This is a genomic window from uncultured Roseobacter sp., assembly GCF_947493125.1.
Classification (GTDB): domain Bacteria; phylum Pseudomonadota; class Alphaproteobacteria; order Rhodobacterales; family Rhodobacteraceae; genus Roseobacter.
Map to the genome: position 1 here is coordinate 1 of NZ_CANLQB010000015.1, position 55624 is coordinate 55624.

The window sequence follows — 55624 nt, forward strand, 5'->3', positions numbered from 1 at the left end:
GCCGTTCCAGCATCTGCCTCTGCGCTGGCGGGCGTTGACCCTGATCATTCTGGGAGACCTCTTCGGCGCGGCGCTCGATTTTGACGCTGGGATGCCTGAGGGAGCGCGATGGCTTTTCAACCGAGCCATGCCGATGCTGCATCGCCGTCAGCGAAGGCGGTCGCGATCAGACCAAGAAAAGAGGTCCGTTGACCGTGCCACAGGAAGAGTCCAGAGATTGAGCAAGAGCCCGGTCCACCGGTTGAGTGAGAACTTCCTCGACGAGAGAGGCGATTTCGGCTGAATCCACCCATGAAACTAAAACGACACGTGCATGTTTCGGAGCATACTCTTTTCACGTCCGATAAGGCAAACTTATTGGACATAGCGGAGAGCCGCAGAGTGGGGCGGTTTATACAGTATATGGTAGCAGAAAGCGCCGCCAGGAGATAGTCTTGTGGCATGACCTACCACCCCACAGCTATCTCCGACGATCTTAACAACCTACCGAAGCTACCGGCGTGGGTCACCACCGGGCGTGTCGAAACCCCTGAAGCTGTGGCTTTTCGGTCTGGCGCAGTCCTCACGGTGCTTGATCAACTGGTCAGCGATCAACGTCATGGTGTGCCGGTCAAACTGCTGGCCAACCGGTTGGCGCTGACAGCCGCGACGGCCACCTCAAAACTCGAGGGGCGCTTGGCCAAAGAGGAGAATATCCGCGACGCATATCACCTGACGCCCCCGGGCGAGGCGCGGGGTCCCGATGGCGATCTTCTGGCCTTCTGGCGCGAGGCGGTGCGCTTACGTGTAATCGGGATCGGCGAGATTGCGGACCTCTTCGGTGCTGACTTGGCGGGCGAGGTGGGCGAATGGATTGATGCCGGATTAGCGCGCGCCCGGAGCCATGGGCCGGTGGCGGGCTGCGTGGCCGTCCTGCGTGCCGTTTTGGAAACGAACGACCGGGAGGAACGGGTCGCCTGCCTGCTCTCGGACATCGTTCTGGCGCGGGCTCTGAACTGGAAGACCGTGCTGCCGGTCACGGCGCGGCGGTTGATAAAGGCGGCGCTGCGGGACCTGGTCGCGGACGGGCAGGGGGGTGAGCTGGCGGTCCAGGTGCGGATCCTCGGGTCCATCGAAGAGACGAACCGATTGGCACGGGATCTGGCTCGCCGCGCTGAAGCGCTTCGCACCGTGGCGCCAAAGCTGCGGGCGAAAGGCTCAGAGGCCGCGGTCGACCTGTTCCTGGCCGAGGATACTGTGGCACCGGCCTCAATGTTGTCGCCGCTTATCAGGGGCACGCCGATCCCAATGACCGACCGTGCCGCGCGGCGGTTCTGCGACCGGCTGGTCGAGCTGGGCGTGGCGCGAGAATTGACCGGACGGCCGACATTTAGGCTTTACGGGATCGCGCCATGAGTGTTGCGACCAAACGAAAGCCCGCGAAAGGGCAGGGGGGATCGGCACGTGATGATGTGTTCGACCGCGAGCTCGACGACCTGCCACAGGAGCTGCGCTGGCGGGAGTGGATGGGTCGGATCGAGGCGGTGCTGTTCGCCAGTGCGACGCCAGTTGGTCGCGACGACCTGGCCCGCGTCGTGGGGCAGGGGGTCTCGGTCGAGATGCTGATCGACGACGTCCAGGCCGAGCTGACCAGTCGGCCCTACGAATTGGCCCAAGCGTCGGACGGCTGGATGTTCCGGACGAAATCCCAATTCGCGGAGGCGATCAAAGCCGCTGCCGATCTTGGAGAGCAGTCGCTCGCCTTCACTGAGATGGAGATGGGGGTGCTCTGCGCGATCGCCTATCACCAGCCGATCGACCGGGCAGGGCTGAAGGACATCTTCGGCAAGGAGGTCAGCCGCGATCTGCTGGCCCGGTTGCGCTACAAAGATTTGATTGCCAGCGGCCCGCGGTCGCCTCGGCTCGGGGCGCCGCATACCTTCGTAACGACGGAGACGTTTCTGGTGACCTTTGATCTACAAAGCTTGCGGGATTTACCGGACATCGAGGTCACGTCTGACTTACAACACGGAGGCGGTTCACCTTCGCAAACTCAGGACAAGACCAGGTGAGTGATACAGTTTTTTGGTCATGGCAGAACGACCTGCCCGCAAGCATCAATCGGCAGTTTCTCCGCAATGCGCTCGAGGTCGCGGTCGATAGAGTGAGCGATGTGCTCGATGTCGAGGATGCGCCACGGATCAATTTGGATCATGACACCAGGTCGACTCCGTGTATGGCAGACATAAGTCAGACAATCTTCGAAAAGATCACCGACTGCACTGTCATGGTTGCAGATGTCACACCGATCGCTATGGCCGAGAGCGGCAAGGCCCTACCCAATCCGAACGTGATGGTAGAGCTCGGCTTCGCCCTCAAAGCTTTGGGTTTTGGCAGAATAATTGCCGTTTTGAATACTGCGGGCGGGATTTCCGTCGAAGATCTGCCATTCGATATACGACATCGACGCATTCTGACATACGAACTGGAAGAGGGTGCAAGCAAGTCAACCCGCCGCGACGTCAGGAGGGCGCTTACTGACGAACTGACTGCCGCCATCCGGACGAATGTGGAAGGTGCTCGCGGTGAACGCCGCGCCGCTGTTCCGATCAAGGGAGTCACTAGCGACCCGCAATCGCCAGGGCTTTGGCAGGCAAAATGGCCTGTAACGCATGAGGACACTTTTGATGAGGAACTCAGCGTGCGTCCTCGACAGCTGTCGCGCGCATGGCTTCGTATCATTCCCGAAGGATATCCAGACGGTTTTCCGTCAATCGCGTCGGTTGAGCATTTGTCCGACGGCGTGAGGTTGAGAGCTCCCTCGGCCGGAGCGGGTGGCGGGAATTTTGGCGTCTGTGAGCAGGGGTTTATTACCTACTGGCTTGCTGGTCGCGATGAGGACGGGACATGTAAGGCGCGAAACCTTGCGGCCTATCTGGAGGAAACCGGTGAGGTCTGGATGTCTGATGGAACGGCGTTCGAGCAGGATCAGGGCAAGACTTACATCTCGTATGCGCGTTTGCTTTCGAACTGGGCAAAAGGTTTTGAGAGTGGCTCAGCCTGTCTTGATGCGCTCGGAGCCTCAGGCCGCCGACGCGTGATCTTGGGAATCGAAGGTATGAAGGGCGCGCTCTGGAGGGTTCAACAGGGATATAGGCCCACGAGGTCTCGTAAGGCGGGGATTCTATGTGATGAGACGCGTACCGATTGGACTCCAGATGATCGTTTCGAATTCTTGCATGGTGCCTGGAATGAGCTTCTGGACGCATTCGGCCATCAGCTCATGGATGCCGAAGAATTCAGGCGCTACCGCGAGGTCCGGCTGCGCAACTGAGAGTACATAACTCGCTCCCTGTCTCTCTGTGAGAATGTTTACGGGTAGGGACTTAGCCGAGGAGGATCGCTCCAGTGAGCTAGAGGATGGTGCCTTTCAATCGGTCGGGGCTCCTCTTTCAGATGGTCGGCGTTGAAGTCTTCAACCGGTCGCCACCAGACTTTCAATTGGTCGAGACTTGACTTTCAATTGGTCGGATGCGTACTTTCAATCGGTCGAAGGGAGCCGCACGCCAATGTATCCAAGATTTGCCAAGGCCAGGGTGGAAGAGGCACTGTCAGACACCCGTGTGGTTCTCATATCGGGGCCGCGTCAGTCCGGCAAAACAACGCTTGCGACCGAAATAGCGTCGGACAAGATCCCGTTTCTGACACTGGACGATGCCAACGTTTTGCGGTCGGCGATCGACGATCCGGTCGGGTTCGTCCGCGGATTGGACCGCGCCGTCATTGATGAGGTCCAACGCGCGCCCGACCTTCTGCTAGCCATCAAAAATCTGGTCGATGACGACAAGACACCGGGCAGATTCCTCCTCACGGGCTCGGCCAACCTGATGACCATACCAAAAGTAGCGGACTCTCTCGCGGGTCGCATGGAGGTCGTTCGGCTATTCCCTCTATCGCAGGCGGAGATCTTTGGGACAAAAACGAGATTTATTGATCAGGCCTTTGCGGGACAAACGCCGAACGCCGGTAAAATGATTGTCGGGGACGACCTTATAGAAAACGTCCTTTCGGGCGGTTATCCCGAAGCACTCGGTCGCGCTCGATGGTCGCGAAAGCAGGATTGGTATCACGGCTATCTCGATGCGATCGTCCAGCGAGATGTCCGAGACGTCGCACAGATTGAACAACTTGCCATCATGCCAAAGCTGATGTCAGCGCTCGCCGAGCACGCGGGGCAGTTGGTCAACTACACCGGGATCGGGGCGGGCCTCGACCTCAACCACGTCACCACGCAGAAATATGTGAGCGTCTTCGAGAGCCTCTATCTCGTTCATACGCTCCAGCCCTGGTTCACAAATCGCCTGAAACGTCTCACGAAGTCGCCGAAACTACACTTTCTCGATGCGGGACTCCTCGCCGCGATGCGGGATATCTCGCCGGACGTAGTCCGTAAGGACAAAACGAGTTTTGGCGCGATTCTGGAGACCTTCGTGTTCAGCGAACTGCGAAAGATCGCCAGTTGGAGCGAACAGAGATGCACGTTCTCTCATTTCCGGGACAAGGACAAAAACGAGGTCGACATCGTGTTGGAGAACCGTCGTGGCGAAGTGGTCGGGATCGAAGTGAAGTCATCCGCAACCGTTTCGGCGGCGGATTTTTCGGGAATGCGCAAACTGGCGGACGCTTGCGGCGAGAAGTTCGTCCAAGGCATGGTGCTCTATGATCACGATAAGGTAGTCCCATTCGGCGAAAACATGTTCGCGGCCCCGCTGTCATGCCTGTGGGGTAGCCAATGAACCTTGCAGAGGAACAATGCGTCGAAGATCTCGCGGATCTGCTCTACAACTTCTTACCGGGGAGCGGAAACTCCCGGACCGCATTCCCTTTGGCGGCGGCGAAGGTCCAATGCGAGGACTTTTGGGTCGGCGGTAGCAAGCGACCGGCGATCGTCCAGCTGTTGTCGTCAACACTCGATCAGAGGAGGCACAAATTCAGCCCGCTGGTACTGTCGATCGTAAGGCAATCGATGACTTGGCGGAGAGGTAAGGGAGAGCCGCTCACCCGTGCAGAGGTGAGCGAGTTGAATGTGCTCCTCCTCCGTTTGTCACTCAAGGTTCCCGAGCTTAACGACCCCGCGTTCCTTGAATCCTTGCCGGGAGACTTGCCCGAGTCGGATGAGAGCCCGAAGACGGCAACGGTGTCGGACGAACAGGCCAAGATGTTATCGGACCGTCTGATCGGCCTCTTTGAACACGCTCCACAGCGTCGTGGGTATGAGTATGAACGATTTCTCACAGAACTTTTTGCCGCATATGGGCTTACGCCGCGATCACCTTTCAAGCTCACGGGCGAACAGATTGACGGAAGCTTCAAGCTGCACGGCGAGACGTATCTCATCGAAGCCAAATGGCAAGCCGGTCTCACGGGGCAAGCCGAACTGTTGACATTTTCCGGCAAAGTCTCGGGCAAGGCGACGTGGACGCGCGGCCTCTTCATCAGTAATTCGGGGTTTTCAGAAGATGGTCTCAAGGCTTTCAAGACAGGTAGGCGAACGAACATAATCTGTGCCGATGGTTTAGACCTACACCAGATTGTTCATAACCGTCTCTCATTGATCGATGTTCTTGACGAAAAGCTGCGCCGGGCGGCCGAGACCAACCAGGCATTCGTCCCCGTTCGGGATTTGCTGCCATGAGATATAGTAAAAAAATGTTTGGCCAAGGGGTCGCGAACAGATGCCGAGATTTAACGAGCCGCGCAAAGCGATAGCATTGAAAATACGACATTCTACGGAAAAGAACTTCCATGATCATACCTGACAATGAGACCGCCGTTGACATGATCTACTCCGAGGCCGTTTCGGCCACGGTCGCGAAAGTGATCAGAGACTCGGGGACCGAACCTCTCACGGTGGGCGTCCACGGGGATTGGGGCGCGGGAAAGTCGAGCGTGTTGCTCATGCTGGAGGAAGCGTTTTCGGAGGATGATCGGACATCAGTCGTTCGGTTTAACGGTTGGCTCTTCCAGGGCCTCGAAGACGCAAAGACCGTCATCATCGAAACGATCGTAGAACAATTGCTGCGGGATCGGGCGCTCACAACAAAGCTGAAGGACGCATCAAAGAAGCTCTTGAAGCGCGTCGACCTTATGAAGGTCGCATCCAAGGCCGGCGGCCTCGCCCTTACCGGTCTCACAGGTATCCCGTCGCCGGACATGCTCGGCGGACTTATGGAACAGGGCAAGAAACTCCTCGCCGACGGTTCCGAAATCACTGTCGGCGACATGACAGGGTTCGTCAAAAACGTCACGGATTGCCTCAACGACCCTGATGCCGAAACCCTACCGGCCCACATTCATGCGTTCAGGTCAGAATTCGAGGAGCTTCTCACGGCGGCCGACATTGATCGTCTCGTCGTTGTCGTGGACGATCTGGACAGATGCCTTCCCGCGACCGCCATCGCGACGCTTGAGGCGATCCGGCTGTTTCTTTTTGTACCGGGCGCAGCCTTTGTCATCGCCGCCGACGAGGGGATGATCGAATACGCCGTCAGGTCCCATTTCCCTGATTTGCCGCTGTCGTCCGGGCCGTCGACCTACGCCCGGAACTACCTCGAAAAGCTCATCCAGGTCCCATTCCGCCTACCTCCTTTGGGATACGTCGAAACCAAGATCTATCTGACGTTGCTGGTGGCAGGCAGTTCGCTCGACACCGGTTCGCCATCATTCGAAGCGCTACTTGACCTCGGCCGCGAGGCGTTGAGACGGCCTTGGGATGGGAACGGGCTCAGCCGGGGCGCGATCGAGGAGCGTCTGGGGACAGTTTCACCGGAGCTGGAGAACGCGCTCATACTCGCCGATCAGCTCGCGCTGCCGCTGGCTGAAGGCGCTCAAGGCAATCCGCGACAAATCAAAAGGTTTTTGAACACACTCAACCTCCGCCTCGCGATAGCGGACGCGCGCCGCATCGGCGAGGATGTGAACCCCGCTGTCCTTGCCAAACTCATGCTCGCGGAGCGTTTCAAGGCTGACTTCTTCGAAAGGCTTGAGGCGGAGGCGGCCGTTAGCGGCGCTTCGAAGACGGTCGCCGCACTCGAAGCCGCGCTTCGGAAAGACGACGATGAGTCCGAAAAAGCCAAGAAGCCGGCAGCCTCGAAGGGTGGGGACAAAAAGGAGAAATCCCCAGACGATGATCTCCTGGATAGCGAGTGGATCAGGCGGTGGGTATTGGTGGCTCCGGCGCTCGCGGATGAGGATCTGCGACCGTATCTGTTCGTATCGAGGGACCGCAAAGCCTTGTTCACTGCCGGTTCCAATCTCGCGTTGAAAGAGGATTGGATCGAGAAACTTTGCGGAAGCACCTTGGGTGCACGCGCGGCGGCAGTGGAAATCGCGAAGCTCACACCCGGAGAGGTCGAGCAGATATTTGACGTCGTAGCCGCTAGGATCAGGACTTCTACAGATCTCAAGAAACGACCCGATGGGATCGAAGGCCTCGCGGAACTCTGCAAAATATCTCCCAATCTTCAAACGCCGACGGTTCGCCTCCTTGCTGACCTGCCAAGCGGCCAGTTGGGTCCGTGGGCTGCTACGGGTTGGGAAAAGATCTTTACCAGTACAGAGGCCAAGCGCGAGTTCGCTAAACTCAAAGAGGGCTGGGCCAAACTCGACGAGAACAAGCCGCTGCAACTCGCCGCAGGTGGTCGCAAGAGGAGGGACGGGTAGTGGGAACGTCGAGTTCATATGGTGGACCGTTATCGGGCCTTGTCCCGGACTGGGTGGACGGCGTCGACCCTGGCATGGGCGGTGACGACGGAAGCGACAAAGATGGAAGCGCCGACAGTTCTGAGACTGACAATCCGGCTCCGAACGATGATGGGAGCAAGCCCGAGGCTCCGCCCACCGTCGCACCACCTGGGGGCAAGTTCACTTATCCTCGAGGACAGTTCACCCGGTTTACGAACGGGGGTGGGAGCAAGTCGCTCGGGCGTGCGCTGAAGGGCTATGTCAGTGCCGCGGGCGGCGGCGCTGGTGCCACTCGGCGGATGCCGCACTCAACCCGGGTCGCATCCGGTGTCGCAGGGCTCGCGAGCGCGGTCGCGAATGACGGCGCCGAGGCGGCACTCGCCCGATTTGACCTTCAAGACCTCGCGGGCCGGCCCGCCGCAGAGGTCCTTGAAGCCGTAGCGGAGGTCATCTGCCCAGATGGAGGGACGATCGACGAGTCAATCGCTCGCGACGCGATGCTCGAAGCCATCGCAGAGGTTGCGGAAGATGATCCCGGCGCGTTCGATGAGCTTTCAATGGATCAACTGGACGCGTTTCTTTGTGACGTGATCACCCGAAGCGTCGTGACAAAGGTTCTCAACGAGATCGGGACGAACGCGTTACACGGATCGGCGTCGGACGCAGATTTCCGCGAGGCCGAACGGATTACCCGTGATTATACACAAGGGAGGGTGAGGGACGCGCTCGGTAACAGGTTCGATGCTGCATCACGTCCGACGCAGACCGAAATAGATAGAAGCATATCCGAGGTTTATGCCGACACCTTCGACATGCTCGGCGCAGTTCTGGAGACCATGCAATGAGACGGAGCATCTTTGTACGGTTGGGCGGCAAGGACGAAGAACCTGCTAAAGGTACCGCTGATATCACCATCGATATGATCGACAACTTTGGTGATCTCGACAGGGGATTAGGCCAGCTATTGGACCGACTGTTGAAGTTGGGAGCGAGGCCAAGCGAGGCCGCAGTCGATCTAATGATCTTGGCGACGGCGGTGTATGCGGCCGATACAGGTGTTTCGCGGCACAGATATGCCGATGATGGCTGGACGCGTATGATCGATCTGAGCGTTCCCGTGTCAGATCCGATGCTCTGGCGGAGCCGAGAAGACCACCTCTCAAGAATGCTTCAATTCCTGACCGGCGATCATTGGGGTTTCACGTTTCGCGATAGACCGGATCACTTCTCATCCTTCACGAAACAACCCGAACAAATGGATCTCACGGACTTCACACAAGTGAGCCTCTTCTCGGGCGGATTGGATAGCCTCATCGGTGCGATCGATCTAATCGCTTCTGGGCAGCGTCCCCTGTTGGTTAGTCATTATTGGGACGGTGAGGCATCCAGCGCTCAACGTCAGCTGCTCGAAGTATTGAAGGATCGTCACGAAGACGCCTTCGAGTCTGTTCGGGCCTATGTCGGCTTTCGAAAGAAGGATTTTCCGGAAGCTGGCAGCGACAATAACCAGCGGGCGCGCTCGTTCCTTTTTTACAGCCTCGCAGTGGTTGCGGCCGATGCGGTCGCCTCGACTAACACAGTGCTTATCCCCGAAAACGGTTTGATCGCTCTCAACGTGCCCATGGACGCTCATCGTCTCGGATCATTGAGTACGCGGACAGCTCATCCACACTTCATCCGGTCAATGTCCGAACTGGTAAACGGGTTGGGCGTCGATGTCATTTTTGAAAACCCTTATCGTTTCAAGACGAAAGGGGAGATGGCCAGAGAGTGTTTGGATCGCGACTTGCTCGCCGAGTTGGCCCCCGTCTCGATGTCGTGTTCCCATCCGGCGCAGGTCCGTTTCGAGAGGGCACCGCCGCAGCATTGTGGACGTTGTGTCCCGTGCCTGATCCGTCGCGCGTCGCTAGCCGCCGGCCTCGATGAGGCGGATAAAACGACCTATTTTCTCGATGATCTGAAGAAAGGTGTCCTGGACTCGAAGTCAGCGGACGGGAAGAATATTAGGTCCTTCATGTTCGCTGCCGAAAACCTGCGGAAGAACCCCAGCCGGGCGAGATTTCTGGTGCAAAAGCCGGGGCCGCTGAACCGAGATGATCTGGACGCTTATGTCGACGTGTATCGCCGCGGCATGGATGAAGTTTCGAAGATACTTCAGGGAGTTAGGGCAAAGCATGTCTAACATGGATGTGCAAGATGCCGTCGACTTCCATTGCCATCTTGATCTCTGTCAGGACATGCGAGCGGCTTATGCGCGTTGTGAGTCCGCTCGTTGCCTCACACTTGCGGTGACGACGACACCAAAGGCGTTTGCCCGGAATGAAAGTATGGCTCGGGATGGCCGGTTCGTGCGCGCCGCCCTCGGAATCCATCCGCAGCTGGTCGCTCAGAGAGCGTCGGAACTCTCCCTATTCGAAGAGCTCGCACCCTCGACGAGGTTTATCGGGGAGGTCGGCCTCGATGCTGGTCGTCGGTTTTATTCATCATTTGAGCGTCAGAAGCTCGTATTTGAACGCGTGATGGCGCTCTGCGCGAGGCTCGGAGACAAAGTCATAAGCATTCACAGCGTCCGAACCGCCAAACAGGTGCTCGACGTCGTCGAACAAGTCGGGATTCATCGATCGTGTGTTCCTGTACTGCACTGGTTCAGCGCATCGAGACCAGAGATCAGGAGGGCCCTCGATCTCGGCTGCTACTTCTCAGTCAACGAACAGATGATAACGGCTCCGACAGGACAGAAATTGCTCGAGACCGTTCCGTTGAGCCGTGTGCTTACTGAAACGGACGCACCGTTCCAATCTGGTGAGTTCGGCGGAAAGTTTCCAGGTGACGTTAGAGGTGCGATTCAGTTGATTGCGCGTGCATATGGTATGGATCAAGCGGCGACCGCAGCCCGGATAAGGCGAACGGCGATGGAGCTGTTAACTGTTTGATCGCTTACGGCACAGAACACCGGCCTTGCTTCGACGCGGTGCCAGCTGACCGAAGTCGACAAAATTAGTGCACCAACGGCGCGCGAAATGGGGGAGGCATTGTGTCTTCTGACAAAATCAAGAGGCTCTACGAGTTGAGAGAGAACGATCCACGAGAAGCGATCGAGCTCGCACGTGATCTGGGTCCAGACCTCCGCCCGGAAGAGAGAGAGGCCGCGGCGGTTGTTCTCGTTGATTGTGGCGACGCGGTCGGTGATTTTTCTTCGGTGAGCAAAGGCGTCGAGATCTTTGACGAGCTTTTGGCACCTGCCGGGTCCCATCCCGGTCTCTCATACAACCTCGCGAATTCCCTGCAAGTGCGTGCCCGTCTCGTACATGGGCCACTGTCCCCAATCTCTGGCAAAGCTTTCGAAGACCGTTTCCGGGCAAGAGTCCAGTTCGGGGCGGTGCTACGTGATGGCACGGCATCGTCCGAGCTGAAATCTCAGGCGCTGACAAATATTGGTATCCTCCTATTGGACACATCTCGTTGGGTCGAGGGCCTGGACTGCTTCCAGCGCGCGCTGAAGGTGCTGCCTCGGAACGGAGTCGCAGCCTATCAGGAGATGCGGCATTCAATGGGACTTGCTGGGTTGTTTCACCGAAAGCACGAGACCTATCAAACCTACTGCCACATCGATACGCTCCTCCAGCGCATACGTCAGCTTGCCGACGTCGTGATCTCGAACCAAGAGACCGTCATCGATTTTTCTGGGAGGGAGGCCTTGCGAACTGTGATCGAAGCCGCGAACGATGCGGCCAAGATCGAGCCAATCCCTCGAAAGCTGATCGAAAACCGCTATTTCGAGTTCATCAACGCGGAGGCTTTGGCGCTGTCGATCTGCTGCAGTGCCGAAGAGTACCAGGCCGGTCGCTTCGATTTGCTATCCGTTCCATCGATACGCGCCAAGAAGTCGGACGGGCACGGAGTGCCGGAAGTCTTTGCGATGATAAACGTGATGAAATCAGACTATGCGTTCGCCCGGCAGGTCTACTATGACGTTAGGGAGCATGGCATTGAAACGCCATACTTGGAGACAACCTCACACGCGGACACCCTGGACTACGCGGTGTACGGGGTCCGTTACTCGGCTCTGACGAGCGCGCAACGCATCGCGTTCGACGTCCTGGACAAGATCGCTGTCGCGCTGGCGTGCTATCTTGAAATGAAGAAAGCGCACAGGTCTAGCTTTGCTGACGTGTGGGGCAAGACAGGAAAAGAGGGAGCCCTCCAGCTCCACGATGAGATATTGGCCCACCTAAGAGCAGGAAACCCTGGGTTGATAGCGCTATACAACATCTACCATGACATCTCGAAGGACCGGAGCCGGGGCGACGGTTTCATGCAGGCTCACAAGAGCTACAGGAACAGCTCCACACACCGTTTCTCAGTCTTGCATGATGACATGTTTTCGGACGACAAGTCTTCCGTGTCGTTGGCGGTCGATCACACCCGTCTTGATCGGTTTGAGCGCCTGACGCTCGATTCTCTGAAACTTGCACGCGCGGCCTTATTCTACTTCGTAGACTTCATAAACTTTGCGGAGGATGCACGCCGGGACGAAAATGGCGTTATCGTTCTCTCTTCTAGGGTTCCAGATCATGATCACATTCGAGGTCGATAATGGGCCTTTGTTGATCGGCCTTCTACGCACTCCGACGGCATCTTCGCTGTCCGATCCTCCAGTCAGTTTTCGCAGCGTGCAAAACAAGTCATTGTCAAGGGTCGGTGCGGTCATACACCTTCCGGCGGTTCCGGCCAGCGGTGAGTGACCGCTTCCCTCACCTCGGTCTGTACGGGGTCGGGTGCACGACGAACATACTCCAGTGCGATCGCGAGATTGTCTCTTGGTAGTGCTTCGAGGTAACGTATGGCCGCTTCGACCGAGAATGGTTCATCCCGCACATCCGCAAAGTTGCTTGCAAGTGCGGTCCAGATCGCGGCATCAAAGCCTGTCTCCTCCAACCACGCCCGCACCGTGTCGACTGCTTCCGGGTGACGTTCCACCGCACGATCGCTGACGTTGCCGGACGGCAGGTCTACATAGCCCACACCGTTCACGTGCTGCATGCCTTCGCGCACGCGAAGATTCTCCTTGGCTTCACCAAGATCCTTGAAACTACTCGTCGCAGCAAATGTTGGGCAAAGCGCTCCGTTGGCCTCGTCAATCACAAGGGTCAAGCGAGGTGTCGGTCCGTTCCTTCCTGAGATCCGGCTGAATTCGATGGGTATCAACGGCCCGATGGAAACAAATGAGTCAGAGATTTCAAGACATCTAGGATCCCATTGTAAAGAGCCCCATGCCAAAACACAGATTTTCATAGATGCGCCTCGTAACGAAGTTTTCGAATGGCTGTGACACTCTTGCTAATTGGATCGTCTTGATGAGCTCAGACTGACGAATGAGCAAAAAAGGAGGTCAAGCGACGTTCTTTCGACGAATGTTTTTTGATGCGCGTACCGCGTCTGTTACACCAACCCGATACTGATAGAGTTGCCAGCTAACCTGGTATTCACTTTCGATTTGTGGTCTCGAATAGCTATTCATAACCATGAAAACCGTTGCCTTTTTGGGCAACAGAAGGGTCGCACCAAACCACTTGGCCTCTTCTTCAATGTTGCGATCATAGGCGCGCTCGCCGTTCTCTTTGACTGGAACGTCCATGTTGTGCCCCAAAATGATATGAGCAAGCTCGTGGGCCAAATCCGAATTTTGCCGACGTGGGTGACTGAAATCGTTGTGATGGATTTCCTTGTAGCTACCGTCAGATATGATCAATCCTGAAAACGGATCATCCGGATGAGTTGCCCAATAGTTTGGGATTTCCGGCGGAAGGCAGCTATTGGTTTTGATCCCAAAAATTGGCACTTCTAAGTGGTCGGCGAGTTTTCGTGGGCAAAGCGGAGCATGTGGCTCGAGATTTAATTCACCACGAAACTCTTCTGTATATCGCTCCGCCTCGGCCTTGAAACCGTACTTAAACTTGTGTGCCATCCGACCGACGTTTCCTCATATCTTCATATAGAGTTTTGATCATCAGCTCCATCGTTTGGGCATCTTCGCCTTTGATGTTCCTGTCGGCTCTTAAGAGGGTCGTGATCTCGGCCAAAGTATCCTTTTGCGCCCGGGTCATCGTTTCTGTCCGATAGAACTGGCTAACATCGAGGTTGGACCACGAAGCGAGGGCCGCGAGGCTATCAACATCGGGGCGTTTCCCTTGTCCCATACGGGTAAGGGTTGAGGCAGACACCTTAGCTTTCTCTGCGACTTTCTTCCAAGATATCTCCCGGTCGCGTCTGATGGCGTCGAGGGCCGCATAGAATCCTTCAGCATCAAAAAAATTCGACATGTGATCTCCCGTTTCATTGTTGCAATATTCCGAGAATCGGGTATACAACAATTGCTATCTAGCAACACAACGTCAGACTAGCAAGTGAAAGGAAATCATATGGCTAAAAAGGGAAGTAGCACTCGTGCCCGGAGCACCATATCTGGTCGCTTCGTTACCAAAGCGCATGCGAACCGTAGCCCGCGCACGACTGTGAATGAAAAAGTTGGTGGCGGGTCAACTCACGGTGCAACACGTAGCGCGGTCTCCGGCAAATTCGTCAGCGCAAGCTATGGTGCTCGCAATCCCCGTACCACGATGCGCGACGGATGAAGTTCCGAGCGATGTGTGAAGCGAGCGATGGCAATGTTGCGGCTTTATCTCCCGCAGCGTTGCCATCAATTATTTGAGCAATTAGTTAGATCAGAGCACGATATGGTCGATGAATATACGAAAGTTGGCGAACCGCAGTAGCCAAGTCTGCCTGCCGGTAATTTGCTGCGCATTGATTAGGATTTGACAATGAAGAAGAGTGAGGCGGAATCTGCGATAAGGCACCTGTGTCATGTTTGGGGGGATGAAGTCGGGAAGCCACGCGCAGCAGAAAGCGAACCAAGTTTCTTTGCTTTCAAGTCTTGGGTGGATCAAAAAGGATACGGTCACTACCTGAACTTTCGCTCTGTTCGTGGAGCGTCGGCGGATGCCGAGCTCTGGTTTGATGAAGAATTTAAACAACAGTGGCGAAACTAAGAAACGCTGGGCCTTCAGTATCGTTTTTCTAACGAACTTAAAACGTCAGCCCTTTCCATTGCCGACCGAAGCGCGCTGTTCGAAACCCTCACATAGATCTCGGTCGTCTTGAGGTTCGCATGCCCGAGGAGCGCTTGGACCATTCGGATGTCGATGCCTTCTTCAATCAGCAGCGTCGCGGCCGAGTGCCGGAACCTGTGCGGGGTCAGGTGCGGTTCAATTCCGAGGCGCCTGGACAGCGCCCGCAGCCGCTTCCGGAACGTGGCGGATCGGAGTCGACGTCCCTTCATGTTGAGGAACAGCGGCGCGTTAAGGGGGCCGTCTTTGCAGCGCACCTGACAGTAACTTTGAAACTCCTCCTGCAGTCTGTGGTTTGGGACGAAGACGACCCGCTCCTTGCCGCCTTTTCCGCGCACGAGGATCTGGCCGCCATGCGGCGAGACATCGCCAACCCGTAGATTTGTCAGTTCGCTGATCCGGAGACCGGTCACGATGAGCAGCTTGATGATCAGGATCGTGAGGTCAGCAATAACGGTCTGCGCGGTTTGCGCCGTCACTGACTTCGAATTTGGCGGGATCGTCGGTATTTCTGCCCGAAGCACCATTTTCAATGTCTCGCGATCAACAGGGCGCGGCAGACGACGCGGGATTCGGACGGAGATGCGGAGATCGGCAAACGGGGAGGGCAGGGCAGCGTTCCGATCTTCCCGCCAGGCAAAATACGATCTCAGGGTCGAGAGCCGCCGCTCGATTGTCGCGGGCTTCGCGTTGATCGCGTCTCGAAGGTGGCGATGGTAGGCGAGAATGTCCTCTCTCGACACCGGATCGCCGAGCCGGTGCTCTTTGCTGAAGCGCGCGAAGGTCCGCAAATCCTGCGCATAGGCCCGCAAGGTGTGATGTCCGACGCCGCGTTCATCGCGGCGCGAATTGACGAAAGCGGTGTGATCGAGGTGAGGCATGCTGAACTCCTATGGTGGGGTTCAGGCAGTTCAGCACAGGCCGGTCAGTGCTCAATAATAGGCATCTGCTGCGGTAACGATAATGGGACCCAATATTCGTTCAGACTGAAAATTTGCTTTGGTTCGCTAGGCTTCACAACAAGTCTTCGGGCATGCCTTGCGGCACATTAATGTGTGGCGTTGCACGTGAAGCCCAATCTGCCAGCCATTCTGCAGCTCCGTCACGCTTGCGGATGGTACGGTCCGACTTCGGCGGCACCCAGCCGTAGATCGATTGCTCGCGCCAAGCAGGCTTCGACATGCCGAACACCCATCTCATGTTGCCATAGGTTGCTGGGTCTCGGCCATCAAGGGAAAGGCGATCGTTGAGGTAGCAAGCCGTTTTCCAGGCGGTCTGCGGATCCTTTGTCCATTTGATCAGCTGTTTGCCCCAATACATGCGGAGATTGTTGTGCATGTAGCCGGTGAGAAGCCATTGGCGCTGAGCGGCGTTCCAAGTTTCGTCCTCTGTTCGTCCATGCACTAAGTCATTCAGCGGATAGAGAACGGGGCGTGGGTCACCGGCATGTTCGATAAGAGATTGCCGCGGACGCTCGGGTACGGTCTCAAAGCTGTCGGGACGCTCTTCGCGATAGGCTAAGTAGTGGAAGTATTCTCGCCATGTCAGCAATTCGTCGAGGTATTTCCATTTCGCGTTGGCAGGGACATCTGCGGCCCGGATAGCTTCTGTGATCTTCCTTGGCCCAAGCAGTCCAAAATGCAAGTAAGGTGACAGGCGTGAAACGCCGTTTTCCTCCGCAGGATTATTGCGTCGATTGGGATAAGACTTCAGCGCGGTATCGACAAATTCAATCAGTGTTGCTTCGGCGGCTAGCGCAGTCGGAGGGAACTCGGGGCAGGGGGGTAACGAGTGGTCAATTGCGCAACTCGCTATGATCTCCGACAATTTGGTATCAGACTTGCTGCCCAAGGCTTCATCTTCGAAACAAAGGTTGCCATCGTACCGGGGAACCGACGGTTCAAAATCTCGCGCATGCTCCTCGTATATGTTTCGTAAAGCGCCACTCGCTTTGCGGAACGCTGGCGTGGTCCTGAGTCCATCGGGTAAAGTACGGGTTGGGACGAGCCGTGCGGTATCGACAGCGATCACGGCAACTTTCGAGCGCTTCGCAAAACGATCGGCCTGTTCACGTGCGACAAAGACAGGGTGGTCGTCGGTCAGAACCGCAGCCGCACTTTCAGCCAGACGGTAAACCAAACCCTTCTGACGCCACCCTTTCCGCTCGACGTAGTTGACGCTCCGCACTCCGCGTTGCGCACACCCCTGTTGCAGATCGCGACTGGCGCCAAGCAAAAACGCATGTAGCCGGTCGGACGCGTAGGGGTAGTCTTCGCGCACCCCGTGATAGACGAGCACGGGGAGGCCAAGCACGTTGCCAAGCTCGATCGCAGCATCCAGTGCCGGATTGTCCCACGCGCGCAGCGTTTGTTGCAGCCAGCAGAGCACATAGGCGGTTTCGTCTGACTTCCTTAGCGGCGCGGCATTGAGGGGGCGGATGCGATCGGCGATGTCGGGTGACCATTTATGCATTTCTGGCAGCCTTCGCTTTCTTGCGCGGTTGTCGAAGCTCTCGCGGTTTGCGGCTTCCGTGCTTTTCAAACACCGCTTCGGATTCTTGGCGGGCTTCATCGGTCCGACGCAACGCATAGATCCGCTTCTTTGCTTCGCGCGCTGTTTCCTGATGGTCTACTATTGGCTTTGGATACGCGGCAGTTGGCTGGTCCAGCGTCCAGGGTTCCTGCAACGCCTTGCCTTCAAGATCCGCAAGCTCGGGCAACCAGCGGCGCGTGAAATCCCCGGTTGGGTCTTGATCATACCCTTGCTTGACGGGTGAATAGACGCGAACAGCGTTGATACCCGTCTCCCCCGCCTGCATCTGGCTTTGCGGCCAATGGATGCCAGGCTCATAATCGGTAAACAGTCGGGCGAGGATTTCTCCAGATTGCTGCCACGGAAGCCAGAGGTTGTAGGATGCAAATGACATGAGCATTGCGCGCATTCGGAAATTGATCCAGCCCGTGGCTTTGAGGTAGCGCATGCAAGCATCGACGAACGGGTACCCGGTCTGCCCGGCTGCGAAGGCATTCAGTAACGCATCATCGTTGGGTATCGGGCGCAGCCCCTCATAGAGGCGTGCCATGGGAAGCCATTCAATCTCTGGCTCCGCTTCCAGCTTTTGCATGAAATGGCAGTGCCAGTGCAGCCGCCCAATGAAGGATTTCATCGCACTTGGCCACGTTCCGCGGTCAGACTTTGGAAGGTTGGCGACCTCTTTTTGGCGTGCCAGTGTTGCCTGGTAGACCTCTCGCATGGAGAGGCTTCCGGCGACAAGGTGAGCTGACAGTCTGGAACAGGCAGTCTCGCCTGTGATCGGGCTCGACATGGCTTTTTGATAGGGCTCGCCACGATCATAAAGAAACGAGTTTAATGTCTGCAGCGCAGCGGGGCGGCCCGGTGTCTGCAGATCAACTATGCCGTCATGGTCCAATCCAAGATCGGCAGCTGTTGGCACCTGATCGCTGCCGTGGGCGACCCATGAGATTTGCGATGGCACAGGCAAGAGCGGCTCGGACATCATCTTGTCCCAGCTCTTCGCCCATTTGTTTCGATCCAGGGACCGTCCGCGCCAAACGCCATACTGTTGAAACTCGTCAAAGACGATGCCATGGTCGCGGCACCAGCCTCTGACGGCCTTATCACGCTCAAACGTCCAAGCGTTCCCGGTTTCCATATGAGCGACAAGCCGAAACCTGCCATGGGTTGCGAGAATATCGCTTAACGCCTTTTGAACCGACCCCAACATGACGCAAAGCCTGCCGCCGTGCTCGGCGATGTCTTTCTTCAAGCTAACAACCGCGCCGCGTAGGAATTCCCACTGTCGGTAGCTGGTGTCAGGAAAGGCCCAATAGTCCGGCTCAGCGACATAAAGAGGAAGCACGCGTCCATTCGGCGCGGCATTGGCCAGTGAAGCGTGATCATTCATTCGAAGATCACGTTTAAACCAGACGACTGTCAGGTCGGCGTCGCCACCTTTTGGATCGGCACGACTGGACGTCTGAGTTCTCACATCACTTGCTTTCATGACTTCTTATTGTGTGGGAACGTTTCACGAAGGAAACCGTTCCTTAATTGAAAGGATACGTACGCGCTCCCGCAGGATTTGATTGACGTTCGCGACACATCGCAAATTGCAATTTGAATGTTGCCGTTCCGCTGGTACGGGACATCGAAGAAGGGTTTCAGCCTCAAAGTTTGGCGCTGCGTTCTGAAACCGAAACCATCGAAAGGATCATGATGATGAAACACTTAAACTTGCCCTCTGTTCGGCAGATTCCGACCAGTTCTGATACAGTCTACGCGTTTGAGATTACGGGACATGTTTCGGATGATGATGCAGAGGCTCTGGCCGAACATATGAATGACGCGTTTGATAAGCATGAGAAGGTCAACATGCTGATGAAACTGGACGGCTATACCGGCAGCGATAAGGATGCGATCTTTGACGGAGAGGTGATTGAATCCCGTTGGCGCTCTTTGTTCAACGTCGAAAAATATGCCGTCGTGGGTGCTCCGGATGGGGCGAGCAAAATGATTGCCTTCATGGACAAGATCTTGCCGGTCGACGCGAAAAGCTTTGCATCTCATGAAGAAGCAATGGCCTGGGAGTTCGTTGGCGCAAAAGCCGTCTAGAGATCGCAATGTCGAAGCCGCACTTCGCCTCGCAGGGCGGTTTCGTCGAATACAGTGTGCAACCAGATTCGGTGCGCGTGTGCACCGAAAGGTCATGTTGTCCTACCTGGTTGAGGCGGCATACCGGCGACACCGTCGAGAGTGACCTTGGCAAAGTCGCGATCCCCCTTCGGGATGACGCTGAATGATGCATCTGTTTCGAGAATGACCCATTGGGCTTCATCAATGCCCGTCAGCCCCGCGCTTCTGACAGCTGCCTCTACTTCTTCCGTTGCGACACGCTCGTCACGCATGGCGTCTTCCAGACACATACCTTCATGCACCAGCAGATGCGGAACAGGCTTGATGACACTTGCTGCCAGAGGGGAAATGATTACCAGCCGTGTCACCAAGTATTGGAGTATCATCAGGACGCCTGTCGCCAGCGCCGCTTCCAGCAATGTGACACCGTCCAAAACGATGCTTGATGCGGCGATCGATCCCATGGCAACAGTCACGACCCAGTCAAAATTGTTCATCTGTGATGTCGATCTCTTGCCGCTCAACCGCACCGAGGCGATGATGAACAGATACATGACCGGGGCGGTGATCAGGATCCGGATCGGCCCTTCGATCCCGTCGTAGAAAATTGCAGTGTCCATGGTTTGGTTCCTGATGTTGCGAGGGGCGGGAGGCGTCCTGATGATACACAATTTTTTGGAAGGTGAGGTTGTGATGTCGCCCCGCACTTAGGCTGCGGCGAGAGCCAGGGACCTCATTACGGCGTGTCGCGCAGCGACAGACGGCTCGTCACGAAGACAGGACACCAAGTCCTGTAGTTTCGAAAAATCCCGAGATGCCTCGTCCGCAGCCAACGGGATAAGTTTCTGTGCGGCGGGTGGCCAGACCGGCGCAAATGTGTGCTCTCGCTGATAGAGGGCGACCGTATCGCGATACGAAAACAGCGCGCTGTCCAGAGAGGGATTGGCGGACCCGATACGTGTTCTGATCGCATCTGCCATGCCACCTGCGGCACGACCCGACAGGCGGCACGAGGCATTGACCAACAGCTTTTCAGAATGCCGCACACGATAGCCATCGAGCTTGAGCCTTCGCGTGATGTCGCGGTCTTCGCCAAGCGGGATGGGCTGGAAACCTCCGATGGCACCATAGGCGCTGGCACGAAAGGCCAGGTTCGCCCCGGCGCATTGACCGTGATGCGGAAAGGGGTTCGTTGGATCGGGTGCCAGCAGATGGCAAAGCTCCATCGAAGCCTGAAGATAGTCATGTTCAATACCGCCACGCTCAAAGAAGACCTGTGGCAATGCGCGTGCTTCCTGCGCGATGAGTTGAACCTGTCCGCAAAGGGCATCGAAACGTCGCAGGCTGGAAACAGCGGTTGAAACCCAATCGTCGGCCACCTCGCAATCGGCATCGGTTGTGAGCAAGGTCTCGCACCTGGGCGCTTGCGCAGAGGCAAGTTCGAAGCCCAGACGCCTGGCAAGTCCGACATTTCCGCCACGCGGATCGTCGTAGGATATGGTGCAGAGTGCCAGGTACGCTGGCTTTCCGTCATGCGCGATGCGGACTGTCTCATCATCCGTGTTGTTGACAACGAGGATCACCGCAAGAGCAAGGTGGTCGCAGGCCTGCTGTGCCGCTAGTGCGTTCAGACATCGCGTGATGCGCGCGGCTTCGTTGCGGGCCGGGATCACGATGACAACATCAGGTGTGCCGATATCCCCGGTGATACAGGGTTCCAACGTCCTCGTGGAGGGGAGTATTTTGCCCTTGCCTGCCATCCTACGCACTGTCCCCGAGGGCCATCCTGCGATCGATCCGGTAACCTTCAGTCGACGTAATGGGGGCAAGTTTTCGACCAAAATTACCCTGAAACAGCTCCAGCGCGTCTTCTCCTTGCAAGGCATTTCCGGTGTCGCCTAGATAAGTGACACAGAGGATTTCCGCCTTGGGCCATTGCGCGTCGATGGTCTGCGCTAAGGCCGCGATCCCCTCAGCGTCCATGAAATAGAGCACCTCCGACAGGACAACCAAGTCATAGTCACCCCTGGGGAGCCGACCTGGCCACATGAGGTGTTGAAACCGTGCGTCCGGCACGGCACGGCGGGCGGCGGTGATGGCAGTCGCCACCGCGTCGACCCCGTCATATCGGGCGCAACAAGGTGCCAAAACCCGTGCGAGCTCACCATTACCACACCCGATCTCAAGTGCCGCGTGGTACGATGCCCGGCTCAGTGCCGCGCGCGTCGCTGCGAACTTTGCCTGTTCGTATCGGCTTGTGCGGAAGTTCCACGGATCATCATTCGTAGCGTAAAGCGCGTTCAGCTTTTCGAGGGAAACGGCGGTCATGGGTTTTCCTCCCGATAAAGCTCGTCCTCATTCACAAACATCTCCACAAATCTCTCCGGCATGACGAATCCATCCGGGTCATCGTGGACAACCTTGCCAAGTTGACTGCGATGCGCAAAAAGCGCGCGGGCTTTACGTGCACGGTAAGGCGACGTGTCCAGTGCGCAATCCAGGCCGAGATCGCCTTCATCCCAGCGGGACCAGACGGGATAGGAGAAGAGGGTGCAGGCCAGTTCACTGGCAACGATGCGGGCAATAGATGCCGTTGCTTTATGGTCGTGATGCGCATCGCTGGTGGAAGATGCAAAGACCCTCCTGATCCCTTTCTGCTGCGCGATTGCGACGATCCGCTGAGCGATCTCGTCGTAGCGTTCGTACTGCATGTTCAACTGCCCGTCCGGCTCACCCAGCATCGTCAAGTCTTCGGCGGTACCACCGAGATGGCTTATGGCCTCGCGCATTTCAGCGGCGCGAAGATTGGCCAACCGGGCCGGGGGCCAGACGCGCGATTGCGGGTGAGACCGCGCGCCATCAGTCATGCAGATCACATGGGCTCCCGTTGTTGCGAAGGCAGCGACAAGAAGCGCACCGCAGCCAAGCGTTTCGTCATCGGGGTGAGGGGCGAGCACCAGAATACGCTCCCCTGCGGTGAGGTCGCTGGGAGTAACGGATTTTGGGCGCGTGCTAATCATAGATCAAATCCGACAAGGGTCGGTCGGAGATCAAAAACGTCCGCCCCATGCGCTGTAAGAGCGCATCACGGGCAACCTGCCTTAGATAGGCGGCAAGATCGCGTGCACGGCGACCCACCGGATGGTCGACATCAAACATCGCGAGGCCCACGGATTGCTCCACTGCGGTGATGGCGTTTTGCGCGATCTCTTCGGTCAGAAGCCGCGCCGCGATGGATTGCGCCACGGCAGCTTCGGTGTCCTTTGGCGCGCGCGATACCATGCGGGCGGTGCGCGCTATGTAGGGCAGGCTGGCCAGCGCTCGGGCGACGAGCGGGGCAAGGCGTGCAATCTGAGGTTCTGCCTCCAAGTGCCCGCGCGTATGCAATGCGGCAATGGCCGCGTTCAGAAGACCCAGCGTTCCGCCCGCCTGCACTGCTGCGATACGCCAGACCCCGCCGACCAGATGGGGTTCAATTGCGAACGCGCCGGGCGCCCCAAGCAGTGCACCTTCGTCGACAGTCAATCCGTCGAAAGTGAAGTCACCCGAACGCGACGTCTGCATGCCGGCCATATTCCAAGTGGTCAGGTCCTGTCGGTCTGAATCAGTGACGTCGACAAGCACCATGCGTTGCCCATCTGCGGTCTTGGCGGTCACAACCGCTGTGTCGATGACGCCAAGGCCAGAACAGAAGCGTTTCGTGCCTTTCAGATTGTTGTCGACCTTGAGGGTGACACCGCGTGTCAAATGGTCCGCGCCCCAGACGCCTAGGATGGAGCCGGAGTCGTGAAACAGTGACGCGTCCCCATGCATGGTGACAAGCGCAAGCCCGTTTACATGCCCTTCGTACAACCTAGCCAGTGAGAGGTCGATTTCGGCGACCTGGACCAGACTGCGCGACAGAACCTTCGGGCGCGCCAGGATCTCCGCTCCCATCAGCCCGCATTGACGCAAGCGGCAAAGCGCAGCCGGAAGATAGTCTCCGACAGACGCGACAATGTCTGCGAGTGCCGACCTGTCCTGCGCCGTCAGAGATAGGTTTTTCGATAGGGTAACGGGCATTGTCATGATGCCAGCGCTGTCGGTGCTGGCTCAGGGGGTGCGATTGTGACACCTGCTGATTGTTGCAGGAGTTCGAACCAGGCGTCGACAACGGCCTCAGTTCGAAAGGCGTCATGCGTTTTGATACGCGGTCGAACGCGACGCCATACCGTCAAACGCGCGACAAGCGCCGATGTATCCGAACACTCGAATGCCTGGTCAGCCGTTGACACGATTTCATCGTTTGCGCCGAGACCGCGTTGGCAGATGACAGGCGTTCCAAGCGCGTTGGCCTCCGCAATGACGAGACCGAATGTTTCGGCAAAGGTGCTTTGCGGGTAGAAAATACACAGAGCCTGTCGCATGACGCGGTGCAATTCAAACTGGGGCAGGGGGCCCAACCCCACAACGCCGTCCGGTGGGGTGGGGGTGGTCCAGGCCATGTAGCCTGGATCAGCGACGTGAAGTCTCAGGCTCGGCATTGCTTGTCGCACGGCGACAAACCGGTCGTAAACCTCGGCCAAACCCTTGTGCGGGGCGCTGGCGAAGAGCAGCAGGTCAGGGTCGCGAGGCGTTGCGTCAGGCTTCAGAGCATCAGTTACGGGGTTGTAGATAACGTGGATCTTTGGTGATCCTGTGACGCCGTCGCCTAGAAACCTGCGCAGATGAGCGGCGTGGCTGTGCGAAACGCATACGACTTCCACGCCAGCATGAACAAGAGCCGCTCCCATCTTACGGTTATGCCGTCCTGGATATTTGTGCAGCCAGAGAAGGATGCGGGCAGCAGGATGGCTTTTGCGCAACTTAATGGCCACCTTCCAGGCATTGATGACGACGATAACTCCGGAAGCGTCTGCAGCACGATACGCCTCTTGCAGCGATGTATAAAAGAGTGGATCGCTGGATACCCTGCTCCCAGTGTTAGCGCGCTGAAACAGGCGCGAGCGCACGCCTTTTCCCGCCAGACCTGACAGGACGCGCAGCACGGTTGCTTCGGTACCACCCATAGGCCGCTGCCCGAGGTCAGCTAGACAGTAGGGTTCAGACGCACAGGGATCGACCAGCCATAAATGTTCTTGCGTCATTGTGCGGCCACGCTGGTCCCGCCCGTGATGCGCGTGGAAAGGCGGTGGATCGCCTTGCGTGTCGTGTCTGTCATCAGCGCACTGGAGGCTTCGAGCGGCTCAGCGCGACTGACAAACGCACCCTCTAGTGACGGCAGATTAATGGGTTCCGGATTGACCTCCCCGGTAGCGCGCCACGCCTCGACCTTGCGCCAGACCTTTGTGCGATCGGATTTTCGGCGCGCGCTGTCATAATCGGAGGCCGCAGACTGGGTGAGGGAGTCAGCTGTTTCGATCTTGGTGAGCAAAGGCTCTGGCACGATCCACATTGGTTCACCGCTCAAGACCAACCGGTTGCGGAATTCACGGTCTTCTTCGATGCAATCGGAAAAGCCCCCAAGTCGTGTAAAAACATGCTTCGAAAAGAGGCCTGAATTTATATGCGTCCACTCGCCCGGTACGGTCGATCCCAGTTGCAAGTTCGGAAACACGTCATCGAGCAAGGACAAATCGCGCCGAATGTCGACCCGCCTGCCATCAGGCAGGATCAGGGTATGATGGGTCAATACCCAAGAGATATCCAAGGATGATCCCGGTGCGTGCCCTACAAACGCCCAATTCAGACAAGGGTCCGCGCCGATGTCAGGCTGGAACAGGGCCCGCGATTGCAAGAGCACCTTGTCCACATGCGGACGGTCATCGGAATCGTGAAAGGTGAGGGCAGTGGCATCACTCAAGGCGATGCCGACATTCTTGGCACCTGCCGTGCCGACATTTGACGGCAGCCCGATATAAAGGAAATCCGGGCGATCGAAATAGGACGACAGGACATTGCGGGTCTGGTCCGTGGAGCCATCGTCAATCACAATGACACGCTTGTTGCTGTAGGACTGATCCAGAGCAGCCTTCACAGCTGGTTCAATAAGCTGGGCACGGTTGAATGTCGGTATAATGATATCGGCTCGATTATCCATGTTTGGCAAACTCCAGAAGAAATTGAGGGCCGCGGCGATAGGCCTCAAGGGCAGAACGGGTCATGTGCGCGGCGGGTAGCAGAACGAAAAGCGGTAACAGGGCGAAGCAGGCCAATGGCCCTGTCGCCAAGGCAGCTGGAGCTGCAAGAGCCGCGAGGACCAGAAGTGCGATGTGATCACGTGGCAGCAAGCGATCACTACGCGCGCCGCCGTCCTTTCGCGTGACAACGAATTGCGCGCGGTCCGTCAGGGTGGCTTCTACTGTGCCGCGTGCGGCAGCAGGGAGAAGCGCCAGCCGATTGGCGACGGCACCGGCAAGGGTTCGAAGATCGTTATGCGCCTTGCCGATCACGAGCGGCAGAAGAGATCGTCCAACTCCAATTATGACACATAATGCGGCGGTTACGATCAGCAGAGGCTGTGCAACGCCAAATAGCAGACTTCCAAGCAAAGCGGCGACGGGTATCAAAAGAAAGGACAACCAAGCGGTCAACTGCGAAGCAATCACGACCGTCTGTCGCAAGCTGCCACGCGCATTCGTATTTTGGAGGCGATCCAGGATGGCTTGTCGCAACACGCGTGCATTGCCATTGCTCCAACGGAACCGCTGTTGTTCAAAATCGCTCAGCGCGAGCGGCAGAATGCCATGCCCGACCGCTCGATCGATGAACCGACCCTGATACCCCGCTGCACAAAGAATGTAGCCCAGATGCGCATCTTCTGTAACGCCGTCAGTGGGCCAGCCGCCGACATTCTCCAGGGCTTTCTTGTCAATCACGCTCAGAGTACCGGTCGGCAACATAAGTCCCGTGCCGTTTGCAGAGCGGGCATGGAATGAGAAGTAGTCCTCAAGTTCCAACGAAATCCCGTGGGCAGCCCGGCCGACATGCCGATAGGCTTGAGGGAACTGCAAGAAGTCGCTGCCGTCCTGTTCAAGAACACGCGCAGCGCATGAGAGAAAACCCGGACTGACGACGTAATCGCTGTCGATAGTTACGATGTGTGTGGCCTCGGCAGCAGACTTGTCGAGCGCAATATTGAGCGCGCCAGCCTTGGCGCCTTTGACGTCCATGCGATGGAAAAACCGCATATTTACTCTCAGTGACGCGCAATAGTCCCGGACAGGGACCCACTTCGCCGGATCGCTTGTGTTGTTGTCTATGACGATAACTTCATACCGCTCATTAGGGTAATCCTGCTCGTGAAGGGCGCGGATCGTGTCGCACACGAGGCCAGGCGGCTCATTGTGACAAGCAACGTGGACGGAGAAGTAAGGCAGATTCGAAGAGGGCGCGCTCATAGTTCTCGAAGTGCGTTGAACGAGCCGCGCCGAAATTTGCACTGCGATAATGCAGACCTCTCCAATTAAACACAGAGCGACCAAAACCATCATTGCTTCAGGCGCGACAGCGACAACGAGAAAAACAGAAAAGAATATCAGGGTCGCGAGCGACATAAAGTCCATTCCTCGAAGTTGATGACGACCCGATCCTCAGATCAGCAAGGGACGTGAGTAAGAGCTAGAGTTCAGCCTCGGCCAAGCGAACTGGAGGCAAAAGGACCGTGAGAACTCACTGCTATTTCACGATATACGAGTGTTTGAGGGCCTGCGTTAACACAGATTAAGCCCCAGACAGTTAGTGCGTGCACCGCAGCTAAGATTGCGGAAACCAGCTCACGTCCATGTCGGAATATCGATCATAGAAGTCACAGAAATTAGCCAGATCATCTTCGCGGAGAACCGTGACGTTCCCGTCCTTGCGGGAGATAAAGCCGTCATTTTCGAGCCGCGAGATTGTCTTGCTGACATAGACATTGCTGAGCCCGAGAACATCGCCAATTTCCGTCTGCGTAAGTGGCAACCGGCAGGTGTCGGTCATGTCAGTGTTAGTAATGCGCAGCTTTGCCAGGAGGTTGAGGAACAAGTAGGCCAACCTCTCCCTGGCGCTCATCCGGCCCATGGCGCGGATAAGGTCGACGAAGATCACCTGTTCCCGCACTGCGAGCGTAAAGAGAAGCGCGGTCAGCTTCGGCGAGCTTTCGAACACGACATCAAGGCCAGACTTTGGAAAGGGGCAGAGGACGACGGGCTCGGCCGCTCGAACAGATGTGGTCGCGTGATGAAAGGCAATGCCTTCGAACCCGACAATGTCCCCGGGGTGGTGCAGACGGACAATCTGTCTGCGACCATCCGGGAGGTCCGTATAGGAATAAAGCCATCCCTTCTTGACCACGTGCAGGTCGTCGCGACGATCACCTCCAAGATAGATATCCTGCTGTTCATCGTAGGATCGCTCTTCGCGCTCAAGACGTTCGAGATGCCCAATTGCCTCCTCGTCCAACTCTGCATAGTGCGAGAGTTTCTGGACGAGGCAGCTCTTGTTCGCCTCACTTGCCATCGGAAATTCTGTCCCAGAAGCGCAGCTCCGAGAGTTTGGCGATGAAACCATCGATGTCGCCCTTCGACGATAGTTGGAACATCCCATCATCGGTTTCGTGCACGCCAGCGGCCTCGAACAAGGCTTTGGCAGGGTCGGTGTAAGCAATGAACTTTGCATGGCCGAAGGCGTCCGATACGAAGTCTTTGGCGGGGAGCATTTCCGCAAGCGCCTCTGCACCATCCTGCGTCGCTATGACCGCAACCGCATCGAAGAGCACCGATGGGGCGCCATCGATCTTTTCGTCGGCCGCGACGGATTGGCCATCCTTGGTGACGATCCCGGCCACGTTCACTGCAATAATTTCGACCATACCTCCCACATTTTCGATCGCAGACCGCAAGCCGTCAAGAAGGGTATCCGCGATATCATCGGTCGCCAGAATACCAAACTTGCGACCGGCGAAACTGCCGGGACCATTTTTCAGAATCGACAAGGCATCGGAGGGCTCTAGACCTTCGACAGGTTCTTTGGCAGGGATTGCGGCATCGGGCATCGAGGACATGCCAAGACCATCTACGACTTCATTTGCAAGGCCCTTGTCGATGAGCAGCAGATGCGAGACGACCCGTTCGCGAATGACTGGTGTCTTGACCTTGGACAACTCAAACACCAATGCATCAGCGATATGCGTCTGCTCAATGGATGTCTGGCTTTGGTAAAACAGGCGTGCTTGGCTGTAGTAATCGGCAAAAGACTCAGGGCGCGCTTTTCGCTTTTCACCCCCAATCTGCTCTGGATAGGGCCGGAATCCTGTATCGGGGTCGGCGCGCGGACCGCCCTTTTCCCAACTGTTGGGCTCATAATTGGCGCGGCCCTTGGGGGCATGCATCGCCATGTGACCATCCTGTTGGAAGTGATGAAACGGGCATTTCGGCGCGTTAATCGGGATATGGGTGAAATTCGGACCGCCCAGACGTTTGATTTGCGTGTCGAGATAGGAGAAATTCCGCCCCTGAAGCAGCGGATCATTGGTAAAGTCGATGCCAGGTACGATGTTCTGCGTGCAGAAGGCCACCTGTTCGGTTTCGGCAAAGAAATTGTCAACCACGCGGTCAAGGATCAACCGCCCGACGATGCGAACTGGCACATCTTCTTCCGGAATGAGTTTGGTAGCGTCAAGCACGTCGAAGGGAAAATCGTCCGCAAAGGCATCATCGAAGACCTGGATCCCAAGTTCCCATTCGGGATAGTCCCCCGCCTCAATCGCATTCCAAAGATCGCGGCGATGGAAATCGGGATCAGCCCCGTTGATCTTGACCGCCTCGTTCCAGAGCACTGATTGCAGGCCCAGTTTCGGCTTCCAATGAAACTTAACGAACTGGCCATCGCCCTCGGCATTGACGAAGCGGAAGGTATGCACTCCAAACCCCTCCATAAAGCGGAACGATCTCGGGATGCCCCGGTCCGACATGGTCCACATGACCATGTGCATGGCTTCCGGCATCAGCGAGATGAAGTCCCAGAAGTTGTCATGCGCCGACTGAGCCTGAGGAAAGGCGCGATCGGGCGCCTCCTTGACCGAATGGACGAGATCGGGGAACTTCATCGCGTCCTGGATGAAGAACACAGGGATGTTATTGCCGACGATGTCCCAGTTGCCGTCCTCGGTGTAGAGCTTAACAGCGAAACCGCGCGCATCCCTTGCGAGGTCAAAAGAGCCTTTGTTGCCAGCGACGGTTGAAAACCGGACGAATGCCGGAACTTTGCGGCCTCGTTCCTGAAACAGATGCGCGCAGGTCAGGTCGGATAGCTCCTCTGTCGCTTCGAAATAGCCATGCGCGCCATAGCCGCGCGCGTGCACAACCCGCTCCGGGATGCGCTCATGGTCGAAGTGAAAAATCTTTTCGCGAAAGTGGAAGTCTTCCAGCAGTGCCGGTCCGCGTGCTCCGGCCCTCGACGTGTTCTGGTTGTCAGCGACCGGAATACCCTGAGCTGTGGTCAACCGGGTCTGGTCCGGGAGTTGATGGTGCTCGCCCCCATCGCCGGTTTTCTTCGTGCGCTCTGTCGTGGCATTGTCGGATTGAGTATCGGCCGTGGCGGTATAGAGTGATTTCTCGGACATTGGGCGCTCCCTGTTCTGATTGGTTAGATCAGACCTAGCACGCGTTTTCGATCAAGCTGTCGATGGCACCACGCAAACTTTACAAACCTTATTCCATGTTAGTGTATTTGGCTGTTGGGGTGGGCTTGCATGGCAGACTTGTGCCGCTTCACGCTCTGTGAAAGTGGGTTTGCAACCAACTTATCATGCGAAACGCCAACGCGACGTACAAAAGCCCAGCATACCGTTGCCAGTATAAATTGCTCAAAACGAACAGAAATGCGTGGCTTCGTCCGGGACTGGAGCGCTATTGAAGTCCGCGCGCTCTGGTATTCGCCCAAACGCGATCTTCGCGCCAAGGTACCCGCCCGGCACAGTCGCTTTTGGTCCCAGAGAAATGGCTTCTGGACCAAATTCCGAACGCAACCGGTCCAATACGTTGCTCACCTGTTCCCAGCGTCTGCGCTCGGATGTCGATTTGGGAGGGTTAACATTGGATGTTTCGAGATCGAAGAGATCGCATGTCATTTCTTTTGGATCCAGTAGCCCGTGCAACATGACGCTGACAGATCGCGGCTTGAATGTCCTCTGACGTGTGGCAGTCATCAAACCTTCGGCCAGGGCCTTCTGGAATGTACGGTCATCTCGGGAGGGTGCGACGCATAGTTCCTGATGCCAGCGCAGATCGTCTTTGCGTGAGCCGGAGGCACTGCGATAGCCGCCTCCGCGAAACCCAAGCGTCAGTTTTGTTGCGACAAATTCAGTGCGTCGAAGGCGGCGGGCGGCACTGAAACAGAGCTGACGGGCGCAAGAAGCTACCTGTTCTTTGTTGCGCCAATCTGGCGGCAGCATTCGACTGTGCCCGAACATCCGCTTCTTCGTCGCTGGCCGTTCACTATGGTACCCATGCAATCCGTTCCAGAACCGCTCTCCTTCCACATTCCCCCAGATCGCCCGTGCTTGCTTGGGCGCAATGCGCCATAACGCCTCGAAGTCCTTGATGCCGCAGTTTTCCAAACGCTGCTGAATACCTGTCGATATTCCGGGAAGTTTCTGCAGAGGGAGATGGTTCAGCTTTGCTGGCAACTCGGCTGCGGTGATCAGGCTGAACCCGTCGGGCTTGTTCATCTCTGCGCCGATTTTCGCCAAGAGCTCAGTGGGAGCCATACCAATGGAACAGGTCAATACATCACTAAAGTTGCGGCTTAACTCCTGCTTTATACGTTTGGCCAGCTGGACGCCCTGTGCTGCTTCGCTTGGCAGCAATGTGCACACCAGCTCGTCGATCGACCGAACATGTGAGACAGGTAGGCAGCTGTTGATTACCTCAAGAATGCGGTCATGCAATCGGACGTAAACATCGTGTCGCGCGACGACGAAGATCATGTCGGGCACCGCCGCTCTCGCGTCCTTGATTGAGGCGTTTGATTTCAAACCAAGTGCCTTGGCCTCTTTGCTGATGGCGATGCAGCCTGTGTTCGGGGAATCGAGGGGCACCACACCAACCGGGAGGCCCCGTAGGGCTGGATTAAAATGCTGCTCGGCGGTTGCGAAAAAGCTGTCGAAATCGAGGTAGAGCCGCTCTACACCGTTCGCCTTTCCTCGTGAGTGGTCGTGCATTCCGGACTCCTGACAAGACGAGAACAATACAGGAACATGAAACTGAGTCGCAAGGGCGCAATATTGCTAAATAGGTGCGCGTGAGGGCTGTTGATTACTGGCCGCACCGCGCACATCAGCGAAAGTTTCTGCGTTGGCCTCTTCGCTTTGCAAAGCTCTTGCAAGGCCGCATAGTGCAATCAGCGATTGCACTGGCCGCGGAATACGACACGACGGTTGAAAAGCTGCGACTTAATGCGGCAGGGCGACATGAGAGAGCAGGTGAAGAATGCCAGAGTGGTTAAGCAATATCGGATTTCAATTCGAGCAGGCGGACTGGTTCATGCGACTGGTCTTTGCGCTCGTGGCCGGTGCAATTCTTGGCTTAGACCGCGAAGTGCGCCGCCGTCGCATCGGCATCCGGACTTACATGATGGTGTCATTGGGCTCGGCGATATTCACGATTGTTTCGGTAGAAATGGCACAGGACATGACCGACGCGGGCTTGGCTGCAGATGCGACACGCGTCATTCAGGGGTTGATCGGGGGTCTCGGCTTTCTGGGCGCGGGCGCAATCATCCAGGGTGACAAGCGTGTCGGCGGAATGGTGACTGCCGCAAGTCTCTGGGTTGCAGGCGCGATTGGACTGGCAGCGGGCATGGGATATGGCGTCTTTTCCGTCATTTGCGCCGCGTTGGCGGCCGGCTTGCTCGCCGTCAGTCGTGTGATGGAACATCGCGGTGCCGACGACAGACCTGACTTGGACTGATGTCACTCGGGTCAGAACATCGGCGTTTCTGGAGTTACTGAGTCTCCACTGACTTGACGACTGCGCGTTTCGCCGCGCTGCTTGCCCAAGTACGAGGTCTCTCGCCAAAACACTCGAGAATGGCGTCTACCCCGATGATGGTGCCCTTTGCTAACCGACCGAGCACCGCAATGCGAAGAACACTGTCATTTTGTGAGATGACATAGCCATCCGCTGTCGTTGCCACGCCAAGTTCATCGTGGACTGGTGCGACAAGTCCGTCCTCTAACAGACCTTCGATCAGTGGCGAACGGACGTCGGCAATTTTCGGCGCGTCCAGCACCGCGTTGACCATGATCTGCGCCGTGGCATGGTTTTCGCCGCTGGTTAGGAGCCACCCGTGGTCGGCGACGTTAATGTCCGGGTCGGCGAGATACTCCAGATCCAACATGCCAGCTTCGCACAAGGCAAGAAGTTGCTGGAGGCTCTCTATCGGTGGTCCGAACGCATAGCGCTTCATGCTTTCGTCCGTGAGAATGATTTCTGCCAAGATGTGGTCACTGAGCGCGCTATGTGAAAGCGAGCTGTAGATGGTAGGGTGGCAGTGCCGCCACACTTGACCTATGCAATAATCTAAACTGACCGGCGCGCTGCCGTTGGCCATCTGGACGAGATTCTTCAACAAGTCGATCGGTGGCTGATCCGTATCCAAGCAGCACTTATGGCCCTGCGCCGGATCCTCGATCCAAGCTCTTACAAGTTGATGCAGAGCGTCGATATCTGAGGGAGCGTCGTCTCGCCTATTTTCGAGTCCTCGAAAGACACTCCCAATGATGGGTGTGATTGCATCCAACAAAAACGCCTCCCCTGTCGCACGCGCTTGTAATCCTGGATCACTCAGTTCGCGGCCAAGCCTTTCCACGGCTTCTTCTGATGGCGCGAATTGCCGGTCGAGCTGTTCGTTAACGGGCTTCGGACCCATAGGCAGACCATCAAGGGAGAACGGAATGATAGTCGGGACAACCTGTTCTGCCGGTGCGAACTTCAACTCGCGCGACTGTTCGTCACGCAGCGAGAATGATCCATATGCTACGGCAATCGCACGGACAACATCGATCGTGGCAAGCCCGTACCCTCTGACGGCAACGGCTGTCTCCGTGCTCGTTTTGGCCGCATCGACGATCGGGCCAACCGGATATGGTTCATCAAACAGGCAAAGCTCGTCCTTCGCCTCGATTTCGGCCTGCCAACCTTCAATCTGCGGGTCTTGTTGCGTTGGTTGGTGACCGACCGTCAAGAGGACCTGATCTGCAAAGAACTTGACGCCTGAACGGGTCGTTACACTGGCTCCATTCTCAGTAAGCGCTGCCGCGACGGCGCGTTCTTGGACCAGTTTTGCAATACCGTGCTCAACAAGTGGATGAAGAAGGGTAGCAAACCTTTCATGAAGATAGGTGCCGACCACATTGCGCGGGGGATAGTGGTCAGAATTATCCTTTGAACGCGCGGCCGGGTTGGTCACGGCCCAGTCGAGATAGCTGGGAAAGCTCTTTATCAAGGCGGTGCCGAGATTGATTTCGGGACGTGCGGGCAGCTCCAGAATGCGATCGTTGACGTTGCTCCAGTTACTATCTGGCTGTGACAGGTCCCAGACAGGGCCATTTCCCAACTGTTCGGTCTCCTCGACGAGGAGGATTCGCACGGCTTTAACGGTATCTGCTCGGGACAGTTCTTGAACAAAACGCTCCAAAGCATAATGTCCCCGTGGGCCAAGGCCGACAATCGCCAGATCAAAATTCGATTTCGTCATATAAGTTCCGTTCGGACACCGCCGTCCGGCGTGCTGCAGCAAGAAGTCGATCGCGATGGATCGCGTCAGCTGAAGTATGTCATTTTGTGGGGGAGGATGACAGCGGCGTATAGCCGCTGACATATCAGAGGTTGGAGAAGACAGCTCTCTATATTCCGAGATCGACCCCGCTACCATACGTACACGATCAAGTCATCGACCCTAAACTACGGTTCCCATGGATGAGCTTAGCTTAGCGAGCCTAAGTGAATCTTTCGGCTATCTTAACGTGATTGGCGCCACCCAGAAACTTAGATCGTCTAGATGGCGCCAAATCGTTCAGTTCGAATTCAGGAAGTCATCGACCTCTTGTTTCGCTTCTTCTTTGGTCTTTCCGTATTTCGCCTGGATTTTACCCTCAAGCGCTTCACGGTCGCCATTCACTTCGGCGATCTCGTCATCGGTCAACTCGCCCCACTTGGCTTTGACGTTGCCGGTCATCTCTTTCCATTTACCTTCGACTTGATCCCAATTCATCGCAGTCCCTCTCAGATTACATGCCAAGACACAGCGTCCGGGCTTGGTTTCAAACATATGGTATGCCAGCACCAATTTTGCCTACCTCGATGCGATCTATCTTTAGGACAGATAGTTCCAACCTATGATCGCTAGATTCAGCGTGGCAGTACCCGGTAGTCTTCTCAATTTGGCGACGCTTTGCTTATTTGGCCAGCCAAGGAAGGTGCGAAATTGGCAAAAGCTAAACCAAGACAGCTTTGGCACCGCTGTATGTCGACCCGGGCGGGGCTATAATGCTGCGACGTTATTACACCCTGGTACGTCGTCTTTCCGCGAATAAATCGCCTCCGATGCAGACCAAAATTTAGTTAAGTCCGCATAGATGGCCTCTCTTTAGTCAGACCATTGCGAATTCTGTACGCATGGACTTATCCCGAGGGGGCAGGTCTTCTGGAGGTTCGGCACTTGGAAACCATGACGTATCCATATTTTCATAGGCATCGAGAAATTCTATGTCTTTCTCCCACTGCTCTCGGGCGAGGAGCCGAAAATACGGACGGTCGATTTCTAACTCTCCTCGCTCTCTAAGTGCGCGAAGCAGTTTGTTGACGTAAATTGACGTGAGCCCAACGGCTTGACCAATCTCGACTTGACTGAACGGTACGTGGAACCGATCTCCGGTACCTACTCCTGGCACCTTAAGTCGCGAGCGCAACTGGAGTAGAAAGAACTTCAAGTTGCTCTCCGCACTCATTGAGCGCATGCACGATCCATGATGCCGAAAGGCTTGCAGATCGAGCGACACGAGCGCGAGCAACAACGCGTTGAGGCGGGGCAACCTGGACACGCCACTATAAAATGCGCGTCTCGAAAGTCGGCTAACAACACCTGATGTTTGCATGCTGATTTGGTGCTCCACCTGGGGAGTACCGATCTCCGACAACCCAACAAATTCCCCGGGCAGGAAAACACGAAGGATTTGGTGGCCCGAGCTCTTATTGTAGGATTTCAGGACAGCCCAGCCAGATTGGAGCACGACGATGTCACCGTCTTCATTGTGCTGGGACAACTTGTCGCCTTTCGTGATGGGCTTAGGATCGTCTTCAGAGCGCTCGATGAAGTCTAGTTCTTCGCCAGTTAGCCTGACATATTTTGAGAGGCGGTTTCTGACCGAGCTCGCCGCGGTTGCTTGCCGTCCTCTCGGAGCGGGAGATACGAAATTCAATCGGCGAATACTGGATGAGCGCGACAAGCGGTCGGGCGACGTAAGGCCATAGGTCATGAGATCGCCTTCAAGAGATCAACGCTAAACGAGGCTTTTGGTTCCCAAATCTGGCGAGTGAATGTCTTACGCTCAGCGTACCATTCAGTGTTTGGACCCTGTTCGTCCGCAATGGTAAAAACGCTAGGTGAGCATCCTTTTGCGTGAAGGCAAACGTGAAATGCTGGAAGGGCCTCTCCACTAATACGTGGAGCGAAAGGTGATCTCAATGTCAATGAAAGGCCCTGCGAGCTGCGGCACAGAGCTTGATCAAACGATGTGCGTTTCACCAAAGAAATCTGGACCGTTGTAGAGTGCCACAGCCATTACATATTAGCAGCTTCCGCTGAAATTTGGCCGATATCTCCGCGGCTTAGGCCGATATCGACCAACTCTCGATCTGACATGGCTGATAGCTCTGCGAAGGTCTGATTATAAACAGCCCGCGTCCGGCAATTTTCTGCGATCTCGGAGCGAAGTCGCCAATAGACCTCTACAATTCGGTGCAAAGGATGTGATAGATATAAGTTCTGGAACGTCATGTAATATAGCCTTTCCGGCTTTGTGGACAGGAGTGCCAATCCACGTGACTAATTGTTAGGGGTGTTTGTTCCGGCCGAGCCGAAGTGTGATCGAGGGGCGCAAACGGGACGTGAGCGGTCAGACCGCAGGCGGTTGAACAGCACGTCTTCGGAGAAACATTGTGCCGAGGCGGTGTGCGCCGACGGTAAGCATCTGTGCAAACCATTCGCGGCGCATCGCGCGTGCATCGGCGAGATATCCTTCGACATCAGCCTGTCTTGCTGTTGTGAAGGTCATTTGCGGGGTCATAACATTATCTTTCGGTTGCGCGGCATCAGCGCCGCACTCCTCAGGTGTGGTCGATGCACCCGAAGTACAAACCATAGGCGGTATGCGGGCAGAACATACCGGCAAGCCCTGCCTACGACCGGTTGCTCCTCAGATGCCGACTTGAGCGTTGCGCCGACTGCCGCGGCTTCCTCACCGTTAGCAACACCAGTTTCACCCTCGGCTGATCTGGAAGACGCGACCCCTTGCGTGACCAGAGTCGCCCTCCCCGTAGATGCCCCGTATCTTGTGCATGTCCTCCATCAAAAACGGGACGATAACCGTGAGGTTAACCGCGTCTGCTCCGCTGTTGGTAGCCCTGGAACCCCAGCCGGCGTATCAAGCCTAAGTCCCGACACACAGTGTTGAATGGTGCTGCTGTCGCTCAGAGATGAGCGGCAGCAAGTAGCCGTTTGTTGGCAGCTCAATCCGCTGAGAGACTTCGTTCGATGTCTTCGGTGGGCGAGTTGATAAGGGTTTTCGCCAACTCCAAAGTGATTTTTTGCGTGACTTCTTGGTGAAGAATTGGCCGGATCTCTCCCAATGTGTCTGGGTCCGCAACAAGAACCAGATGCTTGAATTCTTTCTTGTGGGCCTTCGCGTAGAGATACTGCGCGAGTTGTTTGGCGAAGGTTGCTTCGTCCGTCTCTTGGTTAGAGGACTCAGGTGGCCGGTTGCCCGAGGGTCCGTCATCATCGAGGTTTTGCGGAGACAGGCCACCGACATGCTTCAGCTTTATGTCCCGTACCGTGCCATCGTTGACAAAGAACTTTGCCTCAGCCCCTGAAGCGATCACGACAAAGGCTTTGGGTGGGCATATAGAAGCCGTCATATTTGGATCTCCCTGGTTGGTCTGGATTGAGCGACACGCACACTTGCAGCCCGCTTCGAGAAGCAGAAATAAGAGGCGGTTACTTCGTTGAATTGGGACTGCGAGTACGCCAGCAAAATCCTTTGGAGTAACGATTGGCAAAAGTCGCCTTGCAGCGGGCCATTTGGCTAGCAGAGCCTATTTGGACTTCGGTTTCTTTTCGCTCTGATCCTCATTGATCTCAGAGAGGACAGATTTGCTCTTCGCAGAAGAAGGCTGATCTGAGGGTTCTTTGCCATCCGAGTTTAGCTCGGCGAGAACTGATGTATTTTTGGCTTGTTTGTCGGATTTTAATGTCATTGCGTCTTCCTTTTTTGTTCGTGAGTGAATGTTCTTTAGCGGTTCACAGCCATAGCCGCTCAGATTCGTGCCGGACATCGCACCTAGGAGAGTTGAATACCAGGGTCTCGTACGCTTCTTCGCCGATCCGTTTCACCAGTACCGACTTTCAGACAATCCAGAGGTTCGCCGAGAAGATGTCCTCACTTTGACTAGGGCACGGTTTTGAGAAGTGCGACGGGTTTGAGACCCTGCGAGGTGCCGGGCAAATCAGGCGATACCGGTTCATGCAGACATTTGGCCATCTTGAACCGATAACGGGTGGACGTCTGTGCTCATTTCCTAAACTCTGACAAGATTTTCCAAGATAGGACCCTTTTCCTAGCCAGTAAAATCAGTGGAACGCCTGTTTCTCTGAACGCAGCGGTGATACGCTCCCAGCAGTGACAGGACATCGTTGAGCCTGAAGGCAAAAAGCACTTGCCTAGGTCACCGCTTCTTTTGATTGTGAGGGTTGAGATGGCCTACAGATCGCTTCGGCCATTCGATGTCGAAGTAAAGGACGGGCTTTGGGTCTCACTCCGCGACGTTGTTCCGGATGACGGCGACCTGATTGAGCTGGGGTTTGACCGTCTCTCGAAGCAGTCACGATTTTTTCGCTTCATGGCGGCAAAGAAGAGACTGACCGGTCGTGAGGTCAAGCAATTTGCTGCATTGAATACAGCAGATCATGCAGCCGTTGGGGCGCTGTGTATGCGCCAAAATAGAGCTCATCCTGTCGGAATCGCACGCTACATACGCACAAACGCAGAAGACCACGCAGCCGAGATTGCAATTACCGTCGTCGATGCTTTTCAGAACCGCGGAATCGGCACTCTGTTGCTCGGCGTTCTTGCGAAGGTCGCCCAGGCACACGGGATTACAGAATTTCTTGCGCTAGTCGCCAAAGAAAATGACGCCATGCAGCACCTTCTTCACGAACTCGGCGGTACAGATGAAACGCCGGGTGACCCAGAGGTGAACATCTCAATGCCGATTTACCAAGACCCGCAAAACTACCCGATCAACAAGGTCGGTGCATATGTTCGCGAGGCCTATGCTTTCACCGAGCTTACACCAGTATGAAATCTGAAACGCGATGAACTACGACTGGCGCGCGGTTTTATGATCTGGTTCAGGAGGACAGTGTATGGATGCTGTTAGTGGCATTCTGAACGTTATTTCATCGTCCGGCGTCCGGTCGAGACAGTTAAGTTTGTGCGCGCCTGTGCTTTGGATCGTCTAAATTTGGAAACGTCCGCGACCGCTGAGGTCTCGCACTGCACAATTTATACACTGTATCGGCCCTGTTGCTCTTGCAAAACTCTATAGGACATCCATATACCATCCATACAGATGGAGAATCGATATGAGTAACGTGACACAGCTGCACGATAAGCAGCCAGAGAACGAAAAAATCACGATCAACTTAGGTTTCGTCGACCTCGGTCGGATCGACCTGTTGGTACAGGAGGGGTTTTACTCCAATCGGAGCGACCTGATCCGCACCGCGATCCGCAATCAGCTAGAGAGCCACGGCGAAGTCGTCAGCAATTCGCTAGAGCGGCATACGATGGAGCTGGGGCTACGAGACTATACCGTATCTGATCTTGAGGCTTTGCGGGATGCGGGCGAGATGCTGCACGTCAAAGTCGTGGGGTTGGCGCGGATCGATCCTGATGTGACGCCGGAACTAGCGCTTCAAACCATCGGATCCATCACCGTGCTGGGCGCCTTGCAGGCCAGCGCAGACATCAAAAAGGCACTTGGCGACCGCATCAAGTAGGTCGTCACACATATAACAAAGGAAACATTATGAAACTCTTCGACGTCGGCGCGACGCGCCCGGCGGCCGATACCGCTTGGGCGTCGGCAGCCAATGATCTTGTACAACGTACACTTGCGCAGCATGGCCTCGTATCGCCGTTAGAACAGGGCGCACAAACAGGGGGAGTAAACCCGCCTTCGATCAACAGCATGTTGGCGAAGTTGTCCGGACAACTCATACATTCTGCCTCGCCTGAGCCAAGCGTTCCAGTCGGTGCGATTCTTACAGACGATATCTTCGCATGCGCATCCGGCAGCCGCCGCTATCGCCTCTATGTTCCCGCCTCCGCGTCCGAGGAGGCGACTGGTGTGGTTATGATGCTGCATGGCTGCACCCAAACACCGGAAGACTTCGCCACTGGAACGGGTATGAACGCCCTGGCCGACCGTCACGGGTTTGTGGTGATCTACCCTGCGCAATCACGGGGCGATAACGCGCAATCCTGCTGGAACTGGTTCAGCCGCGGTGATCAACGCCGGGGCAGGGGGGAACCTGCGATCCTGGCTGGTTTGGCGCAGAAGATCTGTGCCGATTACGGTGTCACTCGCGACGACACGTTCGTTGCAGGTCTTTCGGCAGGTGCCGCCATGGCGGCTATCCTTGGGGAGACCTATCCGGATATCTTTGCTGCAGTCGGCGCGCATTCCGGCCTTCCGGCAGGATCTGCCAAGGACGTGCCTTCCGCTTTTGCCGCAATGGCGGGCAATGCACTTGAGGCACCCGATCCCGTGCAAGCTGATCAGCGCGTGCGTACTATTCTGTTTCACGGGTCAGCCGACCATACCGTCCATCCTTCGAACGGTGACAACATCGCGCGGCGTGCACGCAGTGCGGGTCCTGGCCAGAGCGTCGAGGCATCGATCACAGGTGATGCAGCAGGTCGGACCTACACAAGAGATATATCAAGCGACGAGGACGGCACAGCGTTGGTCGAACATTGGACGGTCGAGGGGCAGGGCCATGCGTGGTCAGGTGGTCAGCCAGGCGGGTCCTACACCGATCCAAAAGGACCGGATGCCAGCGCGGAGATGATCCGCTTTTTTTTCGATAGAACAAACAAGGACATTTGAGATGACCAATATGAAACTGACGTTTGATGCGGTGACCGAGGCTACGCCTGGCCCGAAATGGGCCGCCCGTTGGGCACGGTCCTGGCCTGCCTATGAGGCATGGTTTGTCGCACGCGGCGGCGATGCCGGTCCGTCCCGCGCCGACTGTCGAGCCGCGCTGAAGCACCACATGCCTGAGTTGATCCCGACTTACGACAAGCTTGTCGATATTGCGGGTGGCTCCGACCGAGCCGCGCGGTTCCTCTCCACATGGTGCCCGCCGTCCTATTTGGGTGGGTGTTCCCTCGCAGCCGTCGCGGACCGGCATGACGTTCGGCTGGTGCGCAACTACGACCTCTCGCCCGAGTTGAACGAAGGGCTGTTGCTCCGCACAGAATGGACGGGTCGCCCGGTCATGGGCATGGTTGAATTTCTCTGGGGCCTGTCGGATGGCATCAACGATGCAGGGCTCAGCGTTGCGCTGGCCTACGGCGGCAGATCCGAGACGGGCACGGGGTTCGGCATCACAACGATCCTGCGCTATGTGCTGGAGACCTGTGAGACAGTTGATGCAGCACTGGCTGCATTGAAGCGCATACCATCGCACATGGCTTACAATGTGGTCCTTGCAGATGCCGCAGGCCGCACGGCAAGCGTTGAACTCGCTCCTGGAGGCGGCGCTACGATCATGCCGCAGGCCATTGCGACCAACCACCAAAGCAAGGGCAGGGCCGCCGAACGGCCCGGTTTTACGCGAACCGTAGAGCGGCTGGCTCATCTGAAGGGCTTGCAAGCCGGCCCACGTGATCTTGGCCATCACTTTGATAAAGAGCCATTGCGGCAGGTGAGGTATAGCCAGGGCTTCGGAACACTGTTTACGGCGGAGTATGATCCGACGTTGCGATCGCTTTTGCTGTCGATGAACGGAAAGCGATGGCACCAGACCATCGACGGATTTCAGGAAGGGCGGCACACCGCAGACTACTCACATACAAGCGTCAGCGACGCGACTGTCAGCATGCCAATCGGAATTGAAAGCAGAGACGACTGGTCCCAAGCCGCGATGATCGATTGGTCGCGCCTCGCAATGGACTATGCGGCAGGTCGTGGCCAAGAGATAAGTGCGTATCTTCCTGACACCTTGGCCTCGAGATCCGAGGCCGCATAGCAAATCCTATGCTTCGGAAATCGACACGTTGACCGATTTCTCGATGAGGGAAATCGGACCGAAGCTTGATAGGAATGCTACCTCGGCGGCATCCATACCGACTCCAATCCGGACGATCTGGGATGCCTCCGCCATGCCAGTGGCGTCGATCAGATGCCAGGTGCCGTCGAGATAGACTTCCGCGACCGCATGAAAATCCTGCGGCGTGACATGTGGCGCATAGACGCTGGCGAACCGGGCTGGAATGGCAGAGGCACGGGCGAGTGTGATCAGGACATGGGCAAAGTCCCGGCAGACGCCTTGTCGTTGGACGAACGTATCGATGGCAGTCGTCTGCGCGTTGCTGGAGCCGGGTACATAGGCAAAGCGCTCGAATATCCAATCGCGCATAGCAGCCACCCGCTTGCCCGCGTCCAAGTGACCAAACTCCCCTGCAACAAAGCTTTGGAGTTCATCGGAGGGGCAATACCGGGACGGCATCAGGTAGCGCACGATATCGCCGGGCAGCAGGTGAGGGGGAACCTTATCCAAAGCCGCGATCTCCAGCGAAGGCCGGTTGATCTCCACCTTTGTGGCATAGGCACATGCGAAGTTCTCCGAGGTTCGAAGCAAAGTCCGGCTTCCAAGACCTGCTTCGGCCGCTGTTTCTGCAAGCTGCTCCGGCGAGCCAACGTCAAAAGTCTCGGCAAGGACATTCTGGTCCGCAAAACTCGGTGCGCGGACCTGGAGGATCAGATCGATCGGTTGGCTTATATTGTAGGCGAGCCGTACATCGATATCGACAATCATGAAAAGTCTTTCGTCTTAGCCGAAGCATCTGACAGCTCCTTGCGCAGCAGCGCAAAGTTGCGGTTGTTTGCTTTGAACGCGAGGTCAAAAACATCGCCAAGGATCGGCACCGCACCGACGACGAAGTCGAGCCCTGTGTTCGCTGTCATGCGCAGGATCGTTCGTTTTCTCGCTCCAAGCCGGTAGCCTTTGTAGATGAGGTAGGCCGAGGGCCCGAGCGATGCGAGATCTCCCGCACCAGGGATCAGCCCCAGAAGCGCGTCCCACCCGAACCGAATGGGCGTGCCCGGAATACGAAACCGGCTGTCGAGCAGCGTCGACAGGTGATCAAGCTTCTCAATCTCGCTCGACGCCACCTTACTCACTTGCGCGCGACGATATAGACCGCGTGCACCAAACCGGGAATGTAGCCGAGCAAGGTCAGCAGGATATTGAGCCAGAAGTGTTTACCGAGGCCCACCTGCAAGAACACGCCAAGCGGCGGTATGATTACGGAAAGGATGATGCGGATAAGATCCATGGGTGCTCTTTTCTTAAAAGGTTTGGCGGTGTTCCGCACCGTATCGCAGGTTGCCGCATATTAGGCGAGGCGGCGTGTCTTAATCTGTGTTAACTTCTCATATGTCAGAAGAATATGAGAGTTGCCTCATCAGTCGTTTGTCCCGTTTCGTGTCTCTCACGGACCACGAGTGTGAGTTCATTGCGAACATGGAAAAGGATGAGCATCCTCGAAAAAAAGGCCGGCCGGTTGTCAGTGTCGGGGACCGGACAGAGGGCATTATGGTCCTCAAGACCGGTTGGGCCGTGGTCAAGGCGGACAGTTCGGATGGGCGAAGTCAGATCTTGCGTGTCTATCTGCCAGGCGAAGTCATGGGGCTGGCCGAGATCGGCTCGTCGCACGCCAACCACCGCATTATGATGCAGACGGATGGTGTTATCTGTCCGTTTCCGCGCGGCGGTCTCTCCCCACTTTATACTGAGTACCCACGCTTGGGTGCGCTGTTGACGGCTGTTGGCAGCCTCGACCAGATAGCGCTACGCCATCACGCCAGCAGCCTGGGATCAATGGATGCGGCAGGCAAATTGAAGTTCTGGCTATTGCAGCTTCGGTCTCGTCTCGAGGTTGCAAACATTGGCCTCGGCAACCGGTTTCAGGTCCCTTTCAGCCAGGTCGAAATTGGGCAGGCTGTTGGTCTCACGTCGATCTACGTCAACAAGCTTCTGCGCCGTTTTGTTGATAGCGGCGACATCGAAATCGAACGACCCTATGTCCGCTTGCTCAAGCGGGATGAATGGGAGAAGGATTGCGAGTTCGTCAATGCCTTCGTGGATATGGACACGTCATGGTTTCCACCCGCAATTGGGGCAGAAACCACGGGTGCAGCGGACCTCGCCAGATCGATCTGACGCTTAGCTCAGGCCACGGCGTCGCTGTTGATGCCGCCTGTGGCCAGCGCCGTCATTGTGCGGTCGCCCTCGTAGGACGCATCAAGACAGGTATTGAGTGCGGTCAGGTCATTGTCCAGCTCCAACCGGTCTGCGAATGCCGCAAGGCAGCCATAGCCCGCGATCGCGTAATGTGTCAGCCGCTGGTATTGCGTGATGATCATCGCGTCCTTGGTCGCGTCTTCGCCGAAGGTCTCTTCGATGGCATGTGCGCGGGCTTCCTTGACCAGACCTTCCATACCTTTGCAGTGTTCACCGCTCGGACTCTCGTCGTGACCTTCCGAAATCTTTTCGATCGCAGAAATGCCGTCCTGGATGCCATCGGCACCCGCGCGCAAGGCATCTGATAGATCGGTGTCGGTTGCTGCCTTCGCCATTTCCTTTGTGACGTCGAGGGCTTGTTTGTTGGCGCTGTAGATGTCCTTGAGTTGCTCAAGATAGAGGTCTTCCAGCGTATCGATGCTCATGTGGCGTCCTTTCGAGATGAGCCTCTACGCTAGCTGTAACTGAACCTCACAACAGACACGATGTGCTCTGCACAGCTTCCGATTGGGCAAATGCTAAACCAGATTAGCGTCTGCGACCCTCGGGGAACCAAAGAATTACTTAAGCTGTTCTAGACGGGAGTGCTTTTGATCATTCCCAGACAGAGGAGCCCCTAATGCACAATGTTTTTTATCTCATCGGACTGATTGTCGTCGTTCTCGCCGTCATCAGTTTCTTGTTCTGACCCTGAATTGGAGAAAGACATGACGACCCAAAATACACCCGATCCGAAACCATCGAAGTCTGCCGCTACGCAGGCCAAAAACACGGCTAGCGATGTGACTGAGCAGACGAAGACAGCTGCGCGTGATGTCGCACAAAATGCGGCCACAGCTGCGAAAGACCAGGCCGACAGCGCGAAGTCATCTGTGGCCGACGAAATGTCCGGCGTCGCATCCGCCCTGCGCACGGCTGCCGAAGAAATGCGCAGCGGCTCACCCCAGGAGCGCACATTCGGCCAAATTGCCGAAGGGCTGGCGGATGCATCCGAGGCCATGCGCAACAAGGATTTGAGCGAGATGGTACAAGATGTCAGCGCGTTTGCCCGCAAGAACCCGCTTGTCTTTCTTGGCGGCGCGGCCCTGATCGGTTTTGCAGCCACACGGTTTGCCAAAGCATCCAATGATCAAGGTCGGCAGACGACGCTTCACACACCCGGAACCGAGCGACATGGAGATTTCTCATGAGCGATGACAACACCAACAAAAGCGCCGGGGGTCTCCTGACGGACGTAATGGCCAATGTCAGCGGTCTCGTGCGCAACGAGGTCGATCTCGCGCGCGCAGAAATCAGCGAAAACGCCACCAAAGCAGCAGTTGCCGTTGGCTTGATCGCGGGTGCCGCAATAATCGCATTGGTTGCCTTGAATGTTCTGGCCGCCGCTCTGGTCGCCGCTTTGACCGAGGCTGGCCTTGATGCGGGATGGTCTGCGCTGATCGTCGGTGCCGCGCTCGGCATCATCGCCTTTGTCTTGATCAACAAGGGCGTCAACGATCTGAAACTCTCAAGCCTTGCACCGACGCGGACCGTGAAAAACGTCCAGCGCGATGCCGCAGCCGTGAAGGAAGCCTACGATGACAAGTGATACACGCAGCCCCAAAGAGATCGAACGCGAAATCGAAGAGCAGCGGTCGGACCTGACCTCCAATCTGGAGGACCTTCAGGACAAGTTTTCTATCGATACCGTTGTGCGCCAGATTGGTGATCAGTTTCGTGAACATGGTGGCGACATGGGCCGCTCTATCTCCAATCAAGTCAAGGCCAACCCGATCCCGTTGGCGCTGACCGGCATTGGTCTGGCGTGGCTGATGTTCGGCAACTCACAGCAACCGCAGCAGCGTCGTCACATTTCCGACGACTATGACGACGACCGCTACAGTGCGACAGAACGTGAGTTTCGCCGCAGCCGTGAGGATCGCGGTCTGCCATACACACCACCGACCACCTACGATACAGGCCCTTCCGCCGCACAACCATCCTGGGCCCGTGACGATGATGACAGCAGTTCCTCGATAGGTGAACGTATGTCGAGCGGTGCTCGGGCTGCGAAGGACAAAGCGGCGAGCGCTACACAATCAGCGAAAGATGGACTGGGAAGCGCAGGTGCCTCTATGGGCGATGCAGCGTCCTCAGCGAAGTCTGCAGTTGGTGATGCAGCGCAGTCAGCAAAGCAAAGCCTGTCCAGCGCCGGAGGCCGTATCGCCGAAGGCACCGAAGCTCTGACTGAAGAAGGTCGGAAGCGTGTCATCGCTGCACGGCAGAAAGCCGTCGAGATGCGCCGATCTGCCGCGCGGTCGATGTCTCAGGGGACCGATGCGGCTGCTGATTTCTACGACCAGCAGCCGTTAGTCGTGGGGGCGCTCGCCCTCGCAGTTGGCGCGGCCTTGGGCGGCGCGCTGCCGCGCACCAAAACCGAAGACGATCTGATGGGCGCGCAAAGCGACGACCTGTTTGATCAGGCCGAACGCATCTTCGAGGAAGAAAAGGCGAAAGCGCTGTCGGTGGCGGACACCGTAAAGGAAGAAGTCAAAGACATCGCATCCGAGACGAAAGCCGATCTCGACAGTGGTGCGCCGGGTGACAAATCTGCCGTTGAGGCGATCGGCGACAAGGCCAAAAACGCAGCGGATCGAGTTGCTGACAAGGCGAAGTCAGAGGCGCAAGACAAGGACTTGGGCAAGCCCAAGGCCTGAACGCATAGGGAGAGGGCCATTCGGCCCTTTCCCACTTTTCCGTTTTCCAACTCCGAGGTTCTCCCATGTCACGCGGACGCGCCGCCGAGACCCCCACAGAGCTTCCGGCGCTTGGCTGGAAGGACATCGCCTTTCGTGTGAAGGACGAAATCGCCGCCGACCGAGTGGGTCTGATTGCTGCCGGTGTTGCGTTCTACGGATTGCTGGCGCTCTTTCCCGCCATCACGGCCGTCATGGCAATCAGCGGCCTTCTCGTCGAGCCAAGCCAAATCGTTGATCAGCTGGAAAGCCTGTCAGGCCTCATGCCGGAGGAGGTGATTTCTATCGTAACCGCTCAGGCCACTGAGGTCGCCGGGTCGCGCGAAGGTGGGCTGGGCCTCGCCGCGATCTTTGGTGTGCTGATCGCGCTCTATTCTGCCTCGAAAGGGATGGCGAGCCTGATTGAAGGCATCAACGTTGCCTATGACGAGGAGGAGGAACGCGGATTTATCCGGCTGAAGCTGGTCACTTTTGCTCTGACGTTATTTCTCATGATCGGACTATTGGTGGCGCTCTTGGCCACTCTTGGAATGCCTGCTGTTCTTGCCGTCCTCGACTTCGGTGCCGTATTCGAATTCCTGATGACCGCTGGCCTCTGGGTCGGACTGTTCCTGCTGACTGTATTTGGCCTTTCCGTCCTCTACCGCTATGCCCCGTCTCGTGACGAACCCGAATGGAAATGGGCTTCGCCCGGTGCTATCGTCGCCTGCCTCATTTGGGTCATCGCTTCGGCGGGCTTTGCGTTCTACGTTGGTAATTTTGGCTCTTACAACGAGAGCTTTGGCACGCTGGCCGGTGTGATCGTTCTGCTGATGTGGTTCTGGATTTCCGCCTTCATCATTCTGCTCGGTGCCGAATTAAATGCTGAGATGGAAGCGCAGACACGCACGGACACGACAAAAGGCCTGGATGAACCCATGGGATCCCGTGACGCTGTGAAGGCTGATAGATTAGGCGACGCAGCGAACTCATGATGGTACAGTCACCGTCATGCTGAACTGGGTATTGTGGGCTCTGGCCCTATCCGTTGTCATCACCACGCTCTTGCCATTGACCAACAGCGTCACGTGGTGGGTCCGCATGTGGGACTTTCCACGCGTGCACATCGCGGGGGTAGCGCTGTTGACCCTCGCCGTCAGTCTGCCTTTCACAGTTTCCCTGAAGCCGCTGATGTCAACAGTCCTCGTCGCTGTCGTAATCTATCAAGGATTGCAAATCTTTCCCTACACGCCGCTGGCGCAGACGGAGATCGACCTCTCGTCTGGACAGGCCCCGGACAAGGAAATCACCTTGCTATCGGTGAATGTCCTGATGGAAAACGAGCGATACCAAGATCTCATTGCGATCCTCCAGCGCGAAGATCCTGACGTCTTGCTGCTCATGGAAACTGACGAAACCTGGAATGTTGCCCTGACCGAAGTTCTTAGCCGGTATGCGACTGTCGAAAAACATATTGCCGACGATCACTACGGGATGATCTTTGGCACGCGGCTTCCAACGTCACACGTTGAATTGCTGTGGCCTGCAGACGATGACACCCCTGCCGTTCGTGCGGTGCTCACGTCCCCCAGCGGAGTCGACTTCAACTTCATCGGTCTGCATCCGCGGCCTCCTGTGCCGGGCAACACAACCGAAGTGCGCGACAAGCAGATTAAGGATGCTGCCCTGATGACCCAGTCATCCGAACGACCGACTGTCGTGATGGGTGACTTCAATGACGTTGCCTGGTCCTGGACCACCAAAAGGTTCAGAGATTACGGTGATCTTCTCGAACCCCGGGTCGGGCGCGGCATGATCTCGAGTTTTCATGCGGATTATCCGTTTATGCGTTTGCCGATTGATCAGATGTTCATGACGAAAAACGTAGGGCTGGTCTCGTTCCGCCGATTGGAGAACTTCGGTTCGGACCACTTCCCCATGGCGGCGACTGTATTCATCGCTCAAAGTGAACGCGCAAGCAATGCAGACTGATCCCGAGCAAAGTCAACCTGCGACGGACAAGCGTTCAAATCGTGTGGAAATCGCTGTTATCGGTATCTTCAGCATCCTGCTGCTGCAGGCGCTTGTCTGGGCCAGCGATTTTTTGATCCCGGTGACGGCGGCCTGCCTGGGATATTTCGTGCTGAACAGACCCCGCAGGCTGTTGGCGCGGATTGGGATCCCGCCTGTCGCGTCGGCCGGCGTATTCACCGGTATTTTGACGGCGCTGATTGTCCTGCTGCTTGTCCAGCTCAGCGCACCGGCGGCGCAATTCATCGAAGACCTTCCGTCCCTGATGGAAGAGATCAAGGACAAGCTGGCCTCGGCAGGAGGAACCCTTGAGGCCATCAATGACGCGACGGTTGCAGCAGAGGAAATCATCGAGGATCAAGATGCAGAAACGGTGGCAGTCGAAGTCGTTTCGAATACCGGTATTGCGGCCACGCTGTTCAGCATGGCGCCTGGTTTCCTAAGCCGGATCCTTTTTGCGCTTATCCTGCTGTTTTTCCTGATCGCCTCGGGCGACATGTTCCTGACCAAGGCAGTGCAAAGCTTTGAGCGCTTCGCCGACAAACGGCGCGCCGTTGAGGTCGTGCATTCGATCGAGGATCGTCTGGGTTACTATCTCGGTGGTATCACGATCATCAACGCGGGGTTGGGCGTGGCCGTCGCCATCGCCATGCAGCTTTGGGGGCTGCCGAGCGCGATCATCTTTGGGTTTATGGCGTTCGGACTGAACTTCGTCCCCTTCCTAGGCGGCCTCATGGGGGCCACTATCGCCGCCGCTGTTGCCTTCGTGAGCCTTGATGGCACCTGGGCGGCTGCAGGCGTGTTCGCCACCTATATCGTGCTGACATCGATCGAAGGGCAGTTCATCACGCCGCTGGTGATTTCGCGAAGGATGCGCTTGAACACGCCTGTTGTGTTTCTGTTTGTCGCTTTTTTTGCTTGGATCTGGTCGATCATCGGAATGATCGTGGCCTTGCCGATCTTGATCGTTCTCAAGATCGCCTGTGACGAAACGAAATCCTTGCAGACCCTCGCACGGTTTCTTGGGGACCTTGATGGAGACACCGAAACCGAGCCTGAGAAAGCTTAGTCAGCCAGCGGTTTCGCCTGCCAGCTGACAATGAGTCATGTTTTGCTGCGGATCATCCGTGCTACAAAGATCAGCAAGCATGCGCCGGCCGCAGCGACGACCAACTGACCAATCCAGCCGCCCAAGGTCGTGCCGATGATTGCGATTAGCAGCCAGTTCAATACCAGCGCGCCGACGATGCCCAGCACGATATTCATCAGCAGGCTCTGATCAGTTTTCATGATCTTCTCAGCGATCCAGCCCGCAAGCGCGCCGATGATCAGTGAGCCGATCCATCCTATTCCAGTCATTGTGTTACATCCTTCTCTGATCGCCCGATCGGGGCCCTGAATTTGTCCAGCTTGCGGTGCCGTCGTTGGTCTTACCAATGGGTGGGCAAACACGGAGTTGGAATTGAGAATGCTGCCGCCGGAGTACCAGCGACAGCACATATCTAACGTCCATCGTACTCGATGGACTTGAGCGTCAGCCTTCGTATTCGGGCTGCGCTTCCAGCGCTTCTTGCGTCGCATCGATATAGACGCGCAAATCGCCATCACTTTGCAGGATTGTCAGTTCTTCCATGGTCACGGCAACGTGGTGTTCGCCAAGCCCCAGAAAGCCGCCCACATCGATAACCGCACGGTCAATCATCCCGTCATCTGTCAGAAGCAGCTCGCCGACTTCGCCGATGTCTTCATCTGCCGCGCTATAGACGCGCGCACCTGTCAGCATCTCGGTGTTCAATTGCTCGATCTCAGCGGGCTCGTAACCGTCACGTGTCACCGCAGGGGCGGTCAGCCGCATACGCTCGTCGACGTCACGCATGTCCGCATCAGCCTCCGTTTCCATGTCGGCGCCCCGGTATTCGGGAGCGTCTTCGACACCAGCTACGCTCGCGTTCACCACGATGAAATACTCATCCGCGTCTTCGCCGTCTGAGACAAATTGAAGCTGCGACATGTCAATTGCCACTTCGCGCTCACCAATGCCCAGGAAGCCGCCGACGTCGACAATCACAGAGCCCACGTCGCCTTCCCGGGTCAGGACGATCTCGTGAATTTCACCGATGTCGTCCCACTCCCGCTCGTTCTCCGGCGGCAGCATGCCATCGCTCAGGTCCATTTCGGATACATAGACACGGGCTCCGATTAACTCGGAGGCATTCAAGTTCACTTCGGCATCGAATTGCATGTCGGAAAACGCCGCGGTGTGGCCATCGGCATCGGCTGGGGCGGCCAAAACAAGCGCGGTGGCGGCACTGGCTAGAAAGGTTCTGGCCGACGAGCGAAAGAGTTGATGGTTTGAGTCTGTCATCGGGTATTCCTTTGAAATGCCAGAGTATCGAGCCGCAGTAGCTGTCTTGCTCCCGCAGGTCTCAGCTTCTGGCGTGGGTTAAACTGCACGCCGCCTGATCGGTGTTAATCAGGTCGAGTGTTCCATCGTTTCTTGGTGAGGACGATGGCGGTGTTTGCAGTTTACCGGTGCGGCGAGCGGAGATGTCAGGACAAGCACTAATCTGGGACAAGGTTTCGCCGAAAGATCGGCGGGGACGCGATGGTTTCGCCTTTTGCATTCAGAGAACAGTCAGCCATTTCTGACAGCACAACTACAGTAACGCTGGACAAATAGGACCTTTCATCGACAGCGCAAATGTTAGCTTTCGGATCGCCCGCTAGCTACGATGTGATCGCCCGCACGCTAAACTTCACGCGACGGTTTTTACTCCGTAAAGGAGCACATCGTCCAAGCTCTCACCGTGCAGCACAGAAATATCTCCGGTGGCTTCGAGCACGACGGCGCGAACTTCGCTGACATGCAGAACGTTTGCCTCGCGAAGCTTGGCGATGACGTCACTGCGAGAAGTTCTGGTGCGTGTGAGTGCGGCTTCCAGAAACTCACCGTCGCGCATCAGTAGGGTAGGTGTGTTGTCGATAATGCCCTCGAAATCATCACGTTTGGCGCGAGTGCGAGATACTGCGTACTGGATGCTGAGAAGAGCTGTGATGGCGATCAAAGCTTGCGCCATTGCGCTCCAAGTCGTTGCCTGTACACATCCCGCAAGAAGTGAACCAATGGCAACGGTGGTGACAAAGTCGAATGAAGTCATTTTGGAAAATGCACGCAGACCGATAACACGCACGCAGATCACCACCCACGAAAGGCCGATAAAGGCAAGCAATGTGCCACGAAGTAGGACGTCGAGAGCGGAAATGTCGGTGAACATCAGCTTGCTTTTCGCGGCTGAGAGCGTTGTAGAAGAGGTGTGTGAGGGTCAGAATGGGCACGAAAGACACTACGCCGAGGTAGCGCTCGTAAATGCCATCGATTTCTGTGGGCAAAAAGAAGATGTCATGGTGCTGTTAATTCCCGGACGCTTACCTCAAAGAACTGAGCAAAATCAGTTACTGGTTGTGCTGTTATTTCCTGGATTGTATCCTTAATTTCTGGACTGGGGAGTGGAAAGAATGTGGGAATCAAGCCGCGCGAAGCTGTCCTTTGCCAAGCCTCCCATCCAAGACCGCGGCTCTGACTGTTGCCACTCGATGCGCGCCTTTCGGGGACCAACGCATCCGGCGCTTTTTGCCCATGCGAGCGTTGGCTATGTCATTCACTAGACCTTCTGCTCGCGATGTAGAAACCGCCTTTCCGCTTCGACGTCGTAGATCATAGTCGACGAGCGCCGCACGATTGTATTCCAGATAGGTCTGCAGCTCCATTGTTCGTGCAACTGCCGAAAACGCTGCGTCGTTCGTTCTACCAACAGTTTGACGCCGCACGCGCATGCCAAATCTGAAGAGCACCTCAATGGCATCAAGCGCCCGCGCTGTTTGGCCATGCCATATGCGCCAGCGCAAATTTTGCACCAGTGTCTCGACCTCGAGACGCACTGGGTCGTCCAGCAAAGAAAACAGAGTTTGGAATGTCGTTTCCACATGTCGGATGCGTATTGAAATATGCCACCAGTCCAGGATGTGCCTGACATCCGCACCTGTGGCATCCCTCACCAACCGCGGCAATGCAGGGTCACCATCGGACAGGACGGTAACAGCAGTGCCATCACGCCATCCAGCAGTTTCCAGATTTTTTCGCAGATACGCGCGTGGATTGTTCGCACCGATCACGCTCAAACCAAATCTGCGTTTCTCGCGCCGCTCACTCTCGATGGAACCAACGATAATCTCAACGTTTCGGCGTTGATATTCCGGTCTTGATCGAACGTAGGCGCTATCCAGAAACACTGTAACATCGGAAGGATTTGAGCGCTGGTCGGCTTCTGTGGTCACAGAAAGTTCGCTGCCGGCAAGGTCCTCAGCGATGGTTGCTAGTCGATTGCGGATCGTCACGTGGTTCTGCCTGGCGCAAGGTGTGAGTTCATTAAGAAGCCGCGCAGCTTCCCGAAAGCTATGGCGCGCTCCCAATTCCGCCTGCAATCGCCGAAGCTCTGGCGTGGCATGGTCCGGCAAGAGACGGGTCAAAGGAGAACGCGCGACTTTCAGCGTAGGAAATCCAGGGAGCCCGCACATGCACATTCGAACCCGCGGTACCTCGACGGTTACCCGACCGAAGAGCGTGTCAATGTGGCGTTGGCGGCGATCGTGAACCGTTAGATATGTTCCGCAAAAACGACAGACGCGCTCGATTTCGCTGATCTCTTCGACCTGATCCTGAAGCAGCGCACGCTGAATTTCCTTCAGCAGTGATTTTGCATCGGCCAGACACAGCCCAAGGTCTTCGCTCGACGCATCTATCGTGCGGCGTTCCAGCATACAAATCTCATGTGATCGCGTCTCGCCCCAACCAAATTCCGTCTCCAACTTGATCCTAAATTTCATCTCCATCCCTCCTGTAGAAACAGCGAGACTTTAGATCAGAAACTTCTGGTATCCCCGCATTCTTTCCACTCCCCAGTGACACCAGCCAAAAACCGGGCGAACTGACAACCACGCGTCGCCGCGAATAGGCCAGTGCGTTAAGACAGAATATCTGTTGCTGATCTCGTCGCTCAGCGCAATCTCGGCCCTGGGAACTGATATTCTGTTGCCCGGTCTTAACTTGATTTCGGATGAATTTCACCTGCCTGAACCGGTGGATATCCAATACGCGGTGTCGGGCTTTTTCCTTGGCATGGCTTTGGGTCAATTGTTCGTAGGCCCGTTATCGGACCGCTTTGGGCGAAAACCGGTTGTGCAAGTTGGATACGCCGTATTCGTCTTTGGCTGCGCTTTGTCGATTTTCGCACAAAGCTGGATCGCAATTATCGCGGCCCGTTTCCTGCAGGGGCTGGGGGCCGCTGCACCACGCGTCGTGTCGATGGCCATCGTTCGCGATGAGCACGACGGTACCGCGATGGCGCGCATTTTGTCGATCACCATGGCAGTCTTTATCCTGGTTCCGATCATCGCACCGGCCTTGGGACAGGGTTTGATCTATCTCGGTGGTTGGCGCGCAACGCATGTTGCCTTGGCAGTTCTCTCCATCCTGGTTGTTTTTTGGTTCACTGTGCGGCAGCCGGAAACCTTACAGCAAGAAGACCGTATCTCCCTTGGAGGCTGGGCAATCCTGTCGATCGTTTCCCAGATCCTCCGGTCGCGGCAGGCGTTCGGATACACCGTGGCTTTGGGGCTGATCACCGGTGCATTCGTCTCGTACCTGAGCACCGCGCAGGCCATCTTTTTGGGTGTTTTTGAGACCGGTGACCTTTTTGCCTTCTACTTTGCGCTTTCCGCAGCATCGCTTGGGGCCGCCGCACTGTTGAACTCTTGGCTGGTGTCCCGATTTGACATGGTTGCGCTGACGAAATTTGCGATGCTGGCAATCGTTGGGGTCTCGCTTGCCTTTTTGGCTGTGATCGCGGGGCAGGGTGGCGTGCCGCCGCTGTGGCAATTCATGGGATGGTTGTTGGCAGTGTTCTTCTGCCTGGGCCTGATTTACGGAAACCTTCAGGCGCTTGCGCTTGAACCGCTTGGGCATATCGCGGGCTCGGCCTCAGCATTCGTGGGCTCGATTTCGCTGCTGATTTCTCTGCCATTGTCAGCAGTTATCAGCGCGCAAATCAACGGCACAGTTTACCCCTTGGTGACAGGCTTTGCCCTCCTGGGCATTGGCTCAGCCCTCGTAATCTGGCTGGTCCACTTTGGTCAAAAGATCGAGCGCGCCGAGAATGAAGGCGAGCGCCAATGACGATTCTGAGAAGCGTTCTTCTGTTGGAATCAACGACACTCATACTGTTGGTTGGCGTTGCTGTGCCTCTGAAATACTTGGCGGATTTGCCCGTGGCGACCTCGATCATGGGCCCGATGCACGGCCTTGCTTTCATGAGTTTCGTTTGGTTCGTCATCCGGTCGCGGGCCGAAGGTATCATCGATGCCTACGGGACCACCCGACTTGTCGTAGGGGCCTTCATTCCAGGAGCAGGTTTCATCAACGAACGGTGGCTAAATCGTCAGTCTGAGGAGGAGTAAGATGCTCTACGAAATCATAAAGGC

General features: G+C 56.4%; 58 protein-coding genes (1 of these 58 cut by a window edge). 27 read left to right on the forward strand and 31 right to left on the reverse strand.

Annotated elements, in window-relative coordinates:
- Positions 1-441: 441 nt before the first annotated feature.
- The 10 genes from Q1A71_RS22205 (at position 442) to Q1A71_RS22250 (ending at position 12319) form a co-directional block, all read left to right on the forward strand.
- Positions 442-1395, forward strand: a complete 954-nt coding sequence (locus Q1A71_RS22205; RefSeq protein WP_299682054.1) for a DUF1403 family protein — start codon at positions 442-444, stop codon at positions 1393-1395.
- Entirely contained in the window at positions 1392-2051 is a 660-nt protein-coding gene (locus tag Q1A71_RS22210) for an SMC-Scp complex subunit ScpB (protein ID WP_299682057.1), read from the forward strand. Before Q1A71_RS22205 ends, Q1A71_RS22210 begins: the two co-directional genes overlap by 4 nt.
- On the forward strand, positions 2048-3313 hold the full coding sequence (locus tag Q1A71_RS22215) for a hypothetical protein (protein ID WP_299682060.1): 1266 nt from the start codon (positions 2048-2050) through the stop codon (positions 3311-3313). Before Q1A71_RS22210 ends, Q1A71_RS22215 begins: the two co-directional genes overlap by 4 nt.
- Before the next feature lie 235 nt (positions 3314-3548).
- Positions 3549-4775, forward strand: coding sequence for an ATP-binding protein (locus tag Q1A71_RS22220; RefSeq protein WP_299682063.1), 1227 nt, complete (start codon positions 3549-3551; stop codon positions 4773-4775).
- The gene (locus Q1A71_RS22225; protein ID WP_299682066.1) at positions 4772-5674 is read left to right on the forward strand and encodes a restriction endonuclease; all 903 of its coding nucleotides are present in this window, start codon (positions 4772-4774) and stop codon (positions 5672-5674) included. Before Q1A71_RS22220 ends, Q1A71_RS22225 begins: the two co-directional genes overlap by 4 nt.
- A 110-nt stretch (positions 5675-5784) precedes the next feature.
- Positions 5785-7701, forward strand: a complete 1917-nt coding sequence (qatA, locus tag Q1A71_RS22230; RefSeq protein ID WP_299682069.1) for a Qat anti-phage system ATPase QatA — start codon at positions 5785-5787, stop codon at positions 7699-7701.
- A gap of 53 nt (positions 7702-7754) precedes the next feature.
- Entirely contained in the window at positions 7755-8567 is an 813-nt protein-coding gene (gene qatB, locus Q1A71_RS22235; protein ID WP_299682072.1) for a Qat anti-phage system associated protein QatB, read from the forward strand.
- Positions 8564-9904: a Qat anti-phage system QueC-like protein QatC gene (gene qatC, locus Q1A71_RS22240; protein ID WP_299682075.1), complete on the forward strand. Its 1341-nt coding sequence runs from the start codon at positions 8564-8566 to the stop codon at positions 9902-9904. Before qatB ends, qatC begins: the two co-directional genes overlap by 4 nt.
- A 1-nt stretch (position 9905) precedes the next feature.
- Complete coding sequence (qatD, locus tag Q1A71_RS22245; protein WP_299682079.1) at positions 9906-10655, forward strand: Qat anti-phage system TatD family nuclease QatD; 750 nt, start codon at positions 9906-9908, stop codon at positions 10653-10655.
- Between the two features lie 101 nt (positions 10656-10756).
- On the forward strand, positions 10757-12319 hold the full coding sequence (locus Q1A71_RS22250; protein WP_299682082.1) for an LA2681 family HEPN domain-containing protein: 1563 nt from the start codon (positions 10757-10759) through the stop codon (positions 12317-12319).
- Between the two features lie 110 nt (positions 12320-12429).
- Here Q1A71_RS22250 and Q1A71_RS22255 read toward each other — a convergent pair whose 3' ends face one another.
- The 3 genes from Q1A71_RS22255 to Q1A71_RS22265 all read right to left on the reverse strand — a co-directional run bounded on the left by Q1A71_RS22255 (position 12430) and on the right by Q1A71_RS22265 (position 14045).
- Positions 12430-13017, reverse strand: a complete 588-nt coding sequence (locus Q1A71_RS22255; protein ID WP_299682085.1) for a hypothetical protein — start codon at positions 13015-13017, stop codon at positions 12430-12432.
- Positions 13018-13114: 97 nt separating this feature from the next.
- A complete protein-coding gene (locus Q1A71_RS22260) occupies positions 13115-13690 on the reverse strand; it encodes an ImmA/IrrE family metallo-endopeptidase (protein WP_299682088.1) in 576 nt (191 codons plus the stop codon).
- Entirely contained in the window at positions 13674-14045 is a 372-nt protein-coding gene (locus Q1A71_RS22265) for a helix-turn-helix domain-containing protein (RefSeq protein WP_299682091.1), read from the reverse strand. Before Q1A71_RS22265 ends, Q1A71_RS22260 begins: the two co-directional genes overlap by 17 nt.
- Positions 14046-14546: 501 nt before the next feature.
- Between Q1A71_RS22265 and Q1A71_RS22270 the strand changes: the two genes are divergently transcribed.
- On the forward strand, positions 14547-14774 hold the full coding sequence (locus Q1A71_RS22270) for a hypothetical protein (RefSeq protein WP_299682094.1): 228 nt from the start codon (positions 14547-14549) through the stop codon (positions 14772-14774).
- Positions 14775-14788: 14 nt separating this feature from the next.
- Here the strand turns inward: Q1A71_RS22270 and Q1A71_RS22275 are convergent, their stop codons facing one another.
- From Q1A71_RS22275 to Q1A71_RS22285, 3 genes are all read right to left on the reverse strand, one after another.
- The gene (locus Q1A71_RS22275; protein WP_299682097.1) at positions 14789-15733 is read right to left on the reverse strand and encodes a tyrosine-type recombinase/integrase; all 945 of its coding nucleotides are present in this window, start codon (positions 15731-15733) and stop codon (positions 14789-14791) included.
- A gap of 133 nt (positions 15734-15866) precedes the next feature.
- Positions 15867-17324, reverse strand: a complete 1458-nt coding sequence (locus Q1A71_RS22280; protein WP_299682099.1) for a deoxyribodipyrimidine photo-lyase — start codon at positions 17322-17324, stop codon at positions 15867-15869.
- Positions 17317-18876 (reverse strand): FAD-binding domain-containing protein, encoded by a 1560-nt coding sequence (locus Q1A71_RS22285; RefSeq protein ID WP_299682101.1) that lies wholly within the window; start codon positions 18874-18876, stop codon positions 17317-17319. Before Q1A71_RS22285 ends, Q1A71_RS22280 begins: the two co-directional genes overlap by 8 nt.
- A gap of 113 nt (positions 18877-18989) precedes the next feature.
- Between Q1A71_RS22285 and Q1A71_RS22290 the strand changes: the two genes are divergently transcribed.
- Positions 18990-19484, forward strand: coding sequence for an STAS/SEC14 domain-containing protein (locus Q1A71_RS22290; RefSeq protein WP_299682103.1), 495 nt, complete (start codon positions 18990-18992; stop codon positions 19482-19484).
- Between the two features lie 92 nt (positions 19485-19576).
- Here Q1A71_RS22290 and Q1A71_RS22295 read toward each other — a convergent pair whose 3' ends face one another.
- The 11 genes from Q1A71_RS22295 to Q1A71_RS22345 form a co-directional block, all read right to left on the reverse strand.
- Positions 19577-20125, reverse strand: a complete 549-nt coding sequence (locus tag Q1A71_RS22295) for a YetF domain-containing protein (RefSeq protein ID WP_299682105.1) — start codon at positions 20123-20125, stop codon at positions 19577-19579.
- An 87-nt stretch (positions 20126-20212) separates the two neighbouring features.
- On the reverse strand, positions 20213-21226 hold the full coding sequence (locus tag Q1A71_RS22300; protein WP_299682108.1) for a glycosyltransferase family 2 protein: 1014 nt from the start codon (positions 21224-21226) through the stop codon (positions 20213-20215).
- A 40-nt stretch (positions 21227-21266) separates the two neighbouring features.
- Positions 21267-21833, reverse strand: a complete 567-nt coding sequence (locus Q1A71_RS22305; protein WP_299682111.1) for an SAM-dependent methyltransferase — start codon at positions 21831-21833, stop codon at positions 21267-21269.
- The gene (locus Q1A71_RS22310) at positions 21830-22525 is read right to left on the reverse strand and encodes a PIG-L family deacetylase (RefSeq protein ID WP_299682114.1); all 696 of its coding nucleotides are present in this window, start codon (positions 22523-22525) and stop codon (positions 21830-21832) included. The genes Q1A71_RS22305 and Q1A71_RS22310 overlap by 4 nt, the downstream gene beginning before the upstream one ends.
- On the reverse strand, positions 22518-23441 hold the full coding sequence (locus Q1A71_RS22315; protein WP_299682117.1) for an acyl-CoA dehydrogenase: 924 nt from the start codon (positions 23439-23441) through the stop codon (positions 22518-22520). Before Q1A71_RS22315 ends, Q1A71_RS22310 begins: the two co-directional genes overlap by 8 nt.
- A gap of 128 nt (positions 23442-23569) precedes the next feature.
- Positions 23570-24553, reverse strand: a complete 984-nt coding sequence (locus Q1A71_RS22320; protein ID WP_299682120.1) for a glycosyltransferase — start codon at positions 24551-24553, stop codon at positions 23570-23572.
- A gap of 74 nt (positions 24554-24627) precedes the next feature.
- Entirely contained in the window at positions 24628-25584 is a 957-nt protein-coding gene (locus Q1A71_RS22325) for a glycosyltransferase family 2 protein (protein ID WP_299682123.1), read from the reverse strand.
- The gene (locus tag Q1A71_RS22330) at positions 25577-27040 is read right to left on the reverse strand and encodes a glycosyltransferase family 2 protein (RefSeq protein ID WP_299682126.1); all 1464 of its coding nucleotides are present in this window, start codon (positions 27038-27040) and stop codon (positions 25577-25579) included. Before Q1A71_RS22330 ends, Q1A71_RS22325 begins: the two co-directional genes overlap by 8 nt.
- Before the next feature lie 199 nt (positions 27041-27239).
- Positions 27240-27983: a Crp/Fnr family transcriptional regulator gene (locus Q1A71_RS22335; protein WP_299682129.1), complete on the reverse strand. Its 744-nt coding sequence runs from the start codon at positions 27981-27983 to the stop codon at positions 27240-27242.
- Positions 27973-30087 (reverse strand): catalase, encoded by a 2115-nt coding sequence (locus Q1A71_RS22340; protein ID WP_299682132.1) that lies wholly within the window; start codon positions 30085-30087, stop codon positions 27973-27975. Before Q1A71_RS22340 ends, Q1A71_RS22335 begins: the two co-directional genes overlap by 11 nt.
- A 243-nt stretch (positions 30088-30330) precedes the next feature.
- The gene (locus Q1A71_RS22345) at positions 30331-31686 is read right to left on the reverse strand and encodes a type VI secretion protein ImpB (RefSeq protein ID WP_299682136.1); all 1356 of its coding nucleotides are present in this window, start codon (positions 31684-31686) and stop codon (positions 30331-30333) included.
- Positions 31687-31954: 268 nt separating this feature from the next.
- On the opposite strand from Q1A71_RS22345, the gene Q1A71_RS22350 reads away from it, so the two are divergent.
- Complete coding sequence (locus Q1A71_RS22350) at positions 31955-32434, forward strand: MgtC/SapB family protein (protein ID WP_299682139.1); 480 nt, start codon at positions 31955-31957, stop codon at positions 32432-32434.
- Between the two features lie 34 nt (positions 32435-32468).
- Here Q1A71_RS22350 and Q1A71_RS22355 read toward each other — a convergent pair whose 3' ends face one another.
- The 6 genes from Q1A71_RS22355 to Q1A71_RS22380 form a co-directional block, all read right to left on the reverse strand.
- Positions 32469-34223 (reverse strand): FAD/NAD(P)-binding protein, encoded by a 1755-nt coding sequence (locus tag Q1A71_RS22355; RefSeq protein WP_299682142.1) that lies wholly within the window; start codon positions 34221-34223, stop codon positions 32469-32471.
- A gap of 318 nt (positions 34224-34541) precedes the next feature.
- Positions 34542-34739, reverse strand: coding sequence for a CsbD family protein (locus tag Q1A71_RS22360; protein WP_227267714.1), 198 nt, complete (start codon positions 34737-34739; stop codon positions 34542-34544).
- Between the two features lie 379 nt (positions 34740-35118).
- Complete coding sequence (locus Q1A71_RS22365) at positions 35119-36003, reverse strand: Crp/Fnr family transcriptional regulator (protein ID WP_299682149.1); 885 nt, start codon at positions 36001-36003, stop codon at positions 35119-35121.
- Between the two features lie 305 nt (positions 36004-36308).
- Positions 36309-36524, reverse strand: coding sequence for a DUF1127 domain-containing protein (locus Q1A71_RS22370; protein WP_299682152.1), 216 nt, complete (start codon positions 36522-36524; stop codon positions 36309-36311).
- Positions 36525-36642: 118 nt separating this feature from the next.
- Complete coding sequence (locus Q1A71_RS22375) at positions 36643-36813, reverse strand: hypothetical protein (RefSeq protein WP_299682155.1); 171 nt, start codon at positions 36811-36813, stop codon at positions 36643-36645.
- A gap of 442 nt (positions 36814-37255) precedes the next feature.
- Complete coding sequence (locus tag Q1A71_RS22380; RefSeq protein WP_299682158.1) at positions 37256-37663, reverse strand: host attachment family protein; 408 nt, start codon at positions 37661-37663, stop codon at positions 37256-37258.
- 837 nt (positions 37664-38500) lie between these two features.
- Here Q1A71_RS22380 and Q1A71_RS22385 point away from each other — a divergent pair.
- From Q1A71_RS22385 to Q1A71_RS22400, 4 genes are all read left to right on the forward strand, one after another.
- On the forward strand, positions 38501-39106 hold the full coding sequence (locus Q1A71_RS22385; protein WP_299682161.1) for a GNAT family N-acetyltransferase: 606 nt from the start codon (positions 38501-38503) through the stop codon (positions 39104-39106).
- A 283-nt stretch (positions 39107-39389) separates the two neighbouring features.
- Positions 39390-39806 carry a CopG family transcriptional regulator gene (locus tag Q1A71_RS22390; protein WP_299682164.1) on the forward strand — a complete coding sequence of 139 codons (417 nt, stop codon included), beginning with the start codon at positions 39390-39392 and terminating at the stop codon, positions 39804-39806.
- Positions 39807-39835: 29 nt separating this feature from the next.
- Positions 39836-40918, forward strand: a complete 1083-nt coding sequence (locus Q1A71_RS22395; protein WP_299682166.1) for a PHB depolymerase family esterase — start codon at positions 39836-39838, stop codon at positions 40916-40918.
- 1 nt (position 40919) lies between these two features.
- Positions 40920-42065 (forward strand): C45 family peptidase, encoded by a 1146-nt coding sequence (locus tag Q1A71_RS22400; RefSeq protein ID WP_299682168.1) that lies wholly within the window; start codon positions 40920-40922, stop codon positions 42063-42065.
- Positions 42066-42071: 6 nt separating this feature from the next.
- Here Q1A71_RS22400 and Q1A71_RS22405 read toward each other — a convergent pair whose 3' ends face one another.
- Genes Q1A71_RS22405 through Q1A71_RS22415 form a run of 3 tightly spaced genes read right to left on the reverse strand, consistent with a single transcriptional unit; the run spans position 42072 to position 43374 of the window.
- Positions 42072-42854: a transglutaminase family protein gene (locus Q1A71_RS22405; protein ID WP_299682171.1), complete on the reverse strand. Its 783-nt coding sequence runs from the start codon at positions 42852-42854 to the stop codon at positions 42072-42074.
- Positions 42851-43210 carry a DUF4112 domain-containing protein gene (locus tag Q1A71_RS22410; RefSeq protein WP_299682174.1) on the reverse strand — a complete coding sequence of 120 codons (360 nt, stop codon included), beginning with the start codon at positions 43208-43210 and terminating at the stop codon, positions 42851-42853. The genes Q1A71_RS22405 and Q1A71_RS22410 overlap by 4 nt, the downstream gene beginning before the upstream one ends.
- Positions 43211-43215: 5 nt before the next feature.
- Positions 43216-43374, reverse strand: coding sequence for a YqaE/Pmp3 family membrane protein (locus Q1A71_RS22415; RefSeq protein ID WP_219505193.1), 159 nt, complete (start codon positions 43372-43374; stop codon positions 43216-43218).
- 188 nt (positions 43375-43562) lie between these two features.
- Between Q1A71_RS22415 and Q1A71_RS22420 the strand changes: the two genes are divergently transcribed.
- Positions 43563-44261, forward strand: a complete 699-nt coding sequence (locus Q1A71_RS22420) for a Crp/Fnr family transcriptional regulator (RefSeq protein WP_299682178.1) — start codon at positions 43563-43565, stop codon at positions 44259-44261.
- A gap of 8 nt (positions 44262-44269) precedes the next feature.
- On the opposite strand, the gene Q1A71_RS22425 is transcribed toward Q1A71_RS22420, so the two are convergent.
- Complete coding sequence (locus tag Q1A71_RS22425; RefSeq protein ID WP_299682181.1) at positions 44270-44767, reverse strand: ferritin-like domain-containing protein; 498 nt, start codon at positions 44765-44767, stop codon at positions 44270-44272.
- A 270-nt stretch (positions 44768-45037) separates the two neighbouring features.
- Here Q1A71_RS22425 and Q1A71_RS22430 point away from each other — a divergent pair, with 270 nt between their 5' ends.
- The 6 genes from Q1A71_RS22430 (at position 45038) to Q1A71_RS22455 (ending at position 50156) form a co-directional block, all read left to right on the forward strand.
- The gene (locus Q1A71_RS22430; RefSeq protein ID WP_299682184.1) at positions 45038-45532 is read left to right on the forward strand and encodes a hypothetical protein; all 495 of its coding nucleotides are present in this window, start codon (positions 45038-45040) and stop codon (positions 45530-45532) included.
- Positions 45529-45930, forward strand: a complete 402-nt coding sequence (locus Q1A71_RS22435) for a phage holin family protein (RefSeq protein ID WP_299682188.1) — start codon at positions 45529-45531, stop codon at positions 45928-45930. The genes Q1A71_RS22430 and Q1A71_RS22435 overlap by 4 nt, the downstream gene beginning before the upstream one ends.
- Positions 45920-47038 carry a DUF3618 domain-containing protein gene (locus Q1A71_RS22440; RefSeq protein ID WP_299682191.1) on the forward strand — a complete coding sequence of 373 codons (1119 nt, stop codon included), beginning with the start codon at positions 45920-45922 and terminating at the stop codon, positions 47036-47038. The genes Q1A71_RS22435 and Q1A71_RS22440 overlap by 11 nt, the downstream gene beginning before the upstream one ends.
- Before the next feature lie 137 nt (positions 47039-47175).
- Positions 47176-48051, forward strand: coding sequence for a YihY/virulence factor BrkB family protein (locus Q1A71_RS22445; protein WP_366140332.1), 876 nt, complete (start codon positions 47176-47178; stop codon positions 48049-48051).
- 16 nt (positions 48052-48067) lie between these two features.
- Positions 48068-49048: an endonuclease/exonuclease/phosphatase family protein gene (locus Q1A71_RS22450; RefSeq protein WP_299682197.1), complete on the forward strand. Its 981-nt coding sequence runs from the start codon at positions 48068-48070 to the stop codon at positions 49046-49048.
- A 43-nt stretch (positions 49049-49091) separates the two neighbouring features.
- Positions 49092-50156: an AI-2E family transporter gene (locus tag Q1A71_RS22455; protein ID WP_299682200.1), complete on the forward strand. Its 1065-nt coding sequence runs from the start codon at positions 49092-49094 to the stop codon at positions 50154-50156.
- 35 nt (positions 50157-50191) lie between these two features.
- Here the strand turns inward: Q1A71_RS22455 and Q1A71_RS22460 are convergent, their stop codons facing one another.
- The 4 genes from Q1A71_RS22460 to Q1A71_RS22475 form a co-directional block, all read right to left on the reverse strand.
- Positions 50192-50446: a GlsB/YeaQ/YmgE family stress response membrane protein gene (locus Q1A71_RS22460; RefSeq protein ID WP_299682203.1), complete on the reverse strand. Its 255-nt coding sequence runs from the start codon at positions 50444-50446 to the stop codon at positions 50192-50194.
- A 175-nt stretch (positions 50447-50621) separates the two neighbouring features.
- On the reverse strand, positions 50622-51452 hold the full coding sequence (locus tag Q1A71_RS22465; RefSeq protein ID WP_299682206.1) for a PRC-barrel domain-containing protein: 831 nt from the start codon (positions 51450-51452) through the stop codon (positions 50622-50624).
- A 391-nt stretch (positions 51453-51843) separates the two neighbouring features.
- Positions 51844-52362, reverse strand: a complete 519-nt coding sequence (locus Q1A71_RS22470) for a YetF domain-containing protein (protein WP_299682209.1) — start codon at positions 52360-52362, stop codon at positions 51844-51846.
- Between the two features lie 250 nt (positions 52363-52612).
- Positions 52613-53971, reverse strand: coding sequence for an ISKra4 family transposase (locus Q1A71_RS22475; protein WP_299682212.1), 1359 nt, complete (start codon positions 53969-53971; stop codon positions 52613-52615).
- A 124-nt stretch (positions 53972-54095) separates the two neighbouring features.
- Here Q1A71_RS22475 and Q1A71_RS22480 point away from each other — a divergent pair, with 124 nt between their 5' ends.
- The 3 genes in view from Q1A71_RS22480 to Q1A71_RS22490 are tightly spaced (at most 1 nt apart) and all read left to right on the forward strand, a layout consistent with a single transcriptional unit that may run on beyond the window.
- Positions 54096-55319: a multidrug effflux MFS transporter gene (locus Q1A71_RS22480; protein ID WP_366140335.1), complete on the forward strand. Its 1224-nt coding sequence runs from the start codon at positions 54096-54098 to the stop codon at positions 55317-55319.
- A complete protein-coding gene (locus Q1A71_RS22485) occupies positions 55316-55600 on the forward strand; it encodes a DUF3817 domain-containing protein (protein WP_299682218.1) in 285 nt (94 codons plus the stop codon). The genes Q1A71_RS22480 and Q1A71_RS22485 overlap by 4 nt, the downstream gene beginning before the upstream one ends.
- Position 55601: 1 nt before the next feature.
- Positions 55602-55624: the 5' portion of a CopD family protein gene (locus Q1A71_RS22490; protein WP_299682221.1), read on the forward strand. Its footprint extends 376 nt past the window's final position; the window shows 23 of its 399 coding nt (coding positions 1-23); the start codon lies at positions 55602-55604; its stop codon lies off the right edge, out of view.

Excerpts from the sequence above, each read along its gene's own strand:
- Q1A71_RS22345 (WP_299682136.1), bottom strand. The coding sequence starts at position 31,686 with ATGCACGACCACTCACGAGGAAAGGCGAACGGTGTAGAGCGGCTCTAC.
- Q1A71_RS22220 (WP_299682063.1), top strand. The coding sequence starts at position 3,549 with ATGTATCCAAGATTTGCCAAGGCCAGGGTGGAAGAGGCACTGTCAGAC.
- Q1A71_RS22255 (WP_299682085.1), bottom strand. The coding sequence starts at position 13,017 with ATGAAAATCTGTGTTTTGGCATGGGGCTCTTTACAATGGGATCCTAGA.
- Q1A71_RS22370 (WP_299682152.1), bottom strand. The coding sequence starts at position 36,524 with ATGACGTTCCAGAACTTATATCTATCACATCCTTTGCACCGAATTGTA.
- Q1A71_RS22380 (WP_299682158.1), bottom strand. The coding sequence starts at position 37,663 with ATGACGGCTTCTATATGCCCACCCAAAGCCTTTGTCGTGATCGCTTCA.
- Q1A71_RS22340 (WP_299682132.1), bottom strand. The coding sequence starts at position 30,087 with ATGTCCGAGAAATCACTCTATACCGCCACGGCCGATACTCAATCCGAC.
- Q1A71_RS22225 (WP_299682066.1), top strand. The coding sequence starts at position 4,772 with ATGAACCTTGCAGAGGAACAATGCGTCGAAGATCTCGCGGATCTGCTC.
- Q1A71_RS22260 (WP_299682088.1), bottom strand. The coding sequence starts at position 13,690 with ATGGCACACAAGTTTAAGTACGGTTTCAAGGCCGAGGCGGAGCGATAT.
- qatD (WP_299682079.1), top strand. The coding sequence starts at position 9,906 with ATGGATGTGCAAGATGCCGTCGACTTCCATTGCCATCTTGATCTCTGT.
- Q1A71_RS22450 (WP_299682197.1), top strand. The coding sequence starts at position 48,068 with ATGCTGAACTGGGTATTGTGGGCTCTGGCCCTATCCGTTGTCATCACC.
- Q1A71_RS22335 (WP_299682129.1), bottom strand. The coding sequence starts at position 27,983 with ATGGCAAGTGAGGCGAACAAGAGCTGCCTCGTCCAGAAACTCTCGCAC.
- Q1A71_RS22355 (WP_299682142.1), bottom strand. The coding sequence starts at position 34,223 with ATGACGAAATCGAATTTTGATCTGGCGATTGTCGGCCTTGGCCCACGG.
- qatA (WP_299682069.1), top strand. The coding sequence starts at position 5,785 with ATGATCATACCTGACAATGAGACCGCCGTTGACATGATCTACTCCGAG.
- Q1A71_RS22400 (WP_299682168.1), top strand. The coding sequence starts at position 40,920 with ATGACCAATATGAAACTGACGTTTGATGCGGTGACCGAGGCTACGCCT.
- Q1A71_RS22210 (WP_299682057.1), top strand. The coding sequence starts at position 1,392 with ATGAGTGTTGCGACCAAACGAAAGCCCGCGAAAGGGCAGGGGGGATCG.
- Q1A71_RS22265 (WP_299682091.1), bottom strand. The coding sequence starts at position 14,045 with ATGTCGAATTTTTTTGATGCTGAAGGATTCTATGCGGCCCTCGACGCC.
- qatC (WP_299682075.1), top strand. The coding sequence starts at position 8,564 with ATGAGACGGAGCATCTTTGTACGGTTGGGCGGCAAGGACGAAGAACCT.
- Q1A71_RS22420 (WP_299682178.1), top strand. The coding sequence starts at position 43,563 with ATGGAAAAGGATGAGCATCCTCGAAAAAAAGGCCGGCCGGTTGTCAGT.
- Q1A71_RS22315 (WP_299682117.1), bottom strand. The coding sequence starts at position 23,441 with ATGGGAGCGGAGATCCTGGCGCGCCCGAAGGTTCTGTCGCGCAGTCTG.
- Q1A71_RS22425 (WP_299682181.1), bottom strand. The coding sequence starts at position 44,767 with ATGAGCATCGATACGCTGGAAGACCTCTATCTTGAGCAACTCAAGGAC.
- Q1A71_RS22365 (WP_299682149.1), bottom strand. The coding sequence starts at position 36,003 with ATGACCTATGGCCTTACGTCGCCCGACCGCTTGTCGCGCTCATCCAGT.
- Q1A71_RS22375 (WP_299682155.1), bottom strand. The coding sequence starts at position 36,813 with ATGACCCCGCAAATGACCTTCACAACAGCAAGACAGGCTGATGTCGAA.
- Q1A71_RS22205 (WP_299682054.1), top strand. The coding sequence starts at position 442 with ATGACCTACCACCCCACAGCTATCTCCGACGATCTTAACAACCTACCG.
- Q1A71_RS22470 (WP_299682209.1), bottom strand. The coding sequence starts at position 52,362 with ATGTTCACCGACATTTCCGCTCTCGACGTCCTACTTCGTGGCACATTG.
- Q1A71_RS22280 (WP_299682099.1), bottom strand. The coding sequence starts at position 17,324 with ATGCATAAATGGTCACCCGACATCGCCGATCGCATCCGCCCCCTCAAT.
- Q1A71_RS22390 (WP_299682164.1), top strand. The coding sequence starts at position 39,390 with ATGAGTAACGTGACACAGCTGCACGATAAGCAGCCAGAGAACGAAAAA.
- Q1A71_RS22440 (WP_299682191.1), top strand. The coding sequence starts at position 45,920 with ATGACAAGTGATACACGCAGCCCCAAAGAGATCGAACGCGAAATCGAA.
- Q1A71_RS22320 (WP_299682120.1), bottom strand. The coding sequence starts at position 24,553 with ATGGGTGGTACCGAAGCAACCGTGCTGCGCGTCCTGTCAGGTCTGGCG.
- Q1A71_RS22460 (WP_299682203.1), bottom strand. The coding sequence starts at position 50,446 with ATGACTGGAATAGGATGGATCGGCTCACTGATCATCGGCGCGCTTGCG.
- Q1A71_RS22275 (WP_299682097.1), bottom strand. The coding sequence starts at position 15,733 with ATGCCTCACCTCGATCACACCGCTTTCGTCAATTCGCGCCGCGATGAA.
- Q1A71_RS22395 (WP_299682166.1), top strand. The coding sequence starts at position 39,836 with ATGAAACTCTTCGACGTCGGCGCGACGCGCCCGGCGGCCGATACCGCT.
- Q1A71_RS22415 (WP_219505193.1), bottom strand. The coding sequence starts at position 43,374 with ATGGATCTTATCCGCATCATCCTTTCCGTAATCATACCGCCGCTTGGC.
- Q1A71_RS22310 (WP_299682114.1), bottom strand. The coding sequence starts at position 22,525 with ATGATTAGCACGCGCCCAAAATCCGTTACTCCCAGCGACCTCACCGCA.
- Q1A71_RS22285 (WP_299682101.1), bottom strand. The coding sequence starts at position 18,876 with ATGAAAGCAAGTGATGTGAGAACTCAGACGTCCAGTCGTGCCGATCCA.
- Q1A71_RS22385 (WP_299682161.1), top strand. The coding sequence starts at position 38,501 with ATGGCCTACAGATCGCTTCGGCCATTCGATGTCGAAGTAAAGGACGGG.
- Q1A71_RS22485 (WP_299682218.1), top strand. The coding sequence starts at position 55,316 with ATGACGATTCTGAGAAGCGTTCTTCTGTTGGAATCAACGACACTCATA.
- Q1A71_RS22305 (WP_299682111.1), bottom strand. The coding sequence starts at position 21,833 with ATGACCGCCGTTTCCCTCGAAAAGCTGAACGCGCTTTACGCTACGAAT.
- Q1A71_RS22295 (WP_299682105.1), bottom strand. The coding sequence starts at position 20,125 with ATGGACACTGCAATTTTCTACGACGGGATCGAAGGGCCGATCCGGATC.
- Q1A71_RS22465 (WP_299682206.1), bottom strand. The coding sequence starts at position 51,452 with ATGACAGACTCAAACCATCAACTCTTTCGCTCGTCGGCCAGAACCTTT.
- Q1A71_RS22405 (WP_299682171.1), bottom strand. The coding sequence starts at position 42,854 with ATGATTGTCGATATCGATGTACGGCTCGCCTACAATATAAGCCAACCG.
- Q1A71_RS22350 (WP_299682139.1), top strand. The coding sequence starts at position 31,955 with ATGCCAGAGTGGTTAAGCAATATCGGATTTCAATTCGAGCAGGCGGAC.
- Q1A71_RS22325 (WP_299682123.1), bottom strand. The coding sequence starts at position 25,584 with ATGGATAATCGAGCCGATATCATTATACCGACATTCAACCGTGCCCAG.
- Q1A71_RS22360 (WP_227267714.1), bottom strand. The coding sequence starts at position 34,739 with ATGAATTGGGATCAAGTCGAAGGTAAATGGAAAGAGATGACCGGCAAC.
- Q1A71_RS22330 (WP_299682126.1), bottom strand. The coding sequence starts at position 27,040 with ATGTCGCTCGCGACCCTGATATTCTTTTCTGTTTTTCTCGTTGTCGCT.
- Q1A71_RS22270 (WP_299682094.1), top strand. The coding sequence starts at position 14,547 with ATGAAGAAGAGTGAGGCGGAATCTGCGATAAGGCACCTGTGTCATGTT.
- Q1A71_RS22475 (WP_299682212.1), bottom strand. The coding sequence starts at position 53,971 with ATGAAATTTAGGATCAAGTTGGAGACGGAATTTGGTTGGGGCGAGACG.
- Q1A71_RS22435 (WP_299682188.1), top strand. The coding sequence starts at position 45,529 with ATGAGCGATGACAACACCAACAAAAGCGCCGGGGGTCTCCTGACGGAC.